This is a genomic window from Kocuria salina (assembly GCF_013368965.1).
GTDB classification, from domain to species: domain Bacteria; phylum Actinomycetota; class Actinomycetes; order Actinomycetales; family Micrococcaceae; genus Kocuria; species Kocuria rosea.
Genome location: NZ_SSSF01000007.1, coordinates 224567 through 267390, shown reverse-complemented (window position 1 = coordinate 267390; position 42824 = coordinate 224567). Strand labels below are relative to the sequence as shown.

Annotated in this window: 30 protein-coding genes and 1 tRNA gene (1 of these 31 cut by a window edge); 19 read left to right on the top strand and 12 right to left on the bottom strand. The window is 72.2% G+C overall.

The features are described from left to right. Nucleotides 1-470 precede the first annotated feature (470 nt). The 4 genes from E7Z53_RS14830 (at nucleotide 471) to E7Z53_RS14815 (ending at nucleotide 6335) form a co-directional block, all read left to right on the top strand. A complete protein-coding gene (locus tag E7Z53_RS14830) occupies nucleotides 471-1913 on the top strand; it encodes a hypothetical protein (RefSeq protein ID WP_176338066.1) in 1443 nt (480 codons plus the stop codon). 128 nt (nucleotides 1914-2041) lie between these two features. Then, the gene (pelF, locus tag E7Z53_RS14825; RefSeq protein ID WP_176338065.1) at nucleotides 2042-3760 is read left to right on the top strand and encodes a GT4 family glycosyltransferase PelF; all 1719 of its coding nucleotides are present in this window, start codon (nucleotides 2042-2044) and stop codon (nucleotides 3758-3760) included. Beyond that, nucleotides 3757-4821 (top strand): putative glycoside hydrolase, encoded by a 1065-nt coding sequence (locus E7Z53_RS14820; RefSeq protein ID WP_095650408.1) that lies wholly within the window; start codon nucleotides 3757-3759, stop codon nucleotides 4819-4821. The genes pelF and E7Z53_RS14820 overlap by 4 nt, the downstream gene beginning before the upstream one ends. A 56-nt stretch (nucleotides 4822-4877) precedes the next feature. Further along, the gene (locus E7Z53_RS14815) at nucleotides 4878-6335 is read left to right on the top strand and encodes a hypothetical protein (protein ID WP_176338064.1); all 1458 of its coding nucleotides are present in this window, start codon (nucleotides 4878-4880) and stop codon (nucleotides 6333-6335) included. 47 nt (nucleotides 6336-6382) lie between these two features. Here the strand turns inward: E7Z53_RS14815 and E7Z53_RS14810 are convergent, their stop codons facing one another. Together E7Z53_RS14810 and E7Z53_RS14805 are read right to left on the bottom strand one after the other, a co-directional pair. Then, entirely contained in the window at nucleotides 6383-7660 is a 1278-nt protein-coding gene (locus E7Z53_RS14810; protein WP_176338063.1) for a M28 family metallopeptidase, read from the bottom strand. Between the two features lie 10 nt (nucleotides 7661-7670). After that, entirely contained in the window at nucleotides 7671-9860 is a 2190-nt protein-coding gene (locus tag E7Z53_RS14805; RefSeq protein ID WP_176338062.1) for a M36 family metallopeptidase, read from the bottom strand. Between the two features lie 255 nt (nucleotides 9861-10115). On the opposite strand from E7Z53_RS14805, the gene E7Z53_RS14800 reads away from it, so the two are divergent. Then, nucleotides 10116-10361 carry a hypothetical protein gene (locus tag E7Z53_RS14800; RefSeq protein ID WP_035926627.1) on the top strand — a complete coding sequence of 82 codons (246 nt, stop codon included), beginning with the start codon at nucleotides 10116-10118 and terminating at the stop codon, nucleotides 10359-10361. Between the two features lie 91 nt (nucleotides 10362-10452). Here E7Z53_RS14800 and E7Z53_RS14795 read toward each other — a convergent pair whose 3' ends face one another. Next, nucleotides 10453-11064, bottom strand: coding sequence for an arsenate reductase/protein-tyrosine-phosphatase family protein (locus tag E7Z53_RS14795; RefSeq protein WP_095650413.1), 612 nt, complete (start codon nucleotides 11062-11064; stop codon nucleotides 10453-10455). Nucleotides 11065-11396: 332 nt separating this feature from the next. On the opposite strand from E7Z53_RS14795, the gene E7Z53_RS14790 reads away from it, so the two are divergent. The 4 genes from E7Z53_RS14790 to E7Z53_RS14775 all read left to right on the top strand — a co-directional run bounded on the left by E7Z53_RS14790 (nucleotide 11397) and on the right by E7Z53_RS14775 (nucleotide 18618). After that, nucleotides 11397-13295, top strand: a complete 1899-nt coding sequence (locus tag E7Z53_RS14790; protein WP_176338061.1) for a GH25 family lysozyme — start codon at nucleotides 11397-11399, stop codon at nucleotides 13293-13295. Beyond that, nucleotides 13292-14455, top strand: a complete 1164-nt coding sequence (locus E7Z53_RS14785) for a CAP domain-containing protein (protein ID WP_095650415.1) — start codon at nucleotides 13292-13294, stop codon at nucleotides 14453-14455. The genes E7Z53_RS14790 and E7Z53_RS14785 overlap by 4 nt, the downstream gene beginning before the upstream one ends. Nucleotides 14456-14981: 526 nt before the next feature. Further along, on the top strand, nucleotides 14982-17360 hold the full coding sequence (locus E7Z53_RS14780; RefSeq protein WP_241975680.1) for a bifunctional polysaccharide deacetylase/glycosyltransferase family 2 protein: 2379 nt from the start codon (nucleotides 14982-14984) through the stop codon (nucleotides 17358-17360). Then, a complete protein-coding gene (locus tag E7Z53_RS14775; protein ID WP_369597995.1) occupies nucleotides 17347-18618 on the top strand; it encodes an acyltransferase family protein in 1272 nt (423 codons plus the stop codon). Before E7Z53_RS14780 ends, E7Z53_RS14775 begins: the two co-directional genes overlap by 14 nt. Here E7Z53_RS14775 and E7Z53_RS14770 read toward each other — a convergent pair. The 5 genes from E7Z53_RS14770 to E7Z53_RS14750 all read right to left on the bottom strand — a co-directional run bounded on the left by E7Z53_RS14770 (nucleotide 18584) and on the right by E7Z53_RS14750 (nucleotide 23409). Next, nucleotides 18584-19612, bottom strand: coding sequence for a chitinase (locus E7Z53_RS14770; protein ID WP_176338060.1), 1029 nt, complete (start codon nucleotides 19610-19612; stop codon nucleotides 18584-18586). The genes E7Z53_RS14775 and E7Z53_RS14770 overlap by 35 nt on opposite strands. Nucleotides 19613-19791: 179 nt before the next feature. Further along, entirely contained in the window at nucleotides 19792-20775 is a 984-nt protein-coding gene (locus E7Z53_RS14765) for a ribose-phosphate diphosphokinase (RefSeq protein WP_017832365.1), read from the bottom strand. Nucleotides 20776-20777: 2 nt separating this feature from the next. Next, nucleotides 20778-22274 carry a bifunctional UDP-N-acetylglucosamine diphosphorylase/glucosamine-1-phosphate N-acetyltransferase GlmU gene (gene glmU, locus E7Z53_RS14760; protein WP_440941486.1) on the bottom strand — a complete coding sequence of 499 codons (1497 nt, stop codon included), beginning with the start codon at nucleotides 22272-22274 and terminating at the stop codon, nucleotides 20778-20780. Nucleotides 22275-22506: 232 nt separating this feature from the next. Beyond that, nucleotides 22507-22579 (bottom strand) — tRNA-Gln (locus E7Z53_RS14755). A 62-nt stretch (nucleotides 22580-22641) separates the two neighbouring features. Next, on the bottom strand, nucleotides 22642-23409 hold the full coding sequence (locus E7Z53_RS14750) for a hypothetical protein (protein WP_150110285.1): 768 nt from the start codon (nucleotides 23407-23409) through the stop codon (nucleotides 22642-22644). A 318-nt stretch (nucleotides 23410-23727) separates the two neighbouring features. Here E7Z53_RS14750 and E7Z53_RS14745 point away from each other — a divergent pair, with 318 nt between their 5' ends. Together E7Z53_RS14745 and E7Z53_RS14740 are read left to right on the top strand one after the other, a co-directional pair. After that, entirely contained in the window at nucleotides 23728-25572 is a 1845-nt protein-coding gene (locus tag E7Z53_RS14745) for an ABC-F family ATP-binding cassette domain-containing protein (protein WP_176338058.1), read from the top strand. Nucleotides 25573-25576: 4 nt separating this feature from the next. Beyond that, on the top strand, nucleotides 25577-26797 hold the full coding sequence (locus E7Z53_RS14740; protein ID WP_176338057.1) for a phosphotransferase: 1221 nt from the start codon (nucleotides 25577-25579) through the stop codon (nucleotides 26795-26797). Nucleotides 26798-26825: 28 nt separating this feature from the next. Here the strand turns inward: E7Z53_RS14740 and E7Z53_RS14735 are convergent, their stop codons facing one another. Together E7Z53_RS14735 and E7Z53_RS14730 are read right to left on the bottom strand one after the other, a co-directional pair. Next, nucleotides 26826-27599, bottom strand: coding sequence for a matrixin family metalloprotease (locus E7Z53_RS14735; RefSeq protein WP_176338056.1), 774 nt, complete (start codon nucleotides 27597-27599; stop codon nucleotides 26826-26828). 150 nt (nucleotides 27600-27749) lie between these two features. Further along, nucleotides 27750-29021: a ScyD/ScyE family protein gene (locus E7Z53_RS14730; protein WP_176338055.1), complete on the bottom strand. Its 1272-nt coding sequence runs from the start codon at nucleotides 29019-29021 to the stop codon at nucleotides 27750-27752. Nucleotides 29022-29213: 192 nt separating this feature from the next. Here E7Z53_RS14730 and E7Z53_RS14725 point away from each other — a divergent pair, with 192 nt between their 5' ends. Further along, the gene (locus E7Z53_RS14725) at nucleotides 29214-30860 is read left to right on the top strand and encodes a bactofilin family protein (protein ID WP_176338054.1); all 1647 of its coding nucleotides are present in this window, start codon (nucleotides 29214-29216) and stop codon (nucleotides 30858-30860) included. Nucleotides 30861-30863: 3 nt separating this feature from the next. Here E7Z53_RS14725 and E7Z53_RS14720 read toward each other — a convergent pair whose 3' ends face one another. Together E7Z53_RS14720 and E7Z53_RS14715 are read right to left on the bottom strand one after the other, a co-directional pair. Continuing rightward, the gene (locus E7Z53_RS14720) at nucleotides 30864-31310 is read right to left on the bottom strand and encodes an adenylyltransferase/cytidyltransferase family protein (protein WP_095650427.1); all 447 of its coding nucleotides are present in this window, start codon (nucleotides 31308-31310) and stop codon (nucleotides 30864-30866) included. A 167-nt stretch (nucleotides 31311-31477) separates the two neighbouring features. Next, nucleotides 31478-32596, bottom strand: coding sequence for an acyltransferase family protein (locus E7Z53_RS14715; RefSeq protein ID WP_052132919.1), 1119 nt, complete (start codon nucleotides 32594-32596; stop codon nucleotides 31478-31480). 398 nt (nucleotides 32597-32994) lie between these two features. On the opposite strand from E7Z53_RS14715, the gene E7Z53_RS14710 reads away from it, so the two are divergent. The 7 genes from E7Z53_RS14710 to E7Z53_RS14680 all read left to right on the top strand — a co-directional run. After that, nucleotides 32995-33711: a hypothetical protein gene (locus E7Z53_RS14710; RefSeq protein ID WP_176338053.1), complete on the top strand. Its 717-nt coding sequence runs from the start codon at nucleotides 32995-32997 to the stop codon at nucleotides 33709-33711. A 33-nt stretch (nucleotides 33712-33744) separates the two neighbouring features. Then, the gene (locus E7Z53_RS14705; RefSeq protein WP_176338052.1) at nucleotides 33745-37854 is read left to right on the top strand and encodes a fibrinogen-like YCDxxxxGGGW domain-containing protein; all 4110 of its coding nucleotides are present in this window, start codon (nucleotides 33745-33747) and stop codon (nucleotides 37852-37854) included. After that, nucleotides 37854-38672 carry a CDP-alcohol phosphatidyltransferase family protein gene (locus E7Z53_RS14700; protein WP_176338051.1) on the top strand — a complete coding sequence of 273 codons (819 nt, stop codon included), beginning with the start codon at nucleotides 37854-37856 and terminating at the stop codon, nucleotides 38670-38672. The genes E7Z53_RS14705 and E7Z53_RS14700 overlap by 1 nt, the downstream gene beginning before the upstream one ends. Continuing rightward, nucleotides 38662-39645 (top strand): glycosyltransferase family 2 protein, encoded by a 984-nt coding sequence (locus E7Z53_RS14695; protein WP_176338050.1) that lies wholly within the window; start codon nucleotides 38662-38664, stop codon nucleotides 39643-39645. The genes E7Z53_RS14700 and E7Z53_RS14695 overlap by 11 nt, the downstream gene beginning before the upstream one ends. A gap of 7 nt (nucleotides 39646-39652) precedes the next feature. Then, entirely contained in the window at nucleotides 39653-40927 is a 1275-nt protein-coding gene (locus tag E7Z53_RS14690; RefSeq protein WP_017832379.1) for an O-antigen ligase family protein, read from the top strand. Further along, nucleotides 40924-42450 (top strand): lipopolysaccharide biosynthesis protein, encoded by a 1527-nt coding sequence (locus E7Z53_RS20850; RefSeq protein WP_176338049.1) that lies wholly within the window; start codon nucleotides 40924-40926, stop codon nucleotides 42448-42450. Before E7Z53_RS14690 ends, E7Z53_RS20850 begins: the two co-directional genes overlap by 4 nt. A 170-nt stretch (nucleotides 42451-42620) precedes the next feature. Next, nucleotides 42621-42824: the start of a hypothetical protein gene (locus E7Z53_RS14680; RefSeq protein ID WP_176338048.1), read on the top strand. Its footprint extends 1140 nt past the window's final position; the window shows 204 of its 1344 coding nt (coding positions 1-204); its start codon is at nucleotides 42621-42623; its stop codon lies off the right edge, out of view.

Below are 42824 nucleotides of genomic sequence, written 5' to 3'. Positions count from 1 at the left end.
TACGGCCTTCCGGACCGTCCGGGGGTTGCTGTTTCCACTCATGCGCTCAAGTTAGCTATGCGATGGAGAGGGTTTCCAAACCGTGACGTCACGCTTCGCGGTGCACGACAGACTTTCCCGGATCTACACGTGATCCGGGTATGTGTACCGGTGGAACTCCGTGCATGTCCCCGTGGAAGGGGACAAATGATCGGGCCCATGCTTCTTGCGGGTTCCACCCACTGTCCTGCCGCAGGGGCTCGGTCTGGGCCTACAACCCCCACATCGACGCGTTCCTCCGACCGCGGATCGACAGATGGGTCGCCGCCCATGCTCCGACCTCAGGAGAGATTGATCACTTCTTTTGCTTCTGCACGCCATTGACCGTCATGCTGGCTCCGCGACGACATTCCAGGTCAGATCGCATTTCAGTTCATCGGGGCGTTGCTGTGACGGGGGTCGCAGGCGCTGCCCGATTCGCAGGGGGAAGCATGAGATCGATCCAGTCCTTGATCCACGACGCCTACAGTCGGCGCCGCACCGCAGTCATTGCGATGGCGTTGTCGCTGACGATTCTCGTGCCGACCGTCGTCGAGCACCTTGTCCGACCCAGCCTGACTTTGCTGGCTCTGGCCGGCGGCCTTCTCGTCGTCGGTGTCGTAGCGGTGATGATGCGTGGCGGCACCTCCGGACCGGTCGATGACGACGCGGAGTCACCGGTCAGCTCCCGGGGCGGGGTGAACCTCCTGCTGTACCTCTCCCCGGTGATCTTCCTCAACATCGTCTTCCCGCTGGTCAGTCCGCGCATGGCGGAGTCTGCGATCGGCGGGGTGCAGTTGACCTACGTCGTGCTGGCCTCGTCCATCACCGTTCCCTGGTTGGCCCAGGCAGCGTGCATGCCCGCCTACCGTGCCATCGGCGGCCTGATGGCCGAGCGTGACATGGCGCAGATCACCCGCCGATTCTGCGAGGTGTGGCCGGCAATGTTCCTTCAGACGCTGCCGCTGGTCGGCTTGTTCGCCGTGCCGCTGTGGCTGGCCACCGGATGGTCGGCACAGGCCATGGGCGCCTACCTCGTCCTGTGCGGAGCGCACGTGCTGTTCGTGCAGTCCCTGGTCCTGGCCAACGTCGGGGAACGGCGCGGCCTGTGGGCTCTGGCCTGGGGCGCATACGCCGTGGCGCTGGTGCTGGCGCCGACGTTGTGGATCCTGCCGCCAGTGCTGGCCGCTGCGACCCAGATCGCGGCGATGGGCAAGCGCCTTGTCCACGTCCGGTCCTTCGAACGCCTGGGGCACCGCAGCTTCGCCAGCGATGTCGTCAGGGGCCTGCTTCTCGGCTCGGTCCTGTGGGCGGACAAGTTCGTGCTGTTCCTGGTCACCGACGGCACTTTCCAAGTAGTCGTGGTGTTCATGGCCATGCTCCCGGCAGTGCTGGCCTACAACTTCTACTTCGTGAACCTCGCCCCGCACGTGGACCACGCCGTGGCCGGGCTGCACCGGGCGATCGAGCGCGAGCCTTTGCCGGTGCTGGCCTCGCACTCCACTTTGCTCAGCCACATCGTGGACCGTGCGGTGCTGCGCACCGCAGCCATCGGAATGGTGCTGACCCTGGCCGCCGCAATGCTGCTGGGGGGCCTGCAACCAGAACACGTCCTCCTGGCCGTCGCCGTGTCGGTGGCCTCTTGGACGTTCATGATGCTCACCCTGCTGGGCTACGAGCTGGACTACATCGGAGAGAAGATCACCGCCCAGGTGCTCAGCGCCGTACACCTGCTCGTGTGCGTGCTGGCGTTCACAACGCTGGGCGCCAACGGCGCCTACGGCGTCCTGCTGGTAGCTGACCTCATGCTCGTCGCCGTGGCCTGGGGGCTGTACAAGCGTCACTGGGTCCAGCCGGAGTACACGCTGTTCTGGCGCCACGCCACCTCCTGGTAGTCACTTCCCGCAGACCCGACAGGATCGCCGGTCCTCGTCCGTTGCTGGACGACGACCCCGGTCAGCCACCGCGATTTTCGGCCGTGCCTACACCGGCCAAGACCAACTGCCCCTGAGGAGCCACTGGCATGTACCCGTTCACCATTTCTCGCGCCAAGCACCGCGCCACCGCCACCCCCACCGCCACCGCCACCGCCACCGATATCCTCGGCCTCTTGCCGGCCCAGCAGCGTCAACAGCAATACGTGGACGTGGACGTTGCCATCGTCATGGAATCCACCTATCCCTATCTCAAGGGTGGGGTGTCCGCTGTTGTCCACGACATCGTCATGGGGAATCCCGATCTCACGTACGGCATCATCCACATCTCCTGGGACTCCTCAAGTCCGCACGAGGACCTCTACGGCATGCCGGAGAACGTCAAGTGGGTGCGGGTGGTCTATCTGAGCATGCAGGAGCACCGGCACGACTTCATGGCCGTCCGGCCCAAGGATCTGGACATGAGCTCCGCCCAGCGCGCCGAGCTGTCGAACCGCATCTTCGACGCCTTGTACGCCTTGTCCGAGCGGCGGGAAACCGAGCCCCTGTGGCAGCTCATCGACGAAGGCCTCAACGAACGCACCCGACAGTACCCACTGTGGGCGATCCTCGGCTCCCGGGAGTTCATGCACGCCCTGACCGAGCGCATGCCCCAGCTGGGCCTGTCGCTGTCGGAGTCCTTCTGGGTGCTCCGCGGATTCTTCTCCCTGGCCTATGCGGTGCTCGGGGAGACCATGCCGAGAGCCCGCGTCTACCACGCGCACACCACCGGATACGCCTCGTTGCTGGGGGCCGCCGCCGCCCGGGACCACGGCACGTCCTTCCTGCTCACGGAGCACAATCTGTATGTGCGTGACACGGTCAACACACTGTTGGACCGGAACATGGCACTGTCCATCACCTCCAAGGACTATCGCACCTTCGACGTCACGGCCGAGCAGAGGGCCTGGATGGCGTGGTGGATCGAGATGGGGCACTTCTGCTACCCCAGCGCCGAGGTGATCACCTATCTGTATCCGACCGCGATCACCGAAGCCGCGGAACTGGGCACGGACATCGACAAGTCGGTGGTGCTGCCGAACGGCATGACCATCGAGGAGTTCGAGGAGAAGTACCACGCGCGCCAAGCAGCCGTGGAAAAAATTGCCGCGAGCCGGGACGACCACACCTGGAAGCTGGTCTACATCGCCCGGGTCGTGCCCATCAAGGGCCTGATGGACCTGCTCTCGAGCATGGAGATTCTCAAGCGGCACGGTTACCCGAACCTGCACCTGGACGTTCTCGGACCTACCGAACACGTGCCGGAGTACTACGAAGCCTGCCTCGCGAAGATCGAAAGCCTTGGCTTGGAAGACATGGTGACCATCCACGGCACGGTCAACGTCCGGGACATGCTGGACCAGTTCGACCTGCTGGTGCTGCCCAGCTACAACGAAGGCCAGCCCATCGTGGTGCTGGAGGCCATGGCCGCCGGCATCCCCACTGTCGGCACGAACGTGGGCGGCATGAGTCAGCTCGTCGCCGAGGACCTCCACACCGCCGATGGGCGGACCTGGGGGGCGTGCGGTGAACTCGTGTCCGCCGGCGATGTCGAGAACATGGCTCTTCAGATCCGCACCGTCATCGAGGACACGGAGCGCTACCGCACCTACTGCGCCAACGCCCGCGGCCGGGTCGAAGACTTCTTCCAGCTTCACGAAGTCATGGCCTCCTACAACCAGCTCTACCGCATGCTCGGGAACATGAACTCTGAGCGCAACTTCGAATACTGGGGCGAAGAGCACCTGACCCCAGAGAGGGCCTCGTGAGCGGCGTCGGCGCCTGGATCCGCTACGGCGATCCGATCACCTCCGAACAGATTGACTTCGCCGCGGAGCACTACCGCGCGGCGATCCTGCAGCCGTGGGAGCTGGCGGCCGCGGCCGAGCTGAAGAAGCGCCGACCGGACATGACCGTACTCTGCTACAAGTGCCTGTCCTCCACCCGCAGCTACGAGCCCGGCCCCCTCTACAGCTCCGGTGTCTCCTATGCCGAGGCGGACGAACAGTGGTTCGCCCGCCGTGTGGAGGGACAACGGATCGAGTGGGAACGCTATGGCGGTCACTGGCAGATGACCGTATGGTCATCCGCCTACCGGGCCCGGTGGGTGGAGAACGTCACCGAGGAACTCACCGACTCGCCTTTCGACGGTGTGATGGCCGACAACGACGTCTTCGACGACTACTACGGACTGCGACTTCCCATTGATGGTGCCCGCTCGATGGCCGACATCCGCGACGGACTCGACGAGCTCGTCCACGCCGCCGGTGAGTCTCTCAACGCCGTGGGAAAGGTCCTGGTCCCGAACATCGCAGAATCCCGCCGGCAACCCGGCCGGTGGAGCGCTCACGCTGCCTACGGCGGTGGGTTCGAGGAGGTGTGGCTGGGGTACAGCCCCACCGACCTCTTTGACCCGGACACCGCCGAGGCCCAGCTGTCCCAGGCAGACGGGCCGGGGCTCAGCATCCTCCGGGTTCCGACAGACGGCAACGACCAGCACCCCAACTTCCACTACGGACTTGCTGCGTTCTGGATCTTCGGCGCAGGGCGCGGGGCCTACTCGGCCACGGCGCACGACGACTACAACCAAACCCAGCACGTGACCGAGCTCGACTGGGACCTCGGCCGCCCCCTCCAGGACCCGGTCCGCAGAGGGCACAGCTGGTGGCGGGAGTTCACCGGAGGGTGGGCCGCCGTGAACTTGAACATGGACGGACGCCGGCGGCGCCGCCTCAAGGTTCCGGCAGGCATGGTCGATGCTCACGGCGAACCTGCCGGCCCCTCTCTGGTGCTGCCCCCGCACCGGGGGCGGATCCTGCGACGCGCCTGACCCGCCCGGGGATTCACCTACGCAACTAAGGCCAATGCGTAGTCCATGATGTGCACATGAAAACGATGGCCGTTGCCACGGTGCTGCTCACTGGCCTGCTCACCACCCTGACCATGGGACCCGCCCCACTGGTCACCGCTGAGTCGCCACGCACGGGGATCGGTAGCAAGTCCGGCGCCTTGCCGGCATACCTGCAGGGCTACCGGCAAGGCCAACTGCTGTGTCCAGGCGCTGACCTGGTGGGTGAAGTCTCCGTGGCGATCGTCGACCCCATGATGGCGACCACCGACGCACCCGGGGACTGCACTCTGAGCGATATGAAGGCCGCCAACCCGGACACCCAGTTCCTGGCCTACCTCAACGTCGGCGCGATGCGACCCTGGGAGCACTGGAACGGCATCTTCCAGAACTCCTGCGCCGACATGGGCAAGGCCCGCAGCACCGAGTTCGCCGTCACGACCGACAACCCGGCTGTGGCCACCACGCCCACAGGGCATGCCGGTTACCCCGACTTCTCGTACCTGACCGTCGCCGACCTCTCCCCCGCCTACGCCCAGGCCTGCGCGGAGACCGCCCACCGGATCCTCACCACCGATGCCGAACGCGGCACCACCGATGCCCCGCCGGCACGCTTCGACGGCATCTTCCTCGACGACACCGCGCTCTCACCGTCCCATGGTCAGGACATGGTCGACGTCGGTCAATGGGGCCCCTGGGCCGACGACGACGCCTATGGGCGGGCCATGATCGACGTGGTTGCACGCATTGACGGCGTTCTCACCGAATCCATGGGCACCGACGTCCCCGTGGCGATCAACCTGGGTCTCTACCCTGCCTGGAGCAACCAGGTGGACCTGGCCTTGGAGCTGGCAGCGACCGGCGCCGTCGACTTCGCACTGCGCGAGCACAGCATTGCCGAAAGCGACGGGCGCCCCTTTTCAGCGGAACGCCTGCACGAAGAGGCGGCAGCATTCCGAACCATCACCGCTGCGGGGCTGCCCATCGTCCAGCACGACTACTCTGTCCCGCTGCGCCAGTTGTCCCCTACGGCCTATGACCGTGGCCTCCCCCTCGACGGATCTGCAGTCTGTCTTCAAAACGACTCGGACGATCGGCAGCGGATTGTGGCCGCAGCGGACCAACGGCGGACCCTCGATCACCGGCTCACCCTGGGCAACGTCCTGCTCAACCGCACTCCGGAAACCTCCACCATGACAGCTACTCTCGGACAGGCCGAACCCGCGTGCCAGGACAACGCCTGGGACGACGACCGACGCTGGGAAGACGTCACTCGAGCGTCCGTGGACACCACAGACCCCCAGGTGACGGCGCTGACCGCTGCCGTCACAGGCTCCGCTCACCCGATCGCCGCGCCGATCCACGACAACGGCGTTCTCGTCACGAAGCTCTCCGACGGAAGGGTCCTGGCGGTCAACCACAACTCCGACAGCCGGAAGGTCTCCGCCTTCGGCACCAGCATGATCGTCCCGGGCCGGTCCGCCACTGTGGGCTGAACACGCCGTTGTCTGGCGGCTCCGGTGGCCGGAGCGCCGGCCCTGGCTCATGCCTGCCCGAGCGCCTGGACGAGGTAGGCGACGTTCATCCGCAGGATCTCGAGGGCGAGGTCGTGGTCGACGTGCTCCAGGGTGTCGCCGGCGGTGTGGATGCGGTCGTTGGCGCCGTCGGCCCCCTCGATCGTGAGCACGGCGGGGATGCCGGCGTCGAGGAACGGCACGTGATCGCTGTTGAAGGGCAGCAGACTGGTCTGCACGGTCAAGCCGGTGTGCTCCTGCGCCGCGGCGGCCAGCTCCTCCAGCACGGCCTGGGACGCGACGGCGCCCTCGAGCAGCACCGTGGGCGCGGGCGTGTTCCGGGACGCGATCATGTCCATGTTCACCACCGAGTGGATGCGGTCGCGGGCCTGCTGTTCCAGCTCGGCCACGTAGTGGCGGCTGCCGAACAGTCCCTGCTCCTCGCCCCCGAAGAGGATGAGCCGCAGGTCGCGGGCTCCGGGGTGGTCGCGCAGGGCCCGGGCGACGGTAAGCACCCCGGCGGCGCCGGAGCCGTTGTCGTCGGCGCCCGGTGCAGGGGCGTCGGCGCCGTCCCGGACGTTGATCGAGTCGAGGTGCGCCGTGACGAGCACCGTGCGGCCGTCGCCGCCGCGACCCGGCCGCTCGGCGATGAGGTTCTGCGTGCTCCCGCCGTGGAGGGCCACCGTCTGGGTCCGGGTCGCGAAGCCCAGTCCGCGCAGCACGCCCTCGGCCCAGTCGAGGACGGTGCCAAATTCGGGGCTCGCCGAGTGCCGCGTCCGGAAACCGGCGAGCGCGCGCAGGTCCGCCGCGAACGCGTCCCGGGACACGGCGGCTGCGCGCGGCTCCGCCACGGCCCGCGTCCCTGCCGATGCCGGTGCCGGTGGCCGCTGCGCGAACACCACGGTGTTCGCCGGCAGGGGGCGGACGCCGAAGCACGGCAGGTGCCGCTCGGACGGCTCGACGATCCTCCCGGCCTCGGCGGGGTCGAGGTCGACGACGAGATAGCGTCCCCGGTCGAGCAGGACCGGGACCTCGGGGTGGGTCTGCTGGAACTGGCGGCCGTTCTGGATCACCAGGTGTAGGCGGGCGGCCGGGACCTCGATCCGCTCCGCGGGGGCGCGGCCGGCGGCCGTCCGCTCCAGCTGGGCCGGCGCCCCGGTCACCAGGAGCGTGTCGCCGAGCCGCGTCCAAGTGGCGCCGGCGTCCGCGGCCGCGGCGGTCAGTGCCCGCAGCGCGTCCGGCGCCACGACGCGGGGCCCGTCGTCGTTCCCCGGCGTCTTTCCTGACTCGAAGCGGAGGGCCGTCATGGTGCGCCTCCTACGGCGTGCTGAAGCTCTCGACCACGCCCGCGAGCGACGTGGAGGTGCTGGGCGGGGACACGGCGCCGGCGCCCAGGCCGCGCTTGGCGAAACCGCGCCACACCGCGCCGAGGTCGGCGGGGTTCAGGGCGGCGACCGCGGTGACGATGCCGTCGCGCGCCAGCGTGAAGGTCGGCATGCTGGGCGTGAGCTTGAGCCCGCCGACCACGTACTCGAGCACGCGGCGCTCGGCCTCGGCGTGGCCGTGGGCGGCGACGAGGTTGACGAACACCTCCCACAGGGCGGCGCACCAGACCTCGCCGGCATTGTGCACCTCGCTGTTCGGCCCGCCGCCGTGCGGACGGCGCGGCGGGCCGGCCGGGAGCACCACCCCGTTGCTGATGTTCTTGAACGTCAGCGGGTTCTTGCTCAGGTCCGCGGAGTAGGGGTAGCGGCGGATCGAGAAGTAGTAGTTGTCCTTGAACGTGGGGGTGAGGTCGGTCCACCCGCCGGCGGGGAAGGCGCCGGTGCCGAAGTCGTCGGTGGCCTGGGAGGTCATGGTGATCGCGAAGAAGTCGCCCCAGCCCTCGCCCATCGCCCGGCCCTGCTGGTTGGCCAGCCCGGTGGCGTTGCCGACGAGACGGTTGGTGATGTAGTGGCCCAGCTCGTGGTAGGTGATCAGCGCGTCGAAGTTGCTGGTGCGGGACGGGAGCGGGGCCACGCCGCGGAACTCGTACATCTGCATCCGCGGGCTGGCGCCGTCGGCCGGGGTCTGCATGTTGGCGTTGTCGGTGCCGCTGAAGTCGTTGCCCTCGGCCAGGATCGGGTCCCCGCCGAGGCCCGCCCCCGTGAGGTTCACCTGCTGGGCGTTGCCGGCCGCCTCGTCGAAGCCCGCCTCGTACCAGCGGTCGTGCAGCCAGTTCACGTGGAAGAACATCCCGACGAGACTGGCCTGCAGATTGGTGGGGTCGCTCGCGGGCCGGGCGTGGTCGTAGGCGTGGTCGAAGGTGCGCGCCCTGGTGGCCCGGCCGTCCACGTCACCGGAGCTGCTCCCGTCCGGGGCCCGGACGTCCGCGTAGGCGATGCAGTTGTTGCCGCGGGTGGTCGAGGCGCCCTCGGGCAGCCACGGGGCGCCCGGGAGCAGGCTCTCGAGCGTGACCAGCCGGTCGGGGATGGTGGGAGCCTGGAACCCGTCCGGGCGCCCGGTCGGGTGCGGCGACCCGGGCGCCGGGCCGTCCTCAGGGCGGAACAGGGCGTCCCCCGTGTTGAACACCCGGTAGGTGAAAGCGGCGTCCGCCCGCAGGTTCTTCCGGAACAGCACCTCCGGCTCCCCGAGGGCGTCGATCACAAAGCTGTACGCCGGGTAGCCCTCGATCCAGAGCTCGAGGTAGTAGCCGGGGGTGAACTGCTCCTGCCCCAGCGGGAACAGCACGTCCTTCACCCGGACCTCCCGCTCGAACGCCGGCCGCCCGGCGCCGGCCAGTTCGGTGCCAGCCGATTCGGTGTCGGTCGGCTCGGCGCCGGCCGGTTCGGTGAAGCGGTAGAACCGGTAGCCGCCACCGGCGGTGTCGCCGGTCTCAGTACCCCCGGCGTCCTCGGCGCTCGCCGCGCTCGCCGTGCTCGTCCCGGTGAAGGCCGTGGCGGGGTACTCGACCCCGGTCAGGTCGAACGCCGCCACCGCGATCGCCTCCTCCGCCGTGGTGACGCCGGTGGTGGTGCTGGCCGCGCGGGCACCGGCCGCCTGCGCGGCGCCGGGAAAGAACTGGCCGGCCACGGACATCACGTCGCCGTCCGGTCCGATCGCGGCTGTTGCCTCGGAGTTGAAGACCTCCAGGCCGTCGGCCCGCTGCACGAGCTGCACCGTGCGCAGCCCCCGTCCGCTCACCGACACGATGGTGACGCCCTGCGCGTCCGCCTCGGACAGCCGCCACAGGTCGCCGTGCTCGGTGACGAAGCGCTGGACGGTCTCCTCCGGCGATGCGCCCGCCTCCCCCGACAGCCCGGCGGCCGGGGCCCGCCGTGCGATGCGGTTCGGCAGCGCGGTCGCCTGGTCGTAGTCCACCTCCAGGTCGCCGAGCTGCGCGTCCATTCGGAGGTGGCCCGGCGACCCAGGAGCCGGAGCAGCCGGCGGCGCGGTGCCACGGGCGTTCCGGACGCCGGCGTCGTACAGCGCGTGGAAGTCCTCCGGGAGTGCTCGGTCAGCGGCCATCAGGAACTCCTCGCGAATGATCAGTGCAGCACCCGGTCATCGTCCACGGGACCGGGAACGGGTTCTCCTCGCAGGCGTGGCCGACCTGAGCTCCATTAAGGAACCGGTCCCGTTCATCGGTCAAGCAGCGAACAGGCGTGTGACGTGCCCGTTCGTCCTCCTCGCCACCGCCCCGCACCGGCGGAGCGCGTCGAACACGGCGGTTGGCGTCAAGTGCATCTTGACACGCCCGGGGTGGTCGGGCACGTTGAGGACATGGAGGTTCGCGGATCCGCACGTAAGCGCACGGGACTGGACGAGCTCGACGTGTCGTCGCACCCCGCTCGTGACGCCGTGCACTTCCGGCGCATCCTGGCCGCTCGGCAGCACATCACCGAGGCGGAGAACGAACTGCGGGAGGCGGTGAAGGCCGCCCGTGCGGCCGGCGACTCCTGGGCCTTGATCGGTTCCGCTCTCGACACGACGCGCCAAGCGGCCCAGCAGAGGTTCGGTCAGGACTGAACGACCGCGCGGTCGGTGCAGGACTCCCCGCCCCACAAGGCGCCCCACCCGGGTGGAACAGGCACCCGCGCAAAACACACCTGACGCAGTACTACTCTGCCACCGGCGCGGGCTCCGCGTAGCGGCGTTCGAAGGCGAGGATCGCGTCCGTGGCCTCGAACAACTCGTCCGCCATCTGCTGGAGCACAGCGTCCTCCTGGCGGTAGGGGTCGATCACGTCGTTGCGCTCGGGGTGGCGCACCGGCACCCGCTGCCGCAGCCGCGGCGCCTGCTGGACCAGCCAGGCCCAGCGCTCGGCACGGTCGGACGGCACCGCGCGGTCGAGCTCCGGGTCGGTGGAGAGGTACTGCAGGATCCGGGCGAACTCCCGCAGGGTGAAGACCTTCTTCAGCAGCCGCGGTGACTGCTGGAGCACCGGCTGGGTGTGCTCCCGGGCCATCACGAGCACCAGGTCGATGTCCTTCAGCACGTCCGGGGTGACCTGCCGGGCCCGGTGCGCGGCGGCGGCCTCCAGGCCGCGGTCCTGGGCCAGCCTGCCCACCCGCTGCTCGAAGCCCTCGTCCACCAGCGCGTGCATCCCGGCGCTCGTCACCTCGAAGCCGCCGGGCGAGATCTCGTTGAGGCCGTGGTCGAGCTCGACCGCCGCCATGGGCGAGCGGCACACGTTGCCCGTGCAGACCGTCAGGATGCGCGTGGGGGCCATGGTTCTCCTCTGGGGGGTCGAGTCCGGTTCATCGTATCCGGCACCGGGTCCTGAGCTGGGTCTTCGCCCACCCACCGGGATCGCGCCGCCGACGGGATCCGGGCGCGCCGGGTCCGTCGTCGTCGTTCCCCGGCGCGCGGCCCCCGCAACGCACCCAGCGGACAGAATCACTACGGCCAGAGAGGTACGGGTGCGTAACACGGCCCATCGTTATTGATTGTTTATGCAAACGCGCCTTTATACTCGTCGTGGCTCTGAGGATCTTCCCCCCATCCCGATGGCCTTGCACGAGTCGTTCCCCCCAACGATCCATGCGAGTTAGGCGTTCCAGCGTGAAAGCAACCCCCCGACTGACGCTGCCTGCCGCCCTCACGGCGGCGGTGCTGGCCATCACCACACTGACCCCGGTCGCGGCCCTGGAAGAGGCCGCCACCACCCGATCGACCACCCTCTCCGAGGAGCGGCAGGGCAACCTGGTCTCCAAGGTCGTGGAGTCCGACGGCGAGATCGTCTCCACCCTGGTGGACGCGACCACCGGCGAGGCCGTTCTCCCCGACCCGGCGCGCGCCGGCACGCAGCCGGCCGCGGGCGACCCCCACGGCGGCGCCGTGATGGGCCAGTGGGCCAAGTCCGAGAGCCACTTCGAGCAGATGGCCGCCTCCTCCGCCCGCACCGCGGAGGAGCTCTCCGGCGCCACGGACACCGACGACGACGACGACGGCGCCGCTGCCGGCGCGGCGGACGGCGACACCGCGGAGGAGGCCGTCGCGGGGGTCGCGTCGGCCGAGTCCCTCGGCGCCGCCGCGTCCTGGGCCCCCAGCGGCATCAAAGGCACGGACGTCTCCAACTGGCAGCCGTCCCTGAACTGGTCGAGCCTGTGGAACCAGGGCTCGCGCTTCGCCTACGTCAAGACCTCCGAGGGCGACAGCATCCGCAACAGCCTGTTCCAGCAGCAGTACGCCGGCGCGGGCGCCGTGGGCATGCACCGCGGCGGGTACCACTTCGCGATCCCCACCCGGGACTCCTCGGGCGCGAAGCAGGCGGACTACTTCATCAACAACGGCGGCGGCTGGTCCGCGGACGGCCGGACCCTGCCCGGCCTGCTCGACGTCGAGAACAACCCGTACCCCTCCCTGTACGGCAACCAGTGCTACGGCTTCAGCCAGTCCGAGATGGTCAGCTGGATCCGCGACTTCTCCAACCGGTACAAGGCCCGCACCGGGCGCGTGCCGGCCATCTACACGAACTACTACTGGTGGCAGGACTGCACCGGCAACACCAGTGCGTTCAACGACCACCCCCTGCACATCGCCGCCTACGAGACCACGGCCCCCCGGGTGCCCAGCGCCTGGTCCACCTACGACTTCTGGCAGTACACCGACGCCGGGTTCACCGAGCGGATCGACGCCAACGTCTTCCGCGGCAGCACCGCGCAGCTCCAGGACCTGGTGCGCAACCGCTACTACAAGCCGATGGGCGGCCGGGCACCGGCCGGCACCCCGACCGGGACCCCCACCCAGGTGTCCCCCGCCGGATACGTGGTCAAGGGCGGCATCGGCAACCAGTACCGGGCCCTCGGCGGATCCTCCGTCTTCGGCACCCCGACCATGAACGAGCGCGGCGGCCTGGTCAACGGCGGCGTGTACCAGCGGTTCTCCAAGAACTCCACCTTCTACTGGAGCTCCCCCACCGGGGCGTGGCCGGTGAACTTCAACGGCGCCATCGGCCGGAAGTTCACGGCGAACCGCTACGAGAACGGCTTCGGCTACCCGTCCACCCGCGAGATCACGGGCCTCACCGGCGGCGGCGCCTACCAGGTGTTCCGCAGCGGCGGCGCCGTGAACAAGGTCCTGTGGAGCCCGGCCACCGGCGCCCAGCCCGTCCGGGAGACCAGCGGGATCGGCGCGGCGTGGAAGCGGGCCGGCTACGAGCGCGGCTACGGCTACCCCTCCACCCCCGAGATCGGCGGCCTGGTCAACGGCGGCTCCTACCAGCTGTTCCGGCGCGGCAATGACGTCCACAAGATCCTCTGGAGCTCCGCCTCCGGCGCCCACGCCGTGAAGGAGAACAGCGCGATCGGCCGGGAGTGGAAGGCCGCCGGCTCCGAGCGCGGCTACGGCTACCCGACCACCGGCGAGTACCGCTACGGCACCGAGGTCCGCCAGAAGTTCTCCAAGAACTTCACCGTGCACTACTCCACCACCACGAAGAGGACCTGGGCCACCCGATGAACACCGCCAAGCACCGCGCCCCCGCGCGCCCCCGCACCACCGGCCGCCTGGCGCTCACCGCGGCGGCCCTCGCCCTGGCGGTCCCCGCCACCGGGATGCTCGCGGCGGCCCCCGCCGCCGCGGCGACCTCGGACATCGTCAACGTCTCCACGAGCACCCGCTCGGCCGACACCCAGCGGCTGCTGGACCTGATCAACGCCCACCGCAAGGCCAAGGGCCTCGCCCCGGTCAAGTACTCGGCCACGCTCTCCAAGATCGGCCAGGAGCAGTCCACCCGCCTGGTCCGAGAGGAGGTCATCGACCACACCGACGACTTCTGGAAGGACGAGCGCGCCGGGAACTGGAACGCCGTCGGCGAGATCCACTCCGTGTCCTGGCAGGGCACCGTCACCGAGCTCATGAACTGGTGGAAGGGCTCGAAGGCGCACAACAAGGTGCTGACCGACCCGAGGATGACGGTCATCGGCATCGGTCTGACCTACGTGGACGGGCAGCTGTCCGGGAACAAGCAGGGCTGGAAGCTGGTCGGCACCGTGAACTCCTACGGCTACGCCGCCGGCCAGGCCCCCGCGGACACCCGCTCCACGGTGGGCACGGTCGCGGCGCCCAAGCCCCCCACCGCCCCGATCACCTCCGCCGGGTACACGGTGCGCGGCGGGATCGGCAACCAGTACCGCGCGCTGGGCGGGGCCGCCGTGTTCGGCGCCCCCACCATGAACGAGCGCGGCGGCCTGGTGGGCGGCGGCGCCCTGCAGAGCTTCGCCAGGAGCACCACGTTCTACTGGAGCGCCCCCACCGGCGCTTGGCCGGTGCGCTTCAACAGCGCCATCGGCCAGAAGTTCGCCGCCGCCGGGCACGAGCGCGGCTACGGCTACCCCAGCAGCCCGGAGCGCGGCGGACTCACCGGCGGCGGCGCCTACCAGGTGTTCCGCAGCGGGGCCACCGTGCACAAGGTCCTCTGGAGCCCCCGGACCGGTGCGAAGGCCGTGAAGGAGAACAGCGCGATCGGCCAGCGCTGGAAGTCCGCCGGCTACGAGCGGGGCTACGGCTACCCGAGCACCGACGAGTACCGGTACGGCTCCGAGGTGCGCCAGCGGTTCTCGAACGGCTACACCGTGCACTGGTCCTCGATCACGAAGCGGACCTGGGTCACCCGCTGACCCCTCGCCACCCGCTGAACGCCCGGCCGGTTCTCCGGCCGGGCGTTCTGCCGTCCCCGGCCGGCGTTCTTGTCCCCGGTCCCGGTGCCGGTGTCCCCCGAGCGGGGGCCGGGCACCGGCTCGCCGCGGTTGTCCCCCGCACGAGGGCGGGCGATCACATCCGGCCACGTCAGGATGTGGTGCGCTTCACAGGCAGGACGGAATCGAGCTGTGTTTCCTGTCGCGAATCTGTGAATGTGTGGATTCCCGTGTCACCACTTGGGGGGACGAGTCCGGCCGCGCCCGTCCCCCGATCGGCGGATGTTTTCGTTCATTAAGTACCACCCCGTAACTTCAGGTGCCGCGATGGCAGTCGTTTGCACTCGCACCTGCATGCACAGCGATGAGATGTGCTGCCTGTGCAACCTGTTTGCACTTGTGACAGACGGGTCGCGGCTTGGCAGGCTGGCCCGGTCGGCCCGTCCGGGGGGATGCGCCGGCCGGTCCGTCGAGGGGACGGACCGCCGACCGGGGGAACGAGCACGCCGTGGCAGCATCCGACAACGACCGACGACCACCGCACCGCCGACGCGCGGAGCGGACCGGCAGCAGCGCCGCGCCGCCGGTGTTCTTCGACCCCAGCGGCAAGCGCTGGTACCGCATCCTCGCCACCCTCGTGGTGCTCCTGGCCCTCGCGGCCGGCGCCGTGTCCTGGATCGTCCCGCAGGCGCTCGCCCAGCCCTGGGAGCGGCCGCTGCACCAGGAGAACGGCTATCCGCGGGAGCTGATCGCCACCGGGGACCAGGAGAACATCCCGCTGCTCGGGGACGCGTCCAACCCGTTCAGCCGGATCGGGCTCGTCGAGGAGACGGAGGCCGGGACGGTGCTGCGCAGCCCGTTCAGCGAGGACGTGTTCCGGGTGCTCACCGACGAGGAGCGGGAGCTCGTGGGGGACAGCCCCTACGTCATGGAGCGCTTCGGTGAGCTGCCGGAGAAGCAGCTCATGCTGACCTTCGACGACGGCCCCGACGCCACCTACACCGGTGAGATCCTCGACGTGCTCTCGGCCGAGGGCGTGCCCGCCACGTTCTTCAGCGTGGGCACCAACGTGGTCGGGCAGCCGGAGCTCTTCCGCCGGATCGTCCGGGAGGGGCACATGGTGGGCAACCACACCATGACCCACACCACCGCCTGGGACGACGACCTGCGCAACCGCGAGGAGCTGATCGGCACCGACCGCGCCATGCGCTCGGTCGGCAGCTACGCGACCCACCTGTTCCGCCTGCCCACCGGCGACCCGGACAACAAGGCCCTGCCCATCCTCGAGGCCCAGCAGCTGGGCTACCTGCACGTGGACTTCGACTACGACACCCACGACTGGGAGGCCGCGCCCGGGGAGACCGTGGACCTGCCCGCGCTCGACGGCGAGGGCCACATCGTGCTGATGCACGACGGCGGCGGGGACCGCACCGCCACCGTGGCCGCCCTCAAGGAGCTGATCACCGAGGCCAAGGCGCAGGGCTACACCTTCTCGACGCTGGCCCCCATCGTCCCCGAGGGCTACCTGCCGGCGGCGGACACCGAGCCCGTGCTCGCCGACGACGCCACCGCCCTGGCCGTGGCCGGACTGACCGTGGCCCCGGACGTGGTCATGACGTGGCTGTTCTGGTTCGGCATCGGGTCCCTGACCCTCATGTCCGCCCTCTACGTGGTGCTGGCCCTGATCGGCCACCGCCGCCAGACCCGCCGGGCCTGGCCGGAGCTCCCCGAGGACCGGCTGCCCCTGGTCTCGGTCATCCTGCCGGTGTTCAACGAGGAGCCCGTCATCGCCCGCACCCTGGCCGCCCTGCGCGCCAGCGACTACCCGAACCTCGAGGTCATCGCCGTCGACGACGGCTCCACCGACCGCACCCTGGCGATCATGCGCGAGCACGCCGCGTCCTGGCCGGCGCTGACGGTCATCACCCAGCCCAACGGCGGGAAGTCCATCGCCTCCAACCACGGGATCATGGCCGCCCGGGGCGAGATCGTGGTGACCCTCGACGGGGACACCCTCTTCGAGCCCCAGACCGTCCGGATGTTCGCCCGTCACTTCTACGCCCAGGACGCCAAGCGCCCCGTCGGAGCCGTGGCCGGGCACGTGAAGGTCGGCAACCGCACCGGACTGCTGACCATGTGGCAGTCCCTGGAGTACATCTCCGGGATCTGCGTCACCCGCATGGGCGAGGGCGTGGCCGGGGCGATCTCCATCGTCCCCGGGGCGTGCGCCGCCTGGCGCAAGGAGGCCCTCCAGGCCGCCGGGGGCTACTCCCACGACACCCTCGCCGAGGACGCCGACCTCACCATGACCCTGCAGAAGCTGGGCTGGGCCGTGGTGCAGGAGAACCGGGCCGTGGCGTGGACCGAGGCCCCCATGACCGTGCGCGGCCTGGCCAAGCAGCGGCTGCGCTGGACCTACGGCAACCTCCAGGCCCTGTGGAAGCACGCCGGGATGCTCTTCCGCCCCCGCTACGGGTTCCTCGGGATGGTGGCCCTGCCCTACACCCTGCTCGCCACCCTCATCCCGTTGGTCTTCCTGCCGCTGACCGTGCTCATGGCCGGGATCAACCTGGCCGCCGGGAACTGGCAGCCCATCGCCGCCTTCGCCGCCTTCGTCCTGGCCATCCACGCCGTGATCTGCGTGCTCGCCATCCGCATGGTCGGCGAGTCCTGGACCCACCTGCTGGTGGTGCCCGTCTACCGGATCATCTACGAGCCCCTGCGCGCCTACCTCCTGTACGCCTCCCTGCTCCAGGCGCTGCGGGGCCGGATGATCGGCTGGTACAAGCCCGAGCGCACGAACAGCGTGATCGACCTGACCCCGGCCGCGGATCCCGCCGGGGGGGAGGCCCCGTGGCAGGAGGACCGGCGCGGTGAGCGGGTCTGAGCCCGGCCGGGACCGGTACCTCGACCTGCTGCGGTCGATCGCGCTGGTCCGCGTCGTGGCCTACCACACGTTCGCCGGCGCCGCCTTCAGCCTCGTGTTCCCCGCGATGGGCGTGATGTTCGCGCTGGCCGGCTTCCTGATGGCCCGGTCCCTGCGCCGGCCCGCGGGCACGGTCCTCGCCTCCCGGGCCCGGCGGGTGCTGGTGCCGCTGTGGGTCTACGCCGCCACGGTCCTGGTGCTGCTCGTGGCACAGGGCTGGACGCCGGGGGCCGACGCGTCCTGGGGGCAGGTGCTCCTGTGGTTCCTCCCGGTCGGGGACCCGGTCCTCCCGGAGAGCGCCGGGTCCGGGGCGGTGGACCCCACCTGGCCGGTGCAGGCCGGGGAGATCCTCTGGTACGTCCGGGCCTACGTCTGGTTCCTGCTCCTCTCCCCCGTGCTGCTGCGGGCGTTCCGGGCCCGGCCCTGGCCGGTGCTGCTCGCCCCGCTCGCCCTGAGCGGACTGCTCGCCCTCGGGCTCGTGCCGCTGCCCTCCTGGGCGGACGCCCCGGTGACGGACCTCGCGACCTACGGCTCCTGCTGGATCCTGGGCTTCGCCCACCAGAGCGGGCTGCTGCGCCGCCTCCCCCGCGGCGCCGTCCTCGCGGCGGGGCCCGCGGTGATGGGCCTGGGCCTGTGGTGGGCCGCCGGGCACCGCGGCGAGGCGGGGTGGGACCTCAACGAGATCCCGTTCGCCCAGGCCCTGTGGTCCTTCGGCTTCAGCGCCGTGCTGCTGCGCGTCTCCCCGGCCTGGCGGGAGCTGCCCCGGCCGCTGCGGTTCCTGGACGGGGCCGTGACCCTGCTCAACGCCCGGGCGATGACCGTCTACCTGTGGCACAACCTCCTGCTGGTCGGCGCCGTCCTGCTCGTCGACCTGCTGTGGGAGAGCGACGTCCTGGCCACGGCCGTGCCCGGGCTGCTGGCGAGCCCGTGGCTGTCCTTCGTGCTGGTCTGGCCGCTGCTCGCCGTGGTCGTGCTCGCGGTGGGCTGGGCGGAGGACCTCGCCGCGGGTCGGCGGCCGCGGCTGTGGCCGGTCCGGCCCGCGGCCGCCCCCGCCACCGCTCCCGCTCCCGTGCCTGCCCCCGCTGCTGCCGCCTCCGCGGGACAGGGAGCTGCCGGCACCGGCCGCCCCGGCCGGTCCTGGCTCTACCCCCGCTCCGTGCGGGAGCCGGCCCCGCCGGCGGAGCTCAGCCCGCGAAGCCCTCGCGGAGGACCCGGGTGAACTCCCCTGCCTCCTCCTCGAGGCCGCTGCAGAAGTCGTTCGCCTCGTCCGGGGCCCCGTCCTCCGCCGTGCACGGCCGGTCCCGGTTGACCGACCAGTAGGAGAGCCGCCCCACGCCCTGCTCCCGGGCGAACCCGGCGAGCTCGGCGGCCGCGTCCAGGTCCAGGACCTCCCCGGGGACGTCGTTGACCCCGATCATCGGGGTGAGCCCGATCCGGTTCCACACCTCCTCGGCGGAGAGGTCCTGGCCCGCCGCCTCCCACAGCGCGGTGAGCTGGCCGTGCGCCGAGCGGGCCGCCTCCTCCGAGGCCGCCGCCATCGACTGCCCCGCGGGCTTGCTCTCGCTGTAGTTCATGGTCATGAGGTTGACGCCGGCGAGGTCCACCTCCGCCGCGAGCAGCTGCGCCACGACCTCCACCGGGTCCTGGTCCAGGCCGTGCGGGGCCACCGGCAGCGTGGCCCACACCTCGAGCGGCTCGTCCCGCTCCTCCTGCAGGCGCACCAGCACCTCGGCCCGCCGGCGGTTGGCCTCCCGGTCCTCGAGGTCGTCCAGCTCGATGTCGAAGTCCGCGATGCCCACGTCGTAGCGCTCGAGCACCGTCCGGTACGCCGCGAGCAGCCGGTCCGGATCGGTGCACACGGTGGCCAGCTCGGCCCCGGCGGCGCCGCCGAAGGAGACCGCCACCTCCCCGCCCTGCTCCCGCAGGGACGCGATCTGCTCCTCCATCCGCAGCACGTCCTCCGCCTCGTCCAGCCCGTAGTAGCCGCCCCACGAGGGCGTGCAGGGGTCCTCGGGATCGGCCACCACGAACCCCAGCACCGTGCGGGACTGCCCCGCGGCCTCCGCCCCGAAGTCGAAGTACGGGTAGGACGTGGTGTTGACGTAGCCGCCGGACCAGGGCTCGCGCAGGTCGGGGCCGCAGCCGGTGAGGACCAGCCCGGCGGCGCCGCACAGCAGCAGCGGGCCGAGGAGGCGGTGTCGTCGTCGGGTCATGGGGTGCGGGCTGTCCTTGTCGGCGCGAAGGTTCCCCGGACGGTGCCGCCCGGGACGGTGGTTCCTGCGGTGCCGGGCTCCGCAGCGGAGGCCCCAGCTGTAGGGCCCCGGTGGCGGAGCAGCCCCCCGCCGGGTGGCGAGGGGCTGCGTCGTCGTCGTCGACCGTTCCCGGGAGCGGGTCAGGACCTGCCGTCGAACAGGCTGGTCACGGAGCCGTCCTCGAAGACCTCCTGGATGGCGCGCGCGATGAGCGGGGCGATCGAGAGGACCGTGAGGTTCTCGAACTGGTGCTCCGGGGGCACGGGCAGGGTGTCCGTGACGACCACCTCGAGGGCGCCGCACGTGGACAGCCGCTCCACGGCGGGATCGGAGAACACGGCGTGGGTCGCGGCGATGATGACGTCCTTGGCGCCGCGCTCGCGCAGCACCTGCACGGCGCCGGAGATCGTCCCGCCCGTGTCGATCATGTCGTCGATCAGCACGCAGGTGCGGCCCTCGATCTGCCCCACAACCTCCTTCGAGGTGGCCTGGTTCGGCCGGGTGATGTCGCGGGTCTTGTGCACGAAGGCGAGCGGGCAGCCGCCCAGCAGCTCGGTCCACTGCTCCGCCACGCGCACGCGCCCGGTGTCCGGGGAGACCACGGTGACGTTCTCGACGTCGACGACGGAGCGCACGTGCTCCGCCAGCAGCGGGATGGCCATCAGGTGGTCGACCGGGCCGTCGAAGAAGCCCTGGATCTGGGCCGTGTGCAGGTCCACGGACATCAGCCGGTCCGCGCCGGCGGTCTTGTACAGGTCCGAGATGAGGCGGGCCGAGATGGGCTCACGGCCGCGGTGCTTCTTGTCCTGCCGGGCGTAGGGGTAGAACGGGGACACCACGGTGATGGACTTGGCGGACGCCCGCTTCAGGGAGTCGATCATGAGCAGCTGCTCCATGATCCACTGGTTGATCGGGGCCGGGTGGGACTGGATGAGGAAGGCGTCCGTGCCGCGCACCGACTCCCCGAACCGCACGTAGGTCTCGCCGTTGGCGAAGTCGTAGGCGTCCGTGGGGATCAGCTCCGTGCCCAGCTCCGTGGCGATGCGCTCGGCGAGTTCGGGGTGGGCCCGTCCCGAGACCAGGACCAGCTGCTTGGCGCCCTCGTTGGTGATGGCAGTGGTCATTGCTACTCGCTTTCCTCGGTGGTGTCCCCGGCCGCGCCGTGCGCCGTGGTGCCGGCGCCGGTCCCTGCCGTGGAGTGCTCGGTGGTTCCGGACGGAACGGTCCCGGCCGCGGTCGCGGCGCCGTTGCCCAGGGCCCGGGACGCGGCCTCGGCCGCGGCGGTGCCGGGACGGTGCTCCACGACCCAGTTCTCGACGACCCGCTGCGCGCCCTCGGTGAGGGCCAGGGCCCCCGGCGGCACGTCCTTGCGGATCGTGGTGCCCGCCCCGGAGTAGGCGCCGTCCCCGACCTGCACGGGCGCCACGTACATGTTGTCGGAGCCCATCCGGACGTGGTCGCCGATCACGGTGCGGTGCTTGCGCACGCCGTCGTAGTTGACGAACACGGAGGCCGCCCCGATGTTGGAGTGCTCACCGATCGTGGCGTCCCCCACGTAGGACAGGTGCGGGACCTTCGAGCCGGTGCCGATCCGGGAGTTCTTGGTCTCCACGAACGTGCCGATCTTGCCCTCGTCCGCGAGCACCGTGCCGGGGCGCAGGTAGGCGAACGGGCCCACGCTGGCCCGGGGGCCGATCACGGAGCCGGAGCCGTGCGTGCGCACCACGTGGGCGCCCGGGCCGACCTCCACGTCCGTGAGGGTGGTGTCCGGGCCGACGACGGCGTCCTCGCCCACCCGCGTGCCCCCGTGCAGCTGGGTGCCCGGCAGGATCGTGGCGTCCGCGGCGATCCGCACCTGCACGTCGATCCAGGTGCTGGCGGGGTCCACGACCGTCACGCCGTTGCGCATGTGCGCCTCGAGGACCCGGCGGTTGAGGTGCGCGCCGAGCTGGGCGAGCTGCACGCGGTCGTTCGCGCCCTCGACCTCCCAGCGGTCCTCGATCTTCAGCGCGTCCACCGCGTGGCCGGCCTCGCGGGCCAGCAGCGGGACGTCGGTCAGGTACATCTCGCCCTGCGCGTTGTCCGAGGTGACCTTCGCGAGGCTGTCGCGCAGCACGTCGGCGTCGAAGGCGAAGATGCCGGAGTTGATCTCGGCGACCGCGAGCTCGGCCTCGGTGGCGTCCTTGGCCTCCTTGATCTCGCGGAACGAGCCGTCGGAGTCCCGCAGGATCCGGCCGTAGCCCCCGGGCTGCTCGTGGTCCGCGGTCAGCACCGTCACCGCGTTGCGGCACTCCTCGTGGTGGGCGACCAGCCGCTGCAGGACCTCCGGGGTCAGCAGCGGGACGTCGCCGTAGGTGACCACCACGGTGCCGGCCAGCCGCTCCTGGGCGTCGAGCGCCTCCACGGCCACCTGGACGGCGCGGCCCGTGCCGGGCACCTCGTCCTGGTCCACGACGATCGCCTCGGGGTCCTGCTCGAGGACGTGCGGGGCCACCAGGTCCCGCTCGAAGCGCACCACGGCCGCCAGCCGGCGCGGGTGCAGGCTCCGGGCGGCCACCAGGCAGTGCCCGACCATGGAACGACCCCCGATCCGGTGCAGGATCTTGGGGGTCTTGGACTTCATGCGCGTGCCCTTGCCGGCGGCCAGGACGATGACGGCGGCGGGCCCGACGGCCGCCCCCGGACGATGTGCAGGGGTCTGGGGGGTGCTCACGGCGGGATGCAGCTCCTCGGTCGTCGATCTGAGAGAGGAGCCGGTGGGCTCACCGGCTCCGGCTCTGTTCCGTCTCACTAGCTTGTCGGCTCTTCGGCTCTGGGGATCTCGAGCTTCCGGGCTCTCCGGCGGGATGCGGACGTTCCGCCTCTAGGACTCGAACCTAGACTCCACGGCTCCAAAGGCCGGGGTGCTGCCGATTACACCAAGGCGGAGCACCGCCGTGGAACGGCAGTGGTGCACGCAGTGCACAGGCAGTCACCCTACCACTCGGGGGTCAGGCCCCCGCCGCTCCCGGGCGCCCCAGGATCACGATGATCCGGGCCGTGGCGGCGGCCTCCCGCAGCTCCGGGACGGCGGCGAACAGGTCCTCCACGGTGTCCTCGTCCACCCCGCAGACGATCAGCGGCGCACGGTCCAGCAGGGGCCGCATCCGCTCGAACGCGGCGGCCGGGCCCTCCCCCGCAGCGGAGGACGCGGCCACGTTCCAGGCCACCGACGCCACGTAGTGCGGGTCCACGTCCAGGGTCCCCGCCTCCCGGGCGCGCTCCAGGTACTCGACCAGCTCCACCTCGTCCGCGGTGGCGCCCTCCGTCTCGAGGAGCAGGTGCACCTGGTGGGCCGAGGCCGCCTCGTCGAGGGCGGCCAGCATCGAGAAGATCCGCTCCTCGCTGCGCCCCCGCCCGCCCATCCCGGCCCGGGGCACCACGAGGTACTCGGCGCCCACGCCGGCGGCCAGCGAGAGGTGGTCGTCCAGGACCGCGATGACGCCCTCGTCCGGGATGTCCTCGTCGATCGAGATGTCCGCCCGCATCATCAGCGGGTCGGCGCCGGCTCCGCGCAGCGCCTCCCCGACCTGCCGCTGCGGCACCGAGCCGAGGTGGCGCCCGACCAGCTGGCCGGGGCCCGCCGGGATCTCCACGGGTCCGGGGTGCTCCGTCACGGCACGGACGGCGGTCTCCAGGTCCGTGATCCCGTCCAGCCTGGTGCCCAGCGGACGGGTGCTCGGGGACGCGGAGGATCGCTCCGTCGGATTCTGCTCCATGCACTCCATGCTCTCACCCGAGCTTGAGCCGCCGCTGAGAAATTCCTGTCCGCTCATGTGCCTCCCCCGCCCCCATTTCCGCCCCCCCATTCCGCCGAGCCCCCCATGTCCTCGCAAATCCCCCCGATCCTGCTGGGGGGATTGCGACGAGATGGGGGACTCGACGCGGCAGAGCCCCAATCATTGGGGGCTCGACGCGGCAAGGGTCCAGTCACTGGGGAGTCGGCGCGCCGAGGGGGCCCATCATGGGGGCTCGGTGCGCCCAGGGGCCCAGAGAGGGGGGACTCGGCGGGGCGGGGGCGCGAGTACCCTTGACGGGTGGCACATCTACTCGGCGGCGAGAACCTGCACCTGGAATTCCCCACCAAGACGGTCTTCGACGCCGTCAGTCTCGGCATCGACGAGGGCGACCGGATCGGCATCGTGGGCCGCAACGGCGACGGCAAGTCCACGCTCATGAAGCTGCTCGCCGGACGGCTGAAGCCGGACGGGGGCCGCGTGACCGTACGCTCGGGCGTGCGCGTGGGCATGCTCGACCAGGCCGACGTGCTGGACCCGGAGCTGACCGTGGGGCACGCCGTCGTCGGGGACCGCGAGGAGCACGAGTGGGCCGGGGACGCGAAGGTGCGGGACGTGGTCTCGGGGCTGGTCAAGGACCTGGACTGGGACGCGAAGCTGGGCGAGCTCTCCGGCGGCCAGAAGCGCCGCGTGGCGCTCGCCGCGCTGCTGGCCGGCGACTGGGACGTCATCTTCCTGGACGAGCCCACCAACCACCTGGACGTGGACGGCATCACCTGGCTGGCCCGCCACCTGAACAACCGCTGGCCGAAGAACCAGGGCGGCCTGGCCGTGGTCACCCACGACCGGTGGTTCCTGGACGCCGTGTGCACCGACACCTGGGAGGTGCACGACCGGATGGTGGAGCCCTTCGAGGGCGGCTACGCGGCGTACGTCCTGCAGCGCGTGGAGCGGGACCGTCAGGCCTCCACCATCGAGTCGAAGCGGCAGAACCTCATGAAGAAGGAGCTGGCGTGGCTGCGCCGCGGCGCGCCCGCCCGCACGGCCAAGCCCAAGTTCCGGATCGAGGCCGCGAACCAGCTGATCAACGACGTCCCGCCGCCGCGCGACACCGTGGCCCTGTCCCAGCTGGCGGTCTCCCGGCTGGGCAAGGACGTGGTGGACCTCGAGAAGGTCTCCGTCTCCTACCCCACCGAGGACGACGGACCGCGGGAGGTGCTCCGGGACGTCACGTGGCTGATCGCCCCGGGTGAGCGCACCGGCATCCTGGGCGTCAACGGGGCGGGCAAGTCCACGCTGCTGGGCCTGGTCACCGGCGAGGTGCAGCCCACGAGCGGGCGGGTCAAGCGCGGGAAGACCGTGAAGATCGCGACCCTCACCCAGCAGCTGTCCGAGCTGGAGGACGTGGCCGAGGACCGGGTCTCGGACGTGGTCGCCTCGAAGCGCACCACCTACCTGGCCGACGGCAAGGAGATGACGCCGGGCCAGCTGCTGGAGCGGCTCGGCTTCACCAACGAGCAGCTCGCCACCCCGGTCAAGGACCTCTCCGGCGGGCAGAAGCGGCGGCTGCAGCTGCTGATGATCCTGCTCGACGAGCCGAACGTGCTGATCCTCGACGAGCCGTCCAACGACCTCGACACCGACATGCTCACCGCGATGGAGGACCTGCTCGACACCTGGCCGGGCACCCTGCTGGTGGTCTCGCACGACCGTTATCTCCTGGAGCGGGTCACCGACCAGCAGTACGCCGTGATCGACGGCCGCTTCCGGCACCTGCCCCGCGGCGTGGAGCAGTACCTGGAGCTCGCCTCACAGTCCCGCACCGGCACGGCCGCCGGCTCCGCGAACGCCTCGAACCCGCTGGCGGCCACGGGGGCGGCGTCCTCGAACGGGACGACGACGGCGCAGGGCGGGCCGAAGCTCTCCGGTGCGCAGGCCCGCACCGCGCAGAAGGAGGTGGGCGCGATCGAGCGGAAGCTGGAGAAGCTGTCCGCCAGGGTCGACGCCCTGCACGCGGAGATGGCGGCGCACGACCAGTCCGACTACACCGGCCTGGGCGAGATCACCGCCCGGCTCACCGCGGTCCAGGACGAGATCGAGGAGCTCGAAATGCGCTGGCTCGAGCTGTCCGAGGACCTGGTCTAGCCCCGTGGCGGGCCCGGAGCAGGAGGCCGTGGCCCTGCTCTCGGGCACCGGGATGGGCCCGGTCCTGGCGGCTGCATTGAGCCCGGCCGGGCTGTCCGTGCAGCGCTGGACCCGGCGGCGTGTCCACCACCGGCCGGGCGCCGGGGTGACCGCGGTCTTCGACGTCGTGGCCCTGGCCGGGGCACGGCGGGGCGCCGAGGTGGTGTGCGTGAGCACCGCCTCCCCGCCCGCCGGCACGTCCCCGCCCGCCGGCACGTCCCCGGCGGTGGTGCGGACCCGGCACGAGGGCGTGGACCTCGTGGCGTGGCGGCACCCGCAGGACCCGTGGCTGCCCGGGCTCGCCTGGGCGTCCTCGCCCGGGGCGGTGGGCCGGGAGGTCTTCGGCTCCGCCGAGCCCGCGGAGCTCACCGAGGTCTCCTACCGGCCCACCCGGCGAGCGGTGCTGCGGGCGGCCCACGGGTCCCGGGTGCGCTACCTCAAGGTGCTGCGGCGGGACCGGGCCGCGGCGCTGCACGCCCGGCACCGGATGCTGCTCGAGGCCGGGCTGCCCGTGCCGGCGCCCGTGGAGGACCCGGTCCGGGACGTGGTGGTGCTCCGGCAGCTGCCCGGCACCCCGCTGGCCGCGTCCGTGCGCCAGGACGGCGCCGCCGCGCTGCACCCCGAGCACGTGCTGGCGCTGCTCGAGGCCCTGCCCGCCGCCGCGCTGGAGCTCCCCGCCCGCGCCTCCTGGACGGACCGGGTCCTGGACTACGGGCCCGCGGCCGCGGTGGCCCTGCCGGAGGAGCGCGGACGGATCGAACGGCTCGCCGCGGCGATCGACGAGGCCCGCCGGGCCACGGACCCCGGCCCGGTGGTGCCCGTGCACGGGGACCTCTACGAGGCGAACCTGCTCGTCGGCCCGGCCGTCCGCGGGACGTTCGGCCCGGTGACCGGGGTGCTCGACGTCGACGCTGTGGGCCCCGGCCACCGGGTGGACGACCTCGCCTGCCTGGTGGCCCACCTGGCGGTCCTGCCCACGGTCCACGACAGCTACGGGCACGCGCCGGCCGCCGCGCGGCGCCTGCTCGCCGGCTTCGACGCGGCCGTGGACCCGGCCGCGCTGCGGGTGCGCTGCGCCGGGGTGGCCCTGTCCCTGGTGGCCGGCGCCCGCCGCTCGGGCGGCCCGCCGGACCGGGCCCGGCGCCGGCTGGAGATCGCGGAGGAGTTCCTCGGCACGGACGGCTGACCCGGGGCGAGGAGGCGGCCGGTCCCGGTCAGTACCGGGTGGAGCGGGCGTCCGTCCGGGCCGTGACCGGCAGTGCCCCGGCGGCCTCCGCGACCGGTGACCCGGAGGCGCTGTAGGGCCGCACGAACCGGACCGGGGTCCCGTTGATGTCGGTGAGGTGGCCGGCCCAGGCCAACCGGTAGAGCTCCCGCAGGTCGCCGAGGTCCTCGTCCGTGAGCTTGCTCATCGGCCCGTAGTTCATGATCGAGAACGGGCTGTGCGTCCCGAAGACCTCCGAGGGCCACGGCTTCTCGAGGTTCGCCGCGAAGAAGTGCCGAAGCCCGAAGACGTGGCCGAACTCGTGGATCATCGTCTCGATCTGCTCCTCGTGGGACTGCTCGAACATCGTGGGGTAGACGGTCAGCTCGTGCCGCCCCCCGTCAGGGAAGAACGCGCTGGCCAGGACGCAGCCCTCCGGGGTGCAGTCCGCGGCGTTGCGCAGCACCACCTCGAAGTCCCACAGGTCGGGGTCGTGGGTGAACCGGACCGGCGCGGCCGAGCTCCACCGCACCAGGGCCTCGCTCATGAGCCCACCGACGATCGACCGGCTCTCCTGCGGGTCGGGGGCGAGCGCGAAGCTGCGCTCCTGGAAGCGCCACTTCAGCATCGACCCCGGCTGCCACAGAGGGATGAACCCCTCGGTGGCGTCGACCACGATCCTGCTCGGGGGCCGCCCTCCCGGCGTGGCGTGCCCCCTCCCCTCGGTGGCGCAGACGAACCCCTCCGCGATGAGGTGGACCAGATCTTCGGTCGTCGGTGCCATGGCTCTTCCTCGCCTCGAACGTCGTTCCCGGGTGGTCCTGCGTGCCTCCGGCCCCCGGAGGCCGGTCGGTGCGGTCCGGCGGCGGTCCGGCGGCGGTGGCGGGCCGGCGCCGCGCCACCGCTGTCGTCGTCGTTCCTCCGGCGCCGGGGCCTACTCCCTGGTGTCCTCCAGGCGGTAGGCGTCGGAGAAGTCCAGCTCCCAGACCGCTCCGCCGCCGACGGCGCCGAACGGGTTCTGCGGGCCCTCCGCGATCCCCTCGGCCGGAGCCACGCTGTTGACCGAGGCGTAGACCTGCCCGTGCCGCCCGGTCGCCAGACCGGCCGGCAGGGGCACGTCGATCGCGTACCGCGCCGCGTCCTCGTGGTGCCGGTGCACGACCACCACCTGGCCGGGGACCTGCCCCGGGCTCGGCGGCGCCTCCGCCGCCGGGGTCTCCCCCGGAGGCATGGGCGGCGTGGGCCCGAACAGCTGCGAGACGTACAGGTGGCCGCGGTCCACGGCCACGCCGGTCACCGCGGTGAAGCCGTCCCAGCGGCCGAGCTCGGTGCCGTCCGCGGAGAACTGCACGACCGCGCCCTCCCCCGGTCGGACCGATCCCAGCCCGCCCACGTAGACGTTGCCGTGCTCGTCGGCGGTGAGGGACGTGGGCACGAACTCGGCCGGGCCCTCCGGGTCGTCCGTGCCGTCGGGCAGGGCGGTGGTCGGCCAGGTGGCCCACGCGGTGATCTCGTACTCCGGCGGCGCGTCCTCCGTGGCGGTGGAGAAGTCCGGCTCCACCTTCCACACGGTGTTCGCGCCGGCGTCGGCCACGAGCGCGTACCCGTCCGGCGAGACCTCGTCGTCCTCGTCCACGTACAGGACCGCGTACGGGTTGGAGTCGATCTGCGCGCCGTCGGGGTTGAGCTCCTCCTCGGCCGCCTGCAGATCGGCGTACGCGAGCAGGTATTCTTCCCCGTTCTCCTCGGTGCCCGCGACGAGCATCGACGCGCCGCGCGCCTCGAACACCGACAGGTCGAGCCGCTCGGGGTCGTAGCCCGCGACGATGTACTGGCCGTCCACGTCCGTGGCGTCCGCGCCGCCGGGGCCTTCCGCGAAGGACGCGTCCGGCGCCGCCACGGACAGCAGGCCCTCGACCACGGTCGACACCGCGGGCGCGTCCCGGTGCGGATCCTCGATCAGGGTGACGGCGCCGGTCGGCCCCGCACACCGCTCGCCGACGCAGTCCGGGCCGCCGCGGCCGGCCTCGACCACCACCAGGTTCTCGTCCTGGTCCCAGTTCAGCTGACGCGGGTTGTCCAGGCCCTCCGCGACCACGCGCGGCCCATCCGGCCGGTCGTCCCCGTGCGCGAACGCCGCGGGCACCGGCCCCGCCAGCACCACCACCGCCGTGACCACGCCTGCTCCGAGTCCCTGTCCTGTCATGACCCACCCCCGGTCGGAATCTTTCCGCGCGCCCGCCACGCGACAGCCCCAGGCTAGGACCGCGATCCGGCTCCCACGGGAAATGGTCCGCAACCGTGACCACCTCTTCACCTACGCGCGGGTACATGGCGGACCGCCGTCACACTGGGCCGCGCCTTGACTCCGTCCCGGCTCGGGCGTGGACTCGGGACCATGGAGACCCTGCCGGTGCCCCGCACCTCGCCCGTCCCGTTCCTCCGCCGCCTGCCGATCCTGCTGACCCTCCTGACCCTGCTGGCCACCGCGCTCGCGGGCCTCCTGCTCACCGCCCCCGCCGCCGGGGCCGCCGAGATCCGCGGCGAGGAGAACGTGGTGGTGGCGGCCGACGAGGTCGTGGACGACGACCTCTACGTGACCGGCGGGGACGTGGTGGTCGACGGCACCGTGCGCGGCGACCTGCTGGTGGCCGCCGGGACGGTGACGATCAACGGCACGGTGGAGGGGGACCTGATGGCCGCGGCCCAGACCGTGGTGATCGAGGGCACCGTGGGCGACGACGCCCGCGTGGCCGGCCAGGTGCTCCTCCTCGGCGAGCAGGCCCGGGTGGCCGACGACCTGGTCACGGCCGGCTACAGCGTGGAGGCCCGCCCCGGCGCCGAGATCGGCGGGGACGTCCTGCTCGGCGCGTACCAGGCCCTGCTGGCCGGCACGGTCGAGGGCGAGGTGACCGCCGGGGCCGCCGCGCTCGCCCTGGCCGGGGCGATCGGCGGGGACGTGCAGGCGGACGTGGGTTCCGCAGACGAGGTGGGGGCCGCCTGGGCGCCCACCACCGGGGTGGCCGTGCCGCGGGTGGAGCCCGGGCTGACCCTGACCGACGAGGCCCGCCTGGACGGGAGCCTGTCCTACCGGTCCGGGACGGAGGCCGCGATCGCCCCGGGCGCCGAGATCGCCGGGGAGGTCGTCTACGAGCAGGTCGTGGTCGAGGAGGAGCCGGCCGGGCCCGCCGGGCCGCTCGCGCTGCTGCTCGCCGGGCTGCGCCTGTTCGTGACCCTGTTCCTGGTCGGGCTGCTCGCCCTGTGGCTGCTGCCCCGGGCCGTGAGCGGGGCGGCGCGCACGCTCCGGGCCCGGCCCTGGCTCAGCCTCGGCTGGGGCGCGCTGACGATCGCGGGGACGGCCGTGGCCGTGCTCGCCGTGCTCGTCGTGTCGATCCTGCTGGCCGTCGCCCTGGGCTGGATGACCCTCGCCGGGCTGGCCGCCGCGGTCGTGACCACGGCCGTGGTGCTGGACCTCGTGCTGGTCCTGGGCCTGGTGCTCGCCGTGGCCCTGCTGGCCCCGGTCGTGGTGGGCTTCACCGCGGGCGGGCTCCTGCTCCGGGACCGGGCACCGGTGAGCTTCGGCAAGCGCGTGCTCGCCCTGGCCCTCGGCCTGCTGGTCTACGTGCTGCTGAGGGCCGTGCCCTTCCTGGGTCCCGTCGTCGGCCTGCTCGTGGCGCTGCTCGGCCTCGGCGCCCTCGTGGTGGGGGCCTGGGACGCCGCCCGCCGCTCCCGGGCGCGCCGGCGCGCGGACCGGGACCGGGACCACGGACTCGACCGGGGCCGGAGCGGCGACGCCGGGTCGTGGCCCGGCGGTCCCCAGCACACCGATCCCCGGCACGGCGGCCCGCAGTCCCCCGGTGCGTGGCGGGACGGCTCCCAGCGGGACGGCTCCCCGTCCGCCGGTTCGTGGCAGGACGGCCCCGGCCGCACCGGTTCCGGGCAGGCCGGTCCCGGGCACGAGCCGCCGGGACCGCCGGAGCAGCATCGGCCGCCGTGGGCGGGCGAGGGCTCCGGGCGGCAGCACCCCCCGGAGCCGCCGCGCTGAGCCTCAGCCCACCGGGAGCGAGAGCACCTCGAGGGCGGCCCGCAGCTTCGTGGAGGACGTGTGGACCGTGTACGGGAAGTACACGACCTCCACGCCCACCGCCGCGAACTCCCGCTCGAGCCGCTCCCCCTTCGGGGTGCCGCGCCAGTCGTCGCCCTTGAAGAACACGTCGAAGCGCAGCTGCCGCCAGGTGTCCAGCTTGTCCAGCAGCACCTCGGCGTGGACCTGGTCCACGTAGCGGATGTGCTCGACGATCTCCATCCGCTCGCGCAGGGAGACCACGGGCCGGTGGCCCTTGGTGATCTCGATCAGGTCGTCCGAGACGACCCCGGCGATCAGGTGGTCGCAGTGCATCTTGGCCTGACGCAGGATGTTCAGGTGCCCCACGTGGAACAGGTCGAACGCCCCGGCCGCGTACCCCACGCGCGGTGCGTGCTTGTCGGTGCTCATGTCAGTCATTCCCCCCTCGGGATCCTGCCAGGGCCTCCTCAGCCCCGGCCCGGTGGACCGCCCGGACTGCGCCGGAGGCCCCTCTCGGTCTGCTCGCCGCGGGCACCTCGGGTGCGCGGCGGAAATCTGTGGGCCCGCCCGTCCACAGCGGACGGGCAGGTGTCGGTCTAGCCGGACGTCTGCCCGGCGGGCACCGGGGCGGCGGCCGCCGCGGGGCGGCGACCTGTGCGGCGGCGGTGGTGCCAGCGGGCCACGGGCTCCTCGACGCACCACCAGCAGGCGATGCCGGCCACGGTGCCCACCACCACGCGCAGGGCCACCCCGGCCGGACCCGGCAGCTCCCCGAACACCGCGCTCAGCGCGTGCCCGGCGCCCAGGTGGAGCAGGTAGATGCTGTAGCTAGCCAGCCCCAGCAGCTGGATCGGCTTCCACCGCATCCCCGCCAGGACCCGGGTCCCGATCCGGCCGGTGGGCCCGTGCAGGCCCCAGAGCACCACCAGGCAGGCAGCCACCGCCTGGGCCGTGTAGCGGACGGTCTCGCGGAAGAGCTCGTCCCGGATCAGCAGCGAGGCCAGGTAGAGCAGCACCGCCAGCACCAGGACCCGGTCCCGGCCCCACCACGCCGGGGCGCCGGCAGCAGGCTCCCCGGACGCACGCTCCCCGGTGGCACGGGCGTACCAGACGGCGGCGAGCACCCCGATCGCGATGGCCTCGAGCCGGGTGTCCGTGCCGAAGTAGATCCGATCAGCACTCGCGCCGCCCAGGTGCAGGGCCACCCGCGCGCCCGCCGAGGCGAGCGCGGCGGTCCCCGCCAGCACCGCCAGCGCGGTGGCCGGGCGGCGCCGGCCCACGAGCAGCAGCCAGATCAGCGCGAACGCCACGTAGAACTGCTCCTCGATGGACAGGCTCCACACCACGATCGAGCCGGGCAGGACGTCCACCTGGGAGTCGGTGTAGCGCCAGTTGAAGAAGAAGAAGACCTGCCCCAGGAAGTCCCCGAGGCTCACCGGCCGCACCAGCCACGCGTACAGGGCGGTGGGCAGCACCAGGGCCACCAGCAGCGGCGGGGCCAGCTTCAGGGCCCGCCGGCGGTAGAACCCCGCGATGTCGAAGCCCCCGGTGCGCCGGTGCTCCTTGAGCACCAGGTGCGTGATGATGAACCCGGAGATGACGAAGAAGATCGTCACCCCGCTGCCCCCCGGCACCACCTCGAGCCCCGCGTGCGCTAGCACCACGAGCATCACCGCGGCGGCCCGCATCGCGTCGAGGTGCGCGAACTGCCGCACGGGCAGCTGCGCCCTCGGACGCCGGCGCGCCCCTGCCGGAACCGGTCCTGCTGTCTCCCCCGCCACAACGTCTCCCTGCGTTCGCCGGACGCCGCGCTCCCCCGAGCCGCGGCCGTCCCCTGCTGCGTCCGGACCCCCCGTTTGCTTGAGGGAATTCCGGTGATCGCCTCACCCTACTGCGGAGAAACCTGCGTTTGCATCTGATAATCCGGGTCACAAAAGGGGACATCGGATTCCGTTCCCGATCGTTAACGCCGGGGTTAGACTCCATGCGATCCAATGAATCCGGGCGGGGGGTCGCCCGGAACGCCGCGGGGGTCCCTCGACCCACAACCTGCGGCGGATCACCGCGGCGCCGGCCACTCGGCGCCGGAAGTTCAGATCTGGGGGGAGCTGACATGATCCTTGACCTGTCGTGCACATCGAGCACTCGAGGTCCCACTGCCCGAACAGCCCGCACGGTGCTGGGCGGGCTCCTGCTCGCCGGCGTCCTGACCGGCTGCGGCGCCGCCGGCGCCACGGACGACCCCGCGGCCGACGCCCTCGAGGCGTCCACCGTGGTGGAGCTGGAGACGCCGCAGGAGGTCCGCGCCAAGGACCTGCCCTCGGCGGCGCCCGTGGCCGCGGACGCGCCCGAGGTCGAGCAGATCGAGGCGGTGCTCGAAGCCCAGGAGGCCTTCGTCCCGTCCGACCGGCCGGCCCCGGCGGACCCGGCCAACCCGGAGTCCTCCGCCGAGCTCGGCGGCGGGGACGAGCCCGCCGCCGAGCTGGACCTGGCCGTCGTCGAGGCGGCCGAGGAGTCCGCCGCGGGCACCGCCCTCCAGGAGGTCATCGCGTCCCTGGCCGAGTTCGAGCACCAGGGCTGGGAGCAGCGCGGAGCACCCGTCGTCGTCGGCGATCCCGTCTCCGCCCCGCTGCCCGTGGACGACGGCGAGGCCGTGCGCGTCACCGTCTGCCTGGACTCCTCCGAGGTCACCGTCGTGGACCGCGACGGCGTGGTCGTCAGCGGCAAGCAGAAGGACCGCAGGGCCCTGCACAACTACGACCTCTTCCGCCAACCGGGCCAGTCCTGGCAAGTCGTCCAGCACGGCTTCCCCGACGACCCGACCTGCTGATCCGTCCGCACGAACCTGTTGAGGAACCACACCATGGGAAACACGAACACCCCGCCCCGGGCGGACAGGAGCCGGCGCCGCGCGCGCACGGCCCGCACCAGGGCGTCCCTGGGCATCGGCACCGTGCTGGCCGTCGCCGCGACGCTGCTGACCTCCGTCCCGGTGGGCGCCGCGGAGGCGCCGCCGGTGGACGGCAAGTCCGCGGCCTCGGCCGCCGCGTCCTGCTGGGAGATCAAGCAGAAGGACCCGAAGTCCGCCTCCGGCGTCTACTGGCTGGTCACCCCGGCCATGACCGCACCCGAGCAGTTCTACTGCGACCAGGTGACCGACGGCGGCGGCTGGGTCCTCGTGGGCCGCGGCCGCAACGACTGGAAGGAGTACTACCAGGGCGTGGGCACGCCCAAGGACGTCTCCTCCACGGTCACGGGCACCGCGGCCTTCGCGCCCAAGCAGCTGCCCTCGAAGACGGTCGACGAGCTCCTGAACGGGCAGCGGCCCGACTCCCTCGAGGACGGCATCCGGATCCGCCGGGCCCGTGACGCCGCGGGCACCACCTGGCAGGAGGGGCGGATGAAGATCTCTGCCAAGCCGTACTGGAACTGGACGTTCGGCTCCCGCACCCCGGTGACCTCCTTCTCCCTGGTCTACGGCACCGGCGTGGCCTCCGGGACCACCGGCACCACCAACGACTTCGGCACGAACACCGGCACCGCCCGCGTGCGCTTCCAGGACGTCACCGAGACCAGCTGGCAGCGCGGCTTCCGCTACGGCGACGACGTGACCGGCAGCAACACCAGCACCACCCACCTGTGGACACCGGCCGCCGGCGGGAAGGGCGCCATCCCCTTCACCCAGATGTACCTGCGGCCCAAGCTCACCCAGCAGGCCTTCACCGGCAAGGCGATCCCCGACTCCGGCACCGCCGCGGCCGCCCAGCGGGCCCTGCCCAACAACGGCGCCGAGCCCACGAAGTGGGGCGCCGTGGAGCGCGCCGACGGGCAGGACGGCGAGATGAACTCCGAGGTGCAGGCCCTCGAGCAGATCGGGAGCACGGTGTTCACCGGCGGCAACTTCAAGGCGATGCAGCGCAACCAGGCCGGCACGGGGCGCGTGGCCCAGTCCTACCTGGCGGCCTTCGACGTCAACACCGGCGAGCTGCGCACCGACTTCCGCCCGGTCTTCAACGGCCAGGTCAAGGCCCTCGCCGAGCTGCCGAACAACCGGCTGGCCGTGGGCGGGCGCTTCAGCACCGTCAACGGCGTGAGCTCCCCCGGCTTCGTGGTGCTCGACGCCACGACCGGCAAGATCGACACCGCCTGGAACCTCAAGGTGGAGAACCTGCTGACCGGCGGCGTGCTGCAGGTCCGGGCGCTGGACGTGCAGGGCGACCACCTGTACCTGGGCGGTGCCTTCACCCACCTGAGCGGCGGGCAGGCCACCGGCAAGGTCTACGCCCGCTCCGGCGCCCGCGTGAAGATCTCCACGCGCACCCCGGACGCGAGCTGGAACCCCGAGTTCAACGGCACCGTGGCCAGCATCGACGCCTCGTCCAAGGGCGACCGGCTCTACGCCGCCGGCTACTTCAACCAGTCCCGGGGCGCCTCGGCGTTCCGCCTGGCCTCGGTGCGCACCACCGCCGGCGCCCCGCTGGACACCTGGACCTGGGAGCCGTCCGTGCCCGTGGACTACGCCAACCCCGGCCAGACCGCCTTCCAGCTCGCCGTGCGCGAGCAGGGGAACACCGTGTGGGCCGGCGGCGCCGAGCACTCGATGTTCGGCTACGACCGCTCCACCTTCCAGCGCACCTCCTGGGGCATCACGTCCCTGGGCGGCGACATCCAGGCGATCACTTCCACCGACGACACCGTCTACGGCGCCTGCCACTGCTTCCACTGGTTCAACGCCGGCGCCACCAAGTGGATCAAGGCCGGGGGCAACACCCGCCCCGTGACCGTCGCCGACCGGATCAACGCGATCGGCGCGTGGGACGCCGCCGGCGGCAAGTACCTGCCCGGCTTCAACCCGGAGATCAAGGGCTTCGGCGGCTGGGGCGTGTGGGCCACCCTCGTGGACAGCAACGGGGTCCTGTGGACCGGCGGCGACATCAACCGCAGCGTCGCCACCTCCGGCTCCGCGCAGTGGTCCGGTGGCTTCCTCCGCTTCGCCCCGCGCGACGCCAAGGCCCCTGCCGCGCCCACCGGCCTGAAGGTCGCCCGGGACGGCGACTCCGCCGCCCTCTCCTGGACGGCGGCCCCCGAGTCCGGCGTGACCTACCAGGTGCTGCGCAACGACCGGCCCATCGGCACCGCCACGGGCACCAGCCTCAAGGTCCCGCACGTGGACGCCGCCCGGTACGCGGTGCGCGCGGCGGACGCCGCGGGCAACGTCTCCGCCTCCACCCCGGTGGTGGTGGCCGGCTCGCAGCCTGCCCCGGAGCCGCAGCCCGAGCCCGAACCCGGCACGAGCACCCTGATCGCCGAGGGCGCCACGTGGAAGTACCACCACAACCGCGACGTCTCGCCCGGGGCGAACTGGACGGCCGCCGACTACGACGACTCCTCCTGGAAGCAGGGCTCGGCCGTGCTCGGCTGGAACGACGCCTCGGTGAAGACCACGCTCGTGGCCGACGGCACCCGCCCGATCGTCACCCAGTTCCGCAAGACCGTGGACGTGGCCGACGCCTCCAAGGTGGCCAAGCTGACCCTCACCACCCGCGCCGACGACGGTGTGGTCGTCTTCGTCAACGGCAAGGAAGTGGTCCGCTCCAACGTCGCCGAGGGCTCGCTCGAGGACACGCCGTGGGCGCTGTCCGCGCGCCGGACCGCCACCGCGGTGGCCGAGCCGGTCGTGGTCGAGGTGCCCGGATCGGCGCTGAAGACCGGCAAGAACGTGATCTCCGCCCAGATGCACTCCAGCTGGACGAACACCACCGACGCCACCTTCGACCTCTCCGCGGTGGTCACCGCCGGCACGCAGCCGGCGCCCCCGGCGGAGGAGGAGCCGCCGGCCGAGGAGCCGCCCGCGGAGGAGCCCCCGGCGGAGGAGCCCCCGGCCGACGAGCCGGCCGGTCCCAACACGCTGGTCGCCGAGGGCGCCACGTGGAAGTACCACCACGACCGCGCCAACCCGCCGGCCGGCGACTGGGCCGGCACCGGCTTCGACGACGCCGCGTGGAAGCAGGGCTCGGCCGTGCTCGGTTGGGGCGACGCCTCGGTGAAGACCACGCTCGTGGCCGACGGCACCCGCCCGCTCACCACCTACTACCGCAAGGAGGTGGACGTGGCGGACGCCTCCGAGGTGGCGAAGCTGACCCTCACCACCCGCGCCGACGACGCCGTGGCGGTCTACGTCAACGGCAAGGAGGTCGCCCGGGACAACCTGCCCGACGGCGACCTCGGCCCCGGCACCTACGCGACGGCCCCGCGCCGGACGGCCACCGCGGTGGCCGACCCGGTCGTGGTCGAGGTGCCCGGATCGGCGCTGAAGACCGGCAAGAACGTGATCGCCGCCGAGGTGCACTCCAACTGGACGAACACCACCGACGCGACCTTCGAGCTCTCCGCGGTCGTCACCCCCGGCACGCAGCCGGCGCCGCCCGCGGAGGAGTCCCCGGCCGAGGAGCCGGACGCGCTGGTCGCCGAGGGCGCCACCTGGCGGTACCACCACGACCGGGCGAACCCGCCGGCCGGCGACTGGGCCGGCACGGCGTTCGACGACGCCGCGTGGAAGCAGGGCTCGGCCGTGCTCGGCTGGGGCGACGCTTCGGTGAAGACCACGCTCGTGGCCGACGGCACGCGTCCGCTGACCACGTACTACCGCCGGTCCCTGGACGTGGCCGACGCCTCCAAGTACGGGAAGCTCACGCTCACCACCCGGGCCGACGACGCCGTGGCGGTCTACGTCAACGGCAAGGAGGTCGTCCGGGACAACCTGCCGGACGGCAACCTGGGCCCCGGGACCTACGCGCTGGCGCCGCGCCGGACGGCCACCGCGATGGCCGCCCCGGTCGTGGTCGAGATCCCCGCGTCGGCGCTGCGCAACGGCAGGAACGTGATCGCCGCCGAGGTGCACTCCAACTGGACGAACACCACCGACACGACCTTCGACCTCGAGCTCGTGCCCAGCACGGAGGCGAACGCCTGATGAGCACCACCGACACCGCCGCCCCGCGGCGCCGTCCGAGCTACGAGGAGGCCCTGGCCGGGCTGCGCGCCGCGCAGAAGCCCGGCCAGGGGGTCCCGGCGTACACCCGGTGGGTGAACCGCCCGCTGGCCCGCTACGCCGCCGCGCGGGCCGCCGCGGCGGGGCTGACCCCCAACGGGGTGACCGCCCTCAGCGCGGTCCTCTCCGCGGCGGGGCTGGTCGTGCTCGTGGCGGCTCCGCCCACCCCGGCCACGGGCGTCGTCGTCGCCCTGCTCCTCGCCGCCGGCTACGTCCTGGACTCCGCCGACGGGCAGGTGGCCCGGCTCACCGGCACCGGCTCGCCGGCCGGGGAGTGGCTCGACCACGTGGTCGACTCGATCCGGACCCCCGCGCTGCACCTGGCCGTGGCGGCCGCCGCCCTGCTGCACCCCCGGCCCGAGGCGTTCCCGGCAGCGGCCCTCGCGGTGCTCGCCGCGCTGTTCGTGCTCGTGGAGGTCGGCCAGTTCATGAGCCAGATCCTCGCCGAGCAGCTACGGCGCAAGGGCGGGATCGCCGGGCCGCCCGCGGGCGGGACGCTGCGCTCCTTCCTCAACCTGCCCACCGACGCGGGGGTCACCTGCTGGATCTTCCTCCTGTGGGGGTTCCCCGTACTCTTCCTGCCCGCCTACGCGATCCTGCTGGCCGCCCTCGCGGCGATCAGCGCGGTCTCCATGCGGCGCAAGTATCTGGGGCTGACCGCACGGCCCGCCGCCACCGCCCCGGACGCCGACGCCGTCGGCGCCCTCCCGACCGACAGGAGCACCCGCCATGTCCGCTGACGTCCTCGCCCCGGCCCCGGCAGCCGCCACCGCCACCGCCACCGCCGCAGGGTTCCGCACCGCCCACCCGTCCGTGTCCGTCCTGATCGCCACCGCCGGGCGGCCCGAGATGCTCCGCGAGGCGGTCCGCGCGATCGTCGAGCAGGACTACGCCGGCCCGCTGCAGGTCGTCGTGGTCTTCGACCGGATCGAGGTCGACCCGCTCACGGACGTGGAGGTCCCGGCCGGCGTGGAGCTGCGCACCGTGCCCAACACCCGGTCCCCGGGCCTGGTGGGCGCCCGCAACACGGGCATCCACGCGGCCACCGGGGAGATCATCGCCTTCTGCGACGACGACGACGTGTGGGCCCCGCGCAAGCTCACCCGGCAGGTGGCGCACTGGCACCGGCACCCGGAGGCCTCCGCGATCGCCGGCGCGATCGACATCGTCTCCCACGAGCGCACCATCCGGCGCGTCCCGCAGGCCGTGGCCACCTTCCCGGAGCTGCTGGCCGACCGGATGATGGAGATCCACCCCTCGGCGCTGATCTGCCGCCGCGCCGACCTGTACGGGCCCGTGGGCCTCGTCGACGAGGACCTGCCGTCCTCCTACGGCGAGGACTACGACCTGTTGCTGCGCCTGGCCCGGCACGCCCCGGTGCACTCCGTGCCCGAGACCGTGCTGACCGTGCGCTGGGACCGGCCCTCCTTCTTCCGCCAGCAGTGGGGGGACATGGCAGACGCCCTGACCTACATGCTGCGCAAGTTCCCCGAGTTCGAGACCTCCGACCAGGGCACGGCCCTGATGGCCGGCCAGGTCGCGTTCGCCCACGCCGCCCGCGGCGACCGCCGGGAGGCGGTCCGGTGGGCGCGGGCGGCGCTGCGCCGGGACCGCAGCCAGCTGCGGGCGTGGGGCGCCCTGGCCGTGGCGACCGGCGCGGTCAGCGCCGAGCGGCTGCAGAACGCCGTGTCCTTCTTCGGCAGAGGGGTGTGAGGCGGCCGTGGCGCTCCTGAGCCCCTCGGTGGTGCGGCCGGCCCCGGTCCGTCGCACCACCGGCGTCCTGCCCGCCTGGCCGCTGCTGGTCCTGTTCTGGGGGCTGCCGCTGATCTGGGCCTCCGGCGCCCTGCAGTTCGCCCCGGCGCTGCTCGCCGTGGTCATGCTCTTCCTGCTCGTGCTCCACCGCTCGGTGACGGTCCCGTGGCCGGCCTGGCTGCTCGTGGTGTTCCTGCTGTGGATGGCGGCGAGCTCGGTGCAGATCGAGGGGTTCGGCTCCTGGATGGGCTTCGCGCTGCGCTGGGTCAACATCTGCGCCGCGCTGATCTACTTCGTCTACTACTGGAACGCCCGCGAGACCCTGGACCACCGGCGGTTCCTGCGGGCCGCCGTGGTCGCATGGGCCACGCTCGTGGGACTGGGCCTGCTGACGTTCGTGATCCCCGAGGCGCGGCTGACCACCCCGATCGGCCTGCTGCTGCCGGAGGGCATCACCTCCAACGCGCTGGTGCAGAACTTCTTCTTCCCGCCCCTGGCGGAGGTCCAGCTCCCCTGGGGCGCGCCCGAGCCGTACAACCGGCCGGCCGCCCCGTTCCCGTACACCAACGGGTGGGGCTCCGGGTTCGTGCTCCTCACGCCCCTGGTCCTCGCCTACCTCACCACCGTCCGCTTCCGCGCCCGGCACCTGCTGATCGTGGCCGGGCTGGTGGCCTCGCTCGCCCCGGCCGTGGCGACCACCAACCGGGGCATGTTCCTCGGCATCGCGGTGGCGCTCGGCTACGTGATGGTCCGGATGGTCCTGCGGGGCCGGATCGGGGTGGCCCTGGCCGGGGTCGCCGGCACGGCCGCCGTCGGCGGGTGGCTCGTGGCCAGCGGCGCCGTGGAACGGATCCTGGGCCGCCAGGAGTACAGCGACAGCACGGGCACCCGCTCCGACCTGTACCGGGACACGTTCCTGGCCACCCTGGACTCCCCGCTGCTCGGCTACGGGGCGCCGCTGTACGACGAGACCGTCGGCATCGAGATGGGCACCCAGGGCTACGTCTGGACCCTCATGTTCTGCTACGGGCTCGTGGGGCTGGGCCTGTTCGTGGCCTACCTGCACGGGACCACGCTGCTGACGCTCAAGGTCCGCACCACCACCGGGCTGCTCGTGCACTCCGCGCCCGTGGCCGCGTGCCTGTTCTTCACCTACTACGGCCTCGACGCGGTGCAGTTCATCCTGATCAGCCTGAGCCTGGCCGTGCTGCTGCGCTCCCGGCGCTACGGGGAGGGGCTGTGAGCGCGCAGCCGCTGGCGCGCTCGGGCTCGCTGACCTTCGCCTTCGTGGTCACCGGTGCGGGCCTCGCCTTCGCCGCCACGCTGGTGGTCTCCAACGCCTCGGGCGCGGCGGCGGCCGGTCAGTTCTTCCAGGTGGTGGCCGTGCTGGCGATCGCCACCACCCTGTCCACTTTCGGCGCCGACACCGGGCTGGTGCGGGCGGTCCCCGCCCTCACCGCCCGGGGCCAGGGCGCCGCGGTGCCCGGGGTGCTGCGGATCGCGGCCCGGCCGGTGCTCGTGCTCGCCGCGGGCGTCGCCGCCACCGCGGCCGTGCTCACGGCCGTGCCCGGGACCCTGCCCGACGGCGTGGGCCCCGCCGTGCTGCTCGCGGCGCCCTTCCTCGTGCTGGGCGCCGTGCTCAACCTCGCCTTCGGCGCCCTGCGCGGGCTGCACCGGGTGCCGACCTTCTCCTTCCTGCAGAACGTGGTGCTGCCCTCGCTGCGGGTGCTCGGCGTCCTCGCCGTCGTCGTCGCCGGCGGCGGGCTGCTCGCCCTCACGGCGGCGTGGACGGCACCGGTCGCCGTGGTCGCCGTGCTCGCCCTCCTGCTGCTGCGCCGCTGTCTCCGGGACCTGCGCGACCGACCCGGGGCCGCTCCCCCGCCGGAGCCGGACCAGCAGCGGCGGGCGTTCTGGTCCTTCTCCTCCGCCCGCGGCGTGACCGCGGTGGTCGAGGCGCTGCTCGAGTGGCTCGACGTGCTGCTCGTGGCCGCGTTCCTGGGCCCCGCCGCGGCGGGCGTCTACGGCGTGGTCAACCGGTGCATCCGGGTGGGCGCCATGCTCGACCACACCGCGCGCATGGTCACCGGCCCGTCCATCAGCGCCGCGCTGGCGGTCGACGACCTCGCCACCGCCCGCTCCGTGTTCACCCGCACCACCGCCGTGCTCGTGGCCGGCGCCTGGCCCTTCTACCTCACCCTGCTGCTGTTCGGGCCGGTGGTCCTGTCCTTCTTCGGCGAGGGCTTCGAGTCCGGCTACCCCGCGATGCTCGTCATCGCCACCGCCATGCTCCTGGCCGTCTCGGCCGGCGGCGTGCAGTCCCTGCTGCTGATGGCCGGGCGCAGCCGGTGGCAGCTGATGAACAAGTCCGCGGCCCTGGCCGTGGCCGTGGCCCTGAACCTGTGGCTGATCCCGCAGTGGGGCCTCGTGGGAGCCGCCACGGCGTGGGCGGCGTCGGTGCTCACCGACACGGGGCTGGCCCTGTTCCAGTCCGTGCGGCTGCTCGGCATCGCCCCGCGCTGGTCCGTGGTCGGCGCCATCGCCGCGGCCGCGGCCGTGCTCACGGGCGGGGGCGGGCTGGCCGTCCGCGCCCTGCTCGGCATCACCACCACCGGCCTGCTCGTCCACCTCGCGCTGACCGGCCTGCTCGTGGCCGGCGCCGGGGCGGTCCTCGTGCTCCGGGGCCGCGCCGCCGTCCGGGGGACGGACGCCGAGGCGTGTGGTCCGAAGAGACCACGGGATCACCGGGTCCTGCTGTGGTCCCGATGAGTTTGCATCTGTAACATTTCAATCGATCGACATCGGAATCAGGACGTGGCCGACCGGGCTGGACCCGGCAGCGCTTCCCGGGGCCGGGGTCGGCGATCCGCCGGGGGGCGGACGCCGGGCGCGGCTGCTCCATCCGAGACGACCCGCGATCCACCAGGGGGGAAATCCACATGAGCGAGACTCTGAACACCATCGGCGCCGAACGGCGCCGAACCCGGGACGACACCGTCCGGGCCCGGCCGAACCGGCCGGAGCCGGCGGACCCGACGCCCGCGTGGCGCCGCGTCCTGCACCGGTGGCCCACGATCCTCAGCACCTGGCTCGTCGTGCTGGCCGCCGCCCTCGTGGCGGGTCTGCTGTGGCCGCCGACCTAC

Excerpts from the sequence above, each read along its gene's own strand:
- E7Z53_RS14830 (WP_176338066.1), top strand. The coding sequence starts at position 471 with ATGAGATCGATCCAGTCCTTGATCCACGACGCCTACAGTCGGCGCCGC.
- pelF (WP_176338065.1), top strand. The coding sequence starts at position 2,042 with ATGTACCCGTTCACCATTTCTCGCGCCAAGCACCGCGCCACCGCCACC.
- E7Z53_RS14815 (WP_176338064.1), top strand. The coding sequence starts at position 4,878 with ATGAAAACGATGGCCGTTGCCACGGTGCTGCTCACTGGCCTGCTCACC.
- E7Z53_RS14810 (WP_176338063.1), bottom strand. The coding sequence starts at position 7,660 with ATGACGGCCCTCCGCTTCGAGTCAGGAAAGACGCCGGGGAACGACGAC.
- E7Z53_RS14805 (WP_176338062.1), bottom strand. The coding sequence starts at position 9,860 with ATGGCCGCTGACCGAGCACTCCCGGAGGACTTCCACGCGCTGTACGAC.
- E7Z53_RS14800 (WP_035926627.1), top strand. The coding sequence starts at position 10,116 with ATGGAGGTTCGCGGATCCGCACGTAAGCGCACGGGACTGGACGAGCTC.
- E7Z53_RS14795 (WP_095650413.1), bottom strand. The coding sequence starts at position 11,064 with ATGGCCCCCACGCGCATCCTGACGGTCTGCACGGGCAACGTGTGCCGC.
- E7Z53_RS14785 (WP_095650415.1), top strand. The coding sequence starts at position 13,292 with ATGAACACCGCCAAGCACCGCGCCCCCGCGCGCCCCCGCACCACCGGC.
- E7Z53_RS14770 (WP_176338060.1), bottom strand. The coding sequence starts at position 19,612 with ATGACCCGACGACGACACCGCCTCCTCGGCCCGCTGCTGCTGTGCGGC.
- E7Z53_RS14765 (WP_017832365.1), bottom strand. The coding sequence starts at position 20,775 with ATGACCACTGCCATCACCAACGAGGGCGCCAAGCAGCTGGTCCTGGTC.
- glmU (WP_440941486.1), bottom strand. The coding sequence starts at position 22,274 with ATGAAGTCCAAGACCCCCAAGATCCTGCACCGGATCGGGGGTCGTTCC.
- E7Z53_RS14750 (WP_150110285.1), bottom strand. The coding sequence starts at position 23,409 with ATGGAGCAGAATCCGACGGAGCGATCCTCCGCGTCCCCGAGCACCCGT.
- E7Z53_RS14735 (WP_176338056.1), bottom strand. The coding sequence starts at position 27,599 with ATGGCACCGACGACCGAAGATCTGGTCCACCTCATCGCGGAGGGGTTC.
- E7Z53_RS14730 (WP_176338055.1), bottom strand. The coding sequence starts at position 29,021 with ATGACAGGACAGGGACTCGGAGCAGGCGTGGTCACGGCGGTGGTGGTG.
- E7Z53_RS14725 (WP_176338054.1), top strand. The coding sequence starts at position 29,214 with ATGGAGACCCTGCCGGTGCCCCGCACCTCGCCCGTCCCGTTCCTCCGC.
- E7Z53_RS14720 (WP_095650427.1), bottom strand. The coding sequence starts at position 31,310 with ATGAGCACCGACAAGCACGCACCGCGCGTGGGGTACGCGGCCGGGGCG.
- E7Z53_RS14710 (WP_176338053.1), top strand. The coding sequence starts at position 32,995 with ATGATCCTTGACCTGTCGTGCACATCGAGCACTCGAGGTCCCACTGCC.
- E7Z53_RS14705 (WP_176338052.1), top strand. The coding sequence starts at position 33,745 with ATGGGAAACACGAACACCCCGCCCCGGGCGGACAGGAGCCGGCGCCGC.
- E7Z53_RS14700 (WP_176338051.1), top strand. The coding sequence starts at position 37,854 with ATGAGCACCACCGACACCGCCGCCCCGCGGCGCCGTCCGAGCTACGAG.
- E7Z53_RS14695 (WP_176338050.1), top strand. The coding sequence starts at position 38,662 with ATGTCCGCTGACGTCCTCGCCCCGGCCCCGGCAGCCGCCACCGCCACC.